Annotated in this window: 64 protein-coding genes and 2 pseudogenes (1 of these 66 cut by a window edge); 47 read left to right on the top strand and 19 right to left on the bottom strand. The window is 36.4% G+C overall.

The genetic code is table 11. The features are described 5' to 3' along the window. Positions 1–641 carry the 3' portion of an aromatic acid exporter family protein gene (locus E2K98_RS05670; protein WP_165976187.1) on the top strand. 322 nt of this gene lie to the left of the window's left edge, so 641 of the gene's 963 nt are visible here — the last part of the coding sequence; its start codon lies beyond the left edge, outside the window; its stop codon occupies positions 639–641. A gap of 153 nt (positions 642–794) precedes the next feature. Here E2K98_RS05670 and E2K98_RS05665 read toward each other — a convergent pair whose 3' ends face one another. Both E2K98_RS05665 and E2K98_RS05655 read right to left on the bottom strand, forming a co-directional pair. After that, on the bottom strand, positions 795–1,262 hold the full coding sequence (locus E2K98_RS05665) for a hypothetical protein (protein WP_133333302.1): 468 nt from the start codon (positions 1,260–1,262) through the stop codon (positions 795–797). A 736-nt stretch (positions 1,263–1,998) separates the two neighbouring features. After that, a complete protein-coding gene (locus tag E2K98_RS05655) occupies positions 1,999–2,763 on the bottom strand; it encodes an MBL fold metallo-hydrolase (RefSeq protein WP_133333300.1) in 765 nt (254 codons plus the stop codon). Positions 2,764–2,880: 117 nt separating this feature from the next. Here E2K98_RS05655 and E2K98_RS05650 point away from each other — a divergent pair, with 117 nt between their 5' ends. The 3 genes from E2K98_RS05650 (at position 2,881) to E2K98_RS05640 (ending at position 4,329) form a co-directional block, all read left to right on the top strand. Next, a complete protein-coding gene (locus tag E2K98_RS05650; protein ID WP_133333299.1) occupies positions 2,881–3,291 on the top strand; it encodes an Lrp/AsnC family transcriptional regulator in 411 nt (136 codons plus the stop codon). Between the two features lie 252 nt (positions 3,292–3,543). Continuing rightward, positions 3,544–3,951: a hypothetical protein gene (locus tag E2K98_RS05645; RefSeq protein ID WP_133333298.1), complete on the top strand. Its 408-nt coding sequence runs from the start codon at positions 3,544–3,546 to the stop codon at positions 3,949–3,951. A 156-nt stretch (positions 3,952–4,107) separates the two neighbouring features. Further along, on the top strand, positions 4,108–4,329 hold the full coding sequence (locus E2K98_RS05640; RefSeq protein ID WP_133333297.1) for a hypothetical protein: 222 nt from the start codon (positions 4,108–4,110) through the stop codon (positions 4,327–4,329). 242 nt (positions 4,330–4,571) lie between these two features. Here E2K98_RS05640 and E2K98_RS30800 read toward each other — a convergent pair whose 3' ends face one another. Further along, a complete protein-coding gene (locus E2K98_RS30800; protein ID WP_165976186.1) occupies positions 4,572–4,730 on the bottom strand; it encodes a hypothetical protein in 159 nt (52 codons plus the stop codon). A gap of 370 nt (positions 4,731–5,100) precedes the next feature. Here E2K98_RS30800 and E2K98_RS05635 point away from each other — a divergent pair, with 370 nt between their 5' ends. Both E2K98_RS05635 and E2K98_RS05630 read left to right on the top strand, forming a co-directional pair. Further along, positions 5,101–5,412, top strand: coding sequence for a hypothetical protein (locus E2K98_RS05635; protein WP_133333296.1), 312 nt, complete (start codon positions 5,101–5,103; stop codon positions 5,410–5,412). A 166-nt stretch (positions 5,413–5,578) separates the two neighbouring features. After that, entirely contained in the window at positions 5,579–6,130 is a 552-nt protein-coding gene (locus tag E2K98_RS05630) for a hypothetical protein (protein ID WP_133333295.1), read from the top strand. Between the two features lie 168 nt (positions 6,131–6,298). Here E2K98_RS05630 and E2K98_RS30795 read toward each other — a convergent pair whose 3' ends face one another. Together E2K98_RS30795 and E2K98_RS05625 are read right to left on the bottom strand one after the other, a co-directional pair. Further along, positions 6,299–6,460 (bottom strand): hypothetical protein, encoded by a 162-nt coding sequence (locus E2K98_RS30795; protein ID WP_165976184.1) that lies wholly within the window; start codon positions 6,458–6,460, stop codon positions 6,299–6,301. A gap of 80 nt (positions 6,461–6,540) precedes the next feature. Continuing rightward, complete coding sequence (locus E2K98_RS05625; RefSeq protein WP_197031452.1) at positions 6,541–6,612, bottom strand: YjcZ family sporulation protein; 72 nt, start codon at positions 6,610–6,612, stop codon at positions 6,541–6,543. A gap of 901 nt (positions 6,613–7,513) precedes the next feature. On the opposite strand from E2K98_RS05625, the gene E2K98_RS05620 reads away from it, so the two are divergent. The 4 genes from E2K98_RS05620 (at position 7,514) to E2K98_RS05605 (ending at position 9,536) form a co-directional block, all read left to right on the top strand. Beyond that, positions 7,514–7,858 (top strand): ArsR/SmtB family transcription factor, encoded by a 345-nt coding sequence (locus E2K98_RS05620; RefSeq protein ID WP_133333293.1) that lies wholly within the window; start codon positions 7,514–7,516, stop codon positions 7,856–7,858. 29 nt (positions 7,859–7,887) lie between these two features. Beyond that, positions 7,888–8,403: an SRPBCC family protein gene (locus E2K98_RS05615; protein ID WP_133333292.1), complete on the top strand. Its 516-nt coding sequence runs from the start codon at positions 7,888–7,890 to the stop codon at positions 8,401–8,403. Between the two features lie 85 nt (positions 8,404–8,488). Beyond that, positions 8,489–8,869 (top strand): VOC family protein, encoded by a 381-nt coding sequence (locus E2K98_RS05610; RefSeq protein ID WP_133333291.1) that lies wholly within the window; start codon positions 8,489–8,491, stop codon positions 8,867–8,869. 139 nt (positions 8,870–9,008) lie between these two features. After that, entirely contained in the window at positions 9,009–9,536 is a 528-nt protein-coding gene (locus E2K98_RS05605; RefSeq protein WP_133333290.1) for a dihydrofolate reductase family protein, read from the top strand. A gap of 210 nt (positions 9,537–9,746) precedes the next feature. On the opposite strand, the gene E2K98_RS05600 is transcribed toward E2K98_RS05605, so the two are convergent. After that, complete coding sequence (locus E2K98_RS05600) at positions 9,747–10,445, bottom strand: Dph6-related ATP pyrophosphatase (protein WP_133333289.1); 699 nt, start codon at positions 10,443–10,445, stop codon at positions 9,747–9,749. Positions 10,446–10,863: 418 nt separating this feature from the next. Between E2K98_RS05600 and E2K98_RS05595 the strand changes: the two genes are divergently transcribed. From E2K98_RS05595 to E2K98_RS05580, 4 genes are all read left to right on the top strand, one after another. After that, positions 10,864–11,346 (top strand): DUF2975 domain-containing protein, encoded by a 483-nt coding sequence (locus E2K98_RS05595; RefSeq protein ID WP_133333288.1) that lies wholly within the window; start codon positions 10,864–10,866, stop codon positions 11,344–11,346. 10 nt (positions 11,347–11,356) lie between these two features. Next, complete coding sequence (locus E2K98_RS05590; protein WP_133333287.1) at positions 11,357–11,578, top strand: helix-turn-helix domain-containing protein; 222 nt, start codon at positions 11,357–11,359, stop codon at positions 11,576–11,578. An 88-nt stretch (positions 11,579–11,666) separates the two neighbouring features. Then, positions 11,667–12,437 (top strand): DUF817 domain-containing protein, encoded by a 771-nt coding sequence (locus E2K98_RS05585; RefSeq protein WP_165976208.1) that lies wholly within the window; start codon positions 11,667–11,669, stop codon positions 12,435–12,437. Between the two features lie 356 nt (positions 12,438–12,793). After that, positions 12,794–13,336 (top strand): hypothetical protein, encoded by a 543-nt coding sequence (locus E2K98_RS05580; protein ID WP_235824725.1) that lies wholly within the window; start codon positions 12,794–12,796, stop codon positions 13,334–13,336. Between the two features lie 732 nt (positions 13,337–14,068). Here E2K98_RS05580 and E2K98_RS05575 read toward each other — a convergent pair. Together E2K98_RS05575 and E2K98_RS05570 are read right to left on the bottom strand one after the other, a co-directional pair. After that, positions 14,069–14,287, bottom strand: coding sequence for an ArsR/SmtB family transcription factor (locus E2K98_RS05575; protein WP_328591963.1), 219 nt, complete (start codon positions 14,285–14,287; stop codon positions 14,069–14,071). Positions 14,288–14,371: 84 nt separating this feature from the next. Next, positions 14,372–14,611, bottom strand: coding sequence for a hypothetical protein (locus E2K98_RS05570; protein WP_133333285.1), 240 nt, complete (start codon positions 14,609–14,611; stop codon positions 14,372–14,374). Positions 14,612–14,865: 254 nt separating this feature from the next. On the opposite strand from E2K98_RS05570, the gene E2K98_RS30790 reads away from it, so the two are divergent. The 4 genes from E2K98_RS30790 (at position 14,866) to E2K98_RS05555 (ending at position 19,693) form a co-directional block, all read left to right on the top strand. Continuing rightward, a complete protein-coding gene (locus E2K98_RS30790) occupies positions 14,866–15,093 on the top strand; it encodes a hypothetical protein (RefSeq protein ID WP_165976183.1) in 228 nt (75 codons plus the stop codon). Between the two features lie 178 nt (positions 15,094–15,271). After that, the gene (ppsA, locus tag E2K98_RS05565) at positions 15,272–17,872 is read left to right on the top strand and encodes a phosphoenolpyruvate synthase (RefSeq protein WP_133333284.1); all 2,601 of its coding nucleotides are present in this window, start codon (positions 15,272–15,274) and stop codon (positions 17,870–17,872) included. A gap of 139 nt (positions 17,873–18,011) precedes the next feature. After that, positions 18,012–18,578 (top strand): DUF4256 domain-containing protein, encoded by a 567-nt coding sequence (locus E2K98_RS05560; RefSeq protein WP_133333283.1) that lies wholly within the window; start codon positions 18,012–18,014, stop codon positions 18,576–18,578. 305 nt (positions 18,579–18,883) lie between these two features. Then, positions 18,884–19,693 carry a putative protein N(5)-glutamine methyltransferase gene (locus tag E2K98_RS05555; protein WP_133333282.1) on the top strand — a complete coding sequence of 270 codons (810 nt, stop codon included), beginning with the start codon at positions 18,884–18,886 and terminating at the stop codon, positions 19,691–19,693. 61 nt (positions 19,694–19,754) lie between these two features. Here the strand turns inward: E2K98_RS05555 and E2K98_RS05550 are convergent, their stop codons facing one another. Further along, on the bottom strand, positions 19,755–19,976 hold the full coding sequence (locus tag E2K98_RS05550) for a hypothetical protein (protein ID WP_165976182.1): 222 nt from the start codon (positions 19,974–19,976) through the stop codon (positions 19,755–19,757). 613 nt (positions 19,977–20,589) lie between these two features. Here E2K98_RS05550 and E2K98_RS05545 point away from each other — a divergent pair. From E2K98_RS05545 to arsC, 7 genes are all read left to right on the top strand, one after another. Next, entirely contained in the window at positions 20,590–21,138 is a 549-nt protein-coding gene (locus tag E2K98_RS05545; protein WP_133333280.1) for a GNAT family N-acetyltransferase, read from the top strand. Positions 21,139–21,253: 115 nt separating this feature from the next. Continuing rightward, positions 21,254–21,697 carry an SRPBCC family protein gene (locus E2K98_RS05540; RefSeq protein WP_133333279.1) on the top strand — a complete coding sequence of 148 codons (444 nt, stop codon included), beginning with the start codon at positions 21,254–21,256 and terminating at the stop codon, positions 21,695–21,697. A 190-nt stretch (positions 21,698–21,887) separates the two neighbouring features. Further along, positions 21,888–22,457 (top strand): dihydrofolate reductase family protein, encoded by a 570-nt coding sequence (locus tag E2K98_RS05535; RefSeq protein WP_133333278.1) that lies wholly within the window; start codon positions 21,888–21,890, stop codon positions 22,455–22,457. A gap of 299 nt (positions 22,458–22,756) precedes the next feature. Next, a complete protein-coding gene (locus tag E2K98_RS05530) occupies positions 22,757–22,960 on the top strand; it encodes a hypothetical protein (RefSeq protein WP_133333277.1) in 204 nt (67 codons plus the stop codon). 279 nt (positions 22,961–23,239) lie between these two features. Further along, the gene (locus E2K98_RS05525) at positions 23,240–23,587 is read left to right on the top strand and encodes an ArsR/SmtB family transcription factor (protein ID WP_133333276.1); all 348 of its coding nucleotides are present in this window, start codon (positions 23,240–23,242) and stop codon (positions 23,585–23,587) included. 31 nt (positions 23,588–23,618) lie between these two features. Continuing rightward, on the top strand, positions 23,619–24,260 hold the full coding sequence (locus tag E2K98_RS05520) for an aquaporin (RefSeq protein WP_133333275.1): 642 nt from the start codon (positions 23,619–23,621) through the stop codon (positions 24,258–24,260). Positions 24,261–24,273: 13 nt separating this feature from the next. Next, entirely contained in the window at positions 24,274–24,693 is a 420-nt protein-coding gene (gene arsC / locus E2K98_RS05515) for an arsenate reductase (thioredoxin) (protein ID WP_133333274.1), read from the top strand. Between the two features lie 405 nt (positions 24,694–25,098). On the opposite strand, the gene E2K98_RS05510 is transcribed toward arsC, so the two are convergent. Both E2K98_RS05510 and E2K98_RS05505 read right to left on the bottom strand, forming a co-directional pair. Beyond that, a complete protein-coding gene (locus tag E2K98_RS05510) occupies positions 25,099–26,718 on the bottom strand; it encodes a HAMP domain-containing sensor histidine kinase (protein WP_133333273.1) in 1,620 nt (539 codons plus the stop codon). Beyond that, positions 26,708–27,424 carry a response regulator transcription factor gene (locus E2K98_RS05505; protein ID WP_133333272.1) on the bottom strand — a complete coding sequence of 239 codons (717 nt, stop codon included), beginning with the start codon at positions 27,422–27,424 and terminating at the stop codon, positions 26,708–26,710. Before E2K98_RS05505 ends, E2K98_RS05510 begins: the two co-directional genes overlap by 11 nt. A 181-nt stretch (positions 27,425–27,605) precedes the next feature. Between E2K98_RS05505 and E2K98_RS05500 the strand changes: the two genes are divergently transcribed. From E2K98_RS05500 to E2K98_RS05460, 9 genes are all read left to right on the top strand, one after another. Beyond that, positions 27,606–28,268 (top strand): phosphatase PAP2 family protein, encoded by a 663-nt coding sequence (locus E2K98_RS05500; RefSeq protein WP_165976181.1) that lies wholly within the window; start codon positions 27,606–27,608, stop codon positions 28,266–28,268. A 69-nt stretch (positions 28,269–28,337) separates the two neighbouring features. Further along, positions 28,338–29,513: an MGDG synthase family glycosyltransferase gene (locus E2K98_RS05495; RefSeq protein WP_133333270.1), complete on the top strand. Its 1,176-nt coding sequence runs from the start codon at positions 28,338–28,340 to the stop codon at positions 29,511–29,513. A 20-nt stretch (positions 29,514–29,533) separates the two neighbouring features. Beyond that, positions 29,534–30,199 (top strand): TVP38/TMEM64 family protein, encoded by a 666-nt coding sequence (locus E2K98_RS05490; protein WP_133333269.1) that lies wholly within the window; start codon positions 29,534–29,536, stop codon positions 30,197–30,199. Between the two features lie 24 nt (positions 30,200–30,223). Further along, entirely contained in the window at positions 30,224–30,913 is a 690-nt protein-coding gene (locus E2K98_RS05485) for a polysaccharide deacetylase family protein (RefSeq protein ID WP_133333268.1), read from the top strand. A gap of 199 nt (positions 30,914–31,112) precedes the next feature. Continuing rightward, on the top strand, positions 31,113–31,583 hold the full coding sequence (locus tag E2K98_RS05480; RefSeq protein WP_133333267.1) for a hypothetical protein: 471 nt from the start codon (positions 31,113–31,115) through the stop codon (positions 31,581–31,583). A gap of 419 nt (positions 31,584–32,002) precedes the next feature. Further along, positions 32,003–32,875 carry a YitT family protein gene (locus tag E2K98_RS05475; protein ID WP_133333266.1) on the top strand — a complete coding sequence of 291 codons (873 nt, stop codon included), beginning with the start codon at positions 32,003–32,005 and terminating at the stop codon, positions 32,873–32,875. Positions 32,876–33,058: 183 nt separating this feature from the next. After that, on the top strand, positions 33,059–34,447 hold the full coding sequence (locus E2K98_RS05470; protein WP_133333265.1) for an aminotransferase-like domain-containing protein: 1,389 nt from the start codon (positions 33,059–33,061) through the stop codon (positions 34,445–34,447). Positions 34,448–34,549: 102 nt separating this feature from the next. Then, positions 34,550–35,656: a flavin monoamine oxidase family protein gene (locus E2K98_RS05465; RefSeq protein ID WP_133333264.1), complete on the top strand. Its 1,107-nt coding sequence runs from the start codon at positions 34,550–34,552 to the stop codon at positions 35,654–35,656. A 519-nt stretch (positions 35,657–36,175) separates the two neighbouring features. Further along, positions 36,176–36,736 (top strand): hypothetical protein, encoded by a 561-nt coding sequence (locus tag E2K98_RS05460; protein WP_133333263.1) that lies wholly within the window; start codon positions 36,176–36,178, stop codon positions 36,734–36,736. Positions 36,737–36,809: 73 nt separating this feature from the next. On the opposite strand, the gene E2K98_RS05455 is transcribed toward E2K98_RS05460, so the two are convergent. Beyond that, positions 36,810–38,015, bottom strand: a complete 1,206-nt coding sequence (locus tag E2K98_RS05455) for a hypothetical protein (protein WP_133333262.1) — start codon at positions 38,013–38,015, stop codon at positions 36,810–36,812. Positions 38,016–38,480: 465 nt separating this feature from the next. On the opposite strand from E2K98_RS05455, the gene E2K98_RS05450 reads away from it, so the two are divergent. Further along, positions 38,481–39,467, top strand: a complete 987-nt coding sequence (locus E2K98_RS05450) for a quinone oxidoreductase family protein (protein WP_208025321.1) — start codon at positions 38,481–38,483, stop codon at positions 39,465–39,467. 455 nt (positions 39,468–39,922) lie between these two features. On the opposite strand, the gene E2K98_RS05445 is transcribed toward E2K98_RS05450, so the two are convergent. Beyond that, complete coding sequence (locus E2K98_RS05445; protein ID WP_165976180.1) at positions 39,923–40,591, bottom strand: DUF2642 domain-containing protein; 669 nt, start codon at positions 40,589–40,591, stop codon at positions 39,923–39,925. Positions 40,592–40,625: 34 nt separating this feature from the next. Continuing rightward, positions 40,626–41,987, bottom strand: coding sequence for an arsenic transporter (locus tag E2K98_RS05440; RefSeq protein WP_133333259.1), 1,362 nt, complete (start codon positions 41,985–41,987; stop codon positions 40,626–40,628). Positions 41,988–42,353: 366 nt separating this feature from the next. Between E2K98_RS05440 and E2K98_RS05435 the strand changes: the two genes are divergently transcribed. After that, the gene (locus tag E2K98_RS05435; protein ID WP_133333258.1) at positions 42,354–42,881 is read left to right on the top strand and encodes a GNAT family N-acetyltransferase; all 528 of its coding nucleotides are present in this window, start codon (positions 42,354–42,356) and stop codon (positions 42,879–42,881) included. A gap of 158 nt (positions 42,882–43,039) precedes the next feature. On the opposite strand, the gene E2K98_RS05430 is transcribed toward E2K98_RS05435, so the two are convergent. Further along, positions 43,040–44,152, bottom strand: a complete 1,113-nt coding sequence (locus E2K98_RS05430; RefSeq protein WP_133333257.1) for a GerAB/ArcD/ProY family transporter — start codon at positions 44,150–44,152, stop codon at positions 43,040–43,042. 380 nt (positions 44,153–44,532) lie between these two features. Between E2K98_RS05430 and E2K98_RS05425 the strand changes: the two genes are divergently transcribed. The 4 genes from E2K98_RS05425 to E2K98_RS05410 all read left to right on the top strand — a co-directional run bounded on the left by E2K98_RS05425 (position 44,533) and on the right by E2K98_RS05410 (position 49,032). Continuing rightward, entirely contained in the window at positions 44,533–45,129 is a 597-nt protein-coding gene (locus E2K98_RS05425) for a hypothetical protein (protein WP_235824724.1), read from the top strand. Positions 45,130–45,300: 171 nt separating this feature from the next. Then, entirely contained in the window at positions 45,301–46,827 is a 1,527-nt protein-coding gene (locus tag E2K98_RS05420; protein WP_133333256.1) for a spore germination protein, read from the top strand. 4 nt (positions 46,828–46,831) lie between these two features. Next, entirely contained in the window at positions 46,832–47,932 is a 1,101-nt protein-coding gene (locus E2K98_RS05415; RefSeq protein WP_133333255.1) for a GerAB/ArcD/ProY family transporter, read from the top strand. Continuing rightward, positions 47,929–49,032, top strand: a complete 1,104-nt coding sequence (locus E2K98_RS05410; RefSeq protein ID WP_133333254.1) for a Ger(x)C family spore germination protein — start codon at positions 47,929–47,931, stop codon at positions 49,030–49,032. Before E2K98_RS05415 ends, E2K98_RS05410 begins: the two co-directional genes overlap by 4 nt. A gap of 214 nt (positions 49,033–49,246) precedes the next feature. Here E2K98_RS05410 and E2K98_RS05405 read toward each other — a convergent pair whose 3' ends face one another. Continuing rightward, positions 49,247–49,939 (bottom strand): DUF899 domain-containing protein, encoded by a 693-nt coding sequence (locus E2K98_RS05405; protein WP_133333253.1) that lies wholly within the window; start codon positions 49,937–49,939, stop codon positions 49,247–49,249. Between the two features lie 274 nt (positions 49,940–50,213). On the opposite strand from E2K98_RS05405, the gene E2K98_RS05400 reads away from it, so the two are divergent. From E2K98_RS05400 to E2K98_RS05385, 4 genes and pseudogenes are all read left to right on the top strand, one after another. Beyond that, a complete protein-coding gene (locus tag E2K98_RS05400) occupies positions 50,214–50,660 on the top strand; it encodes a hypothetical protein (RefSeq protein ID WP_133333252.1) in 447 nt (148 codons plus the stop codon). A gap of 3 nt (positions 50,661–50,663) precedes the next feature. Continuing rightward, positions 50,664–50,876 carry a helix-turn-helix transcriptional regulator gene (locus tag E2K98_RS05395; protein ID WP_133333251.1) on the top strand — a complete coding sequence of 71 codons (213 nt, stop codon included), beginning with the start codon at positions 50,664–50,666 and terminating at the stop codon, positions 50,874–50,876. After that, a complete protein-coding gene (locus E2K98_RS05390; protein ID WP_328591961.1) occupies positions 50,866–51,858 on the top strand; it encodes an NAD(P)-dependent alcohol dehydrogenase in 993 nt (330 codons plus the stop codon). Before E2K98_RS05395 ends, E2K98_RS05390 begins: the two co-directional genes overlap by 11 nt. 170 nt (positions 51,859–52,028) lie before the next feature. Next, positions 52,029–52,235: pseudogene (locus tag E2K98_RS05385) on the top strand (zinc ribbon domain-containing protein). A gap of 123 nt (positions 52,236–52,358) precedes the next feature. Here E2K98_RS05385 and E2K98_RS05380 read toward each other — a convergent pair. Further along, the gene (locus E2K98_RS05380; RefSeq protein ID WP_133333250.1) at positions 52,359–52,910 is read right to left on the bottom strand and encodes a helix-turn-helix domain-containing protein; all 552 of its coding nucleotides are present in this window, start codon (positions 52,908–52,910) and stop codon (positions 52,359–52,361) included. A 79-nt stretch (positions 52,911–52,989) separates the two neighbouring features. Here E2K98_RS05380 and E2K98_RS05375 point away from each other — a divergent pair. Both E2K98_RS05375 and E2K98_RS05370 read left to right on the top strand, forming a co-directional pair. Next, positions 52,990–53,714: pseudogene (locus E2K98_RS05375) on the top strand (AzlC family ABC transporter permease). Continuing rightward, on the top strand, positions 53,711–54,037 hold the full coding sequence (locus E2K98_RS05370; protein WP_133333249.1) for an AzlD domain-containing protein: 327 nt from the start codon (positions 53,711–53,713) through the stop codon (positions 54,035–54,037). Before E2K98_RS05375 ends, E2K98_RS05370 begins: the two are co-directional and overlap by 4 nt. 75 nt (positions 54,038–54,112) lie before the next feature. Here E2K98_RS05370 and infC read toward each other — a convergent pair whose 3' ends face one another. Further along, on the bottom strand, positions 54,113–54,589 hold the full coding sequence (gene infC / locus E2K98_RS05365) for a translation initiation factor IF-3 (protein ID WP_133333248.1): 477 nt from the start codon (positions 54,587–54,589) through the stop codon (positions 54,113–54,115). Positions 54,590–54,831: 242 nt separating this feature from the next. Between infC and E2K98_RS05360 the strand changes: the two genes are divergently transcribed. Then, positions 54,832–55,647 (top strand): lipid II flippase Amj family protein, encoded by an 816-nt coding sequence (locus E2K98_RS05360; protein ID WP_133333247.1) that lies wholly within the window; start codon positions 54,832–54,834, stop codon positions 55,645–55,647. A gap of 299 nt (positions 55,648–55,946) precedes the next feature. On the opposite strand, the gene E2K98_RS05355 is transcribed toward E2K98_RS05360, so the two are convergent. Then, complete coding sequence (locus E2K98_RS05355; RefSeq protein WP_081810797.1) at positions 55,947–56,039, bottom strand: YjcZ family sporulation protein; 93 nt, start codon at positions 56,037–56,039, stop codon at positions 55,947–55,949. Positions 56,040–56,665 lie beyond the last annotated feature (626 nt).

The following is a 56,665-nucleotide window of genomic DNA, read 5'->3' as shown; positions in this document are numbered from 1 at the left end:
ACATCTTCACGCTTGAGAAATTCACTCTGCCCATCGCTTTAAATGAACTCCAAATCGTCATCATTGGTGTAGGGGTTGCGATTCTGTTAAACAGTTACATGCCAAACGTAGAAAAAAACCTAAAGGCAACCCAATCCGCCATAGAAGAGAAGTTCAAAAAAATATTATTTGAATATGGAGCCTATCTGGAAAAAGGGGATCAAGGTTGGGACGGAAAAGAACTATTGGAATTGGAAGAAAATCTTAACGAAGGTAAAAGGTTAGCTATTCAATATGACGAAAACCAATTGCTTTCCGATAAGAAGGGGTATTTTTATTATTTCGATATGAGGGAGAAGCAATTTGTCATTTTAAGTCGCATGCTGCCCATTGTATCGTCGCTGGATGAAGATGTTGTCCAACGGCATGTTTTCTCCGAATTTCTTTACGATATCAGTGCTGATGTGAAGAGTGAAAACACAGCTTACAAACATCTTCAAAAACTGGAAAGCCAGCACCAAAAAATGAAAGAGCTTGAACTGCCAAAATCTCGCATAGAATTTGAAACTAGGGCATCTGTTTTCCATTTAATGAATGAAATGGAGTATTATTTAAAAACTAAAATTAACTATTATGACGAAAAACAGATTGATGTTTCCTAAAAGCATCAGCTTTTTTACAAGATAGAAGTGTGAAAAGAACCTCAGTTTGGTAATAAATTACCTATGAGGTTCTTGGATAGATTTAGGTTAACCATCCAAACTGGTAAATCTTAAATTTCTGGGCTTTTCACATAACCTAATCAAACTATTAGTTTATTTTAAGAAGCTTTTTTGTTGAGGTTCAATAATTTTGTATTGGTACAGATAATTAATAATCGCTACAGCAACACTCAAAAAGAAAAGCTGCTTCCGGCTCATTCTTACCATCTTATAAACGCGTAGTTTTTCCGCTATGGTGGTTAATGGGTATGCAAACAAGTAGTCAGCAAAAATATTCGTTAAAAGGTATAACCAGAATCTCTTGTAAGTTAATTTGAAGATCCAAAGGTTAAGGATTGTAAAAGGACGAAATACAAATGATACATCTGTTGCTAATTTTGGAAAAATAGGATTTTTTACTTTCCACCACTTTAACTCCCTGGACAACTCACTTATAAAAGCAATTACCATGTTGCTAAAAAGAATAGTAGGAAAGTAACGTTTGAATGACAATTTACCAAGTTTCTTGACAGATAGCCAAGGTATAATTAGCAAAGCATACATTTTCCACTTTTCTTTCATGATAGATCCCTCTAAGTATGGAACAAATTCAACATTTTCAAAACTAAATTTTATAATCCTATTCATTCATATTTTTACCTGGCATATCATTTAATATCCATTTCATTGTTACTACAATCCAAAAATGCATCCTTTCTGTAAGAGAAATGTCTAATTTGATGGGAGAGTTTTTGTCTGATGGAATACATACCAAATTATCTGAAAGTACAATTTTATTTAGGAACTATTACAGTGGTAGTTGCTTGTGCTATTGGTATTTGGATAAGAACAAAGAGAGAGAAGTAATGGCGTATTGAAACCACAGAATTATTATCGTCATGCGGAAATGATAAGGAAGTACTTCCTCTTTCCTACAATAATTGAATCGAAAATCGTGCCAATACTTAAGGGCAAATAAATTCAATTTTTGTCCCTTAACAAGATAAAAGCCCATAATGATCAACAACTTCATCATGAGCACCTTATAGGTCTAGAACGTATATTAGTGGTTTAAAACTGCAATCTATAAAATTAAACCAACAAATTGGCAAACTGTTTTTTTAAAATTAGGCTGTGTTAAAGAACATTGTTGATTTTTTACCCCGTTGATTGGAGTGGAAGACACGAAGACTCCTGCGGGAGTACGGGGCAGGGGAGACCCCACAGGAGCGAAGCGACGAGGAGGCTCCCCGGCACGCCCGCGGAAAGCGAAGTGCCTGGAACGGAAATCAACAGACTAGTTTAAAACAGCCAAAAATTAAAATGTGTAAGATTCACCATCATCAGGTACTAAAACATGAGAAGAGATTCCTCTTTCATTAATAAAGCTCTTCAATTCATCTCTTGATAATGTCCAATGATTGACGGCTTCCATATGGACAGAAATGATTTTGGCGATAGGGGCAGCCTTATACACTTCAAAAATGTCATCTTTCCCCATTACCAGAGAACCAAGTTCTAATATTTGATTATCTCCACCATTTACAATAATGATTTCTGGTTTATACGTATCGATTACTTCCTGGATTGCTTCATACCAAACTGTATCGCCAGCCACATATAACGTTTTTTCAGTTGAGTGTTTGAAGACAACACCACACACTTGACCGGCACGGTTTAATAACTTTTCTCCTCTTCCATGCTCACCTTTTGTTTTAATTAATTGGATATCTTCAAAAACTGTATCTTCCTGTAAAACTTCTACATTTATAAAATCGGCGTTTCTAACTTCTGTAGCATCTTTTTCATTTTGTACAAACATTTTTATCCCCTTAGGCAATACCTCCTTGGCTGTATCATCCCAGTGATCTAAATGCAGATGTGTAACAATCACAGCATCCACATTATTGATAATATTATCAATGGATGTTGGTAAGTCAACTAGAGGATTCAATTGATCTTGTCTTAAGGTATTAGAAAAGGGCGGATAAGTCCCTTTATCTGCTAAAAATGGGTCAATTAAAAACTTTTTCCCAGCATATTCGACAACAAGTGTGGCATTTCGAATTAGTTGTATATTCATTGTTAAAACTCCTTCTCTTTGATTTACGTATAGTTTATACTATCACCGAATAACATTTACATAGATAAAATCAAGTCTTTTCGCTGTTTGGCTTGAATAATGAAAGGAGTTGAATAAATGTTGGATCGAACGGATTTGCGTATCTTGGATGAGTTATCCATGAACAGTCGGATTACCATGAAAGAATTGGGAAAAAAAGTTCATTTGACTGGTCAAGCAGCTGCATCACGAGTTGCAAAATTAGAGGATAGTGGGGTAATTGAGGGATATACCATTAAAGTCAACCAGGTTAAATTAGGGTGGTTTATACATGCATTCATAAATATCTATATAAAAACTACGCATCATGAACCATATCTTTCATATATAAAAACACAAGATAATTACATAATAAATAACTTTAAAATAAGTGGAGATAGTTGTTACATTCTCGAATGTAAATTTCCCTCCAATGAACGATTAAATCAATTTTTAGAAGAACTTAACCATCATGCAAATTATAGATTATCCATCGTTATAAATAAATAGTGCATCAATAAATGGGAAATTGTGAGAAGACATACAACAATTGTTAAGTGTTGAAGCAGGGGACAAATTAAATAAATATTTTTATAGGTTTTTTCACTAGATAAGCACGATAGTTGAACAAAAATAAGAAGCGATACCCAGATCAACAACTGTTCCTCAACAAAAGAGGCATTTTTATTAGTACAGCCCCCCTGGATAATACATATAAATAAAAAGAAATATGCTTGTTTAATTGAAAAGGGGTAATCAATTATGTTTCTAGACTTATTGAGGTCTTTTGTAGGGAAAGTAATCAATATTGATCGAGGTGGTCGCGGATCTAAGGTTGGAAAGTTATTAGATGTTTATAATGATTATTTTGTCCTACTCACTGAAGAGGATGGGGTTGTTTACTATAATACCCAACATATAAAAAGTGTGACGGAGAATACGAAAGGATTCAAGAATGAGTTTACTGAAGATTTTGAATATAAAAAAGCTAATAATTTACTAAGTTTGTTAGAGAATCAAAAACTCCAATGGATCAAAATAAACCATGACGGTCCAGAAAAAATAGAAGGAATTTTATTTGATATAAATGATGACATGATGACTTTGATTTTTAATGATGAAATTGTTCGCATCTCCATGTTCCATCTACGTACTATCAGAATGGGATAAACCGGAGAAATAAACCATCTGATTAGATAATAAAAATGACCGCAATGTTGCAGTCATTTTTTATTTGCTCAAAAATATTTTTAGATTGTCCTATAAACATCCAATCAATTAATAAGAGAAATCATTTAATAGAATTAGAAAGGAGATGATAGGAAGATGAGTAGTAAGGAATTTAACCGTTTTGCTTCTGAACTGGTTGGTCAAGAAGTAGAAGTCGTCACCAATAACGGAACATATACAGGGACGCTAGAGTATGTTGGCAGTGATAGTATTATTCTTAACACAAGAGTAAGAGGCCGCAGAGTAAGAATGGTCATTCGTATCGCTTTAATCATTGCTCTTTTCAGTCTACTAACTGGAATCAGGTTCACTTTATAAAAAAACAAAAGTATTCGCTTTACATGAAATTGGATCTTTTTTGAAGAAAGGAAAAAACGATCTAAAAAAGATTAAGTTATGTAAATGGGCTCATTTGCAGTAAAAAAGGATAGGTAGAGCATGTTTCCTGCTCATCTATCCCTTTTTATTTTTGCTTTATCGTGCCGACATTAAATTAGAATTTAATGGTGTTTAGAGTTTTAAGAAATATCCTGTTTTTAATAAAGCAATGAAGTTGATTTTTAATCACGCATTGCGCCTGCCTCTCGGGAAGTCATTGAACCTTCTCCTTGGATTACATCATTTTGAATTTCCTGTTTTACTTTTTGTGCATCAGTGCCAGCAAATTCTGGTTTCATAATAGACCCTAAATTCTTTTTAGCTTGTTGATCCTGTTGCATACAAATCCTCCTGAATTTATTATTTAACCATCTTATTATTAGCACCGATTAGAAGAATATTACAGATTTAATTTGAATTGCTTTCATTTTTCCTAAATTTTAAAGTGTCCTTCTTAGATGGGGTATAATTGCTTTCTTAATTTCTGGGTTAAATTATTTTATAGTGCATTAATCGATCCAATGATCTCCCTCATGAGATTTCTTGTAAATAGATAAATTTTTATTAAATATCGGGACAGTTGGTTAAATAAAACTAATCACTAACTCAATTGGATGGAAAATTGTGTTAAAATCATATCGGAAAGTCTTATTGAGATAAGATTTGTTTGAGAGTAGGGGTTGATGACTCCTTTAGAAAGGTTGTGTTTATTTGGAAAAGAAAACTGCTCCACCGAAGAAACACGGTATAATAAGCTATATTTCTTTTATTATTGGAGCTATTTGCTTTTTTATAGTTTTTGTCCCAGCTACAAGAATAGCAAATATCGGGAATTTAGTTGGGGATTATATAACATTTTCGCTAACGGGTATAGGTATCGTACTATCTATAATCGGGATAGTAAAGAAAACGGAGAAAAATGTAATACCAATTATATCGTTAATCCTCTCCTTTTCTTTTTTTATATTCTGGATAATCGTGATTATCTTATTGTTTACAGGTCAAATTGAATTTGGTCCGTAGTGTGTAAATTTCTTTTTGAACCAAGCGGGGCAATTTTTTTTATAAGATTTTTTCATTTAAAAAGAAGTTATTGAAAAACCTCATCAATCTTATCTAATTTGTAACATGAACTTTCAAAGAATCCTTCACCTAAATTAATATTTCAATGATAAAATCGGGAGTAAAAATGCGAATAAAATATGTTGTATTACCAGTGTTAATTATTTTAATAGCGGTTATATGCTATCGAACAATTTCTCTTTATACAGAGGGACGAAGCTATTACTTTAAACAAACTGATTCAACCAACCTTTCAAATGAATCTTTTGGAAAGATACGGCTGCACGATAATATTCATAACCCATCTTTTGTAAGGCACTATAAAGCACCACTAAGCAGGGAGAATAATGATTTATACGATTATTATCATTGGGAAGGTGGATTAGAAACGGCCTCTATTATCAACGGAAAAGAAAAAGGGGATATTGTTCGTTTAATAATTGGAGAAGTTGAAGGAATAAAAACGAAAACTAGTTTTAAAACAGCAAAAGGAATCGAGATTGGTAGTACGAAACAAGATGTTATCGCTTCATATGGTCCAAGTTTCTATAAAAGGACAGAACAAGGTGTGGATATTGTCGGATACGTTGACCATAAACTAGATGCAACGATTGAATTCTGGCTAGTAGAAGACGGAAAGGTAGCGGAAATACGATTAGATGACACAAGCATTGATTAAGTAAATTAGAAATTAACAATGGAGGCAGCTGTTGCATCACTTTTTATATTTCATAGTTAATTTGTGAAGAATTGTACTTAAGCAAAGGGTGTTCATTAACTATTAGGTGAAAACAGCCTAAAAAAAGAGAGCCCGAAGGCCCTTTGGTAACATGTTTAAATCATTTACTTAAAAGAATCCGCGTCTTCTTCTTCTTTCAATTTCAATTGCTATACGTCTTCTTCTCTCAATCTCGATTTCTATTTCAATACGTCTTCTTCTCTCAATCTCGATTTCGATTTCAATAGGGATAAACCTTCTTCTTCTAAAGCCGTCAGGGAAAAATACCAAGTGTAATTCAACCTCCTATCCTTTCAGTAGTCTAGACAAAGGGACAGATTTAAATCATCTTACCCCTAGTTCCGTACGATTTAATAACCCATAAAAGAAGTTCCGACAATGATAAGGAGAATGAACAATACTACGATTAATGTAAAAGACATATTTAATCCGTCACTCATGTACATCACCTCCAGTACCTATTGGGTTATTGAGGAAAGAATACTTTTCTCTATTTATATATATTTCATAGGACAAGTTTGGATTGGACAATAATCATCATATTTCTACGAAATCCGCAATATGCTTAACCCTAAAAATATAAAAGCGTCTCCACTTCATGCAAGCGCCTAGTGGAGGCAACTTATCTAAGATGCTTTTAGTAGAATTAGTCTCTACTTAGAGACTAATGAAAATTTTTCCTATATTATATGCAAAAGTGCTAAAGAAAGAATTAATGAAATATACTTTCAACATCTATTGCAAGGGAGATTTGTTTTTAAAACATCTGTTCAAGCAGTAGGCTCTTTTAATGATTGTTGTTGATTCTCTTATTCGACAAAATGGGCAGTTAAATAAGAATAATGATAGATTGGCATAACCTATTTATTTCAAGTACCCTAAAAAGTTATTGAAAAGTTTAATTTGGGACATAAATATGTGTTTTACTAAATGAATTTGTTTATTTAGTCTTAAAAATTGAGAAATGAATTTTAAATTGTTTAGAGTGTATTTGGTCACCGGCGTGTTCAAATACTAAATCTATGCCTAAGTAAATATAAATCCATATGCTGAACCATCAAACAAATGATGCTACCGGACACAATACTAATGAGCATAAGAGTAAAGGTGACAATCGGGACGATATGAATGGAGAAAACGACTTTACTCAACCTATGAAGGATTAGATTCTGTAATTCGAATTGACTCGGTATCACTTTAATTTTTAAATATTCCTTGACGGGAATATTCCCTGTTGGGTATAATGAATTCAACAGGACCATAATACTAGTGATGATGTAGAAGTGATTTTACCGGAGACCATCACTTGACGAGGTGAGCAACATGTCAGGGAAGATTCCGGGTGTGAACATGACGACACTGAGCGCTTTGTCAGAACCAAATCGTATGAATATCGTCGAACTCTTGCGTGACGGTCCTATGACCGTGGGGGAAATCGCTGATCAACTTGGATTGAGGCAGCCCCAAACTTCGAAGCATCTAAAAGTGCTAAGCGAAAACGGGATTGTGGAAGTTCAGGCCGATGCTAACCGGCGTATCTACAAGCTCCGGCCAGAGCCCTTCCAAGCGCTGAATTCTTGGATACAATCCTTCCGGCGTGTTACGGAAGAAAGATTCGACAATTTAGATGATTATTTGAAGGAATTGCAGAACAAGGAAAAATCATAAAATCATTTCATGTTCAAGGAGGAATTACGATGTCAAACAACACAATGGTATCGAGAGTAGAGAACGATCGGATACTGGTACTGGAGCGCATTTTCGATGCGTCACGCGATCTAGTATTCAAGATGTTTAAAGAGCCGAAGCATCTGAAACGCTGGTGGGGACCGAGGGGCTGGGAGATTCCGGTCTGCAACGTCGATTTCCGTCCGGGTGGCGTTTGGCATTACTGTATGAAGTGCGTCGATCAGAATCAAGGTCAATTTTTTGGTATGGAATCCTGGGGAAAAGGGATTTATAAGGAGATTATCGAGCCAGAGAAGATCGTCTACACCGATTACTTTTCGGATGCCGAAGGCAATTTGAATGACTCCATGCCGTCCACCGAGATCACATTGGAATTCATCGAGTTGGGTGGAAAGACAAAGCTAATAAACCGTGCTGAATATGTTTCCGAAGAGGCCCTTAAGACCGTCATGGACATGGGCATGGTGCAAGGAATCACCGAAACTTGGGACCGTTTGAACGAGCTTGTGGAGTCCCTGAAGTAGAGTTACCGTTACGCTGTTTTCAGTATTAGTAAGGTTTTGGAGCATTGAGTTTCGTAATTACTTTTTTAAGGGAGTGTAAAAATCAATGATTAGTCAAGTTGGTCAAATCATGTTGTATGTTAACAATCAAGATGAAGCAAGGGACTTTTGGACAGAAAAAGTAGGGTTTAGTGTAATTTCAGAGGAAGACAATGGTCAAGGAATGAGATGGATTGAAATTGCTTCAACTAAAGAAGCTGAAACAAGCATTATTCTCCATAATAAGGAATTTGTTGCGAAAATGGCGCCTGAATTAAATCTTGGAACACCTTCTTTAATGTTCTTCTCAAAAAATTTCGATAATTTATATAGTGACTTATCAAACAAAAACGTCACAGTAGGAGAAATTGTAAATATGCCTACAGGTAGAGTATTTAATTTTGCTGATAGTGAAAATAATTACTTTGCAGTAATGGAAAAAAAATGAATTTCTATTAAATTTACGAGTGCGATGCCTGAATAAAGGCATCGCCTTTTGTTTGTTTGATTTACGAAACAGATTCTAAGATTTAAACTTAAAGTAATAATAATAATTTTATAAACTGAAAAAAGTAAGGGAGATTCGCTTGAAAAAACAGCGTAACATAATTTTATACATTGGCACTTCAATTGATGGTTATATTGCAAATGAGGATGGTACATTAGAATGGTTAGAATCAACAGAAGTAGAAGGAGATTCTGGATATAATTCACTCCTTGAAAGAATTGATACTGTTATTATGGGAAAAGGAACATATAATGTCATTCGTGGATTTGATATGGATTATCCATACAGTAATTATAAAAATTATGTATTTTCTAAATCTGTTATTGAATCAGATGAATCTGCCTCATTTATTAATGACGAGGTCAAAACTTTCATTAAAGATTTAAAACAAAAGCCGGGTAAAGACATATGGTTAATTGGTGGAGGAAACTTAGCTCGTGAATTTTTTAAGGAAAATTTAATTGATGAATTCCAATTAGCCATTGCACCTATTATTTTAGGGAAAGGTATCTCCCTTTATATCGGAGATGACATTACTCAAAAATACACATTAACAAAAGTAGAAAAATTAGGTCAACTTGCTATGCTTCATTATATTAAAAAATAATTTTTATTATCTTCCCTTTATTTGGATTGGAATAATTTTTCTAATAGATGTTATGTAACTAAAGCGGAGTTAAATCATAACAAAATCGTAGCTGCGACTTTTTTTCTTGTTGCACAAACGGCACAGGTTAGCCTTTTTCGAGCGGTACATCAGGTGACGAATCAGCATAACTGTTCTTGGATGAGGCTGTACATGCTGATTCGACATTCATCATCTCATTCCTTCCTCACCTTTTAATTTAATTCCAACAAACTTCCAACGATCCCTTGCTTTTATAATTTGATAGTCAATTTCTATTGGAATAGGATATTGAAAGATAGGTCCATGAAATACAAAAGTATGGTATTCGCCATACTCCCCACATGGGTCTACATCAGAAGGCAATGCTTCCAGCCATTCTTTCGTTAAGGTTTTCCCTAAAAAACCGGACGACAATTTCGTTGAATCTATGGATATAACGGCAGCTTTCCATCCTTCCTCCACCATTTGTCGAGCTAATGTTTTCGTATTCTGTCCCCATAAGGGAAGCAGCAATTCGAATCCATGTCTTCTGAGTAATTTTTCTTTATAGTTTTTGACCTCTTCCAAAAATAAGTCCCCATAAGCGATTTTCGTAACTCCGAAATGTTTCCGGAAATGAACCATGGTGTTGATTAAACCATCTTCAAAATTCTCCGTGGTAAATTCGCTCATTTTTATTTTGTATAGAGGCAATCCGATAGCTTCCGCTTGTTTTTCAACCAGGTGTTCATCAATGTGGTGACTTGTAACGGTACCATTGTTCGTACAGGTTGTCACTAACGATACGATTTTATATCTCTGATCCTTTAACAATTGGTTGACTAAGAAAGCGGAGTCTTTTCCGGATGAAAAGGCAACAACGATATTTTCAAGAATTGTTTCTTCCATGGTCTCATCCTTTCTCAGAAAATGAATAATTCATTCTTTTTCTATAGTTATTCTACTGTCAAATATACCGTTGCGTCTATCTTTTAAAATGAGATTGGTTCAATTAAGGAATAGCATGTTAATGGATGGAAAAATGGTTAGAGATACAGTTTAATTTATTGACTTTGTTTATCACTTTTCTATAAAGTTCCTGTCCAATTAAGGAAGCGGTAAAAATCGTCGATCTCCTAAAATATGTTGGATAAGCGAACAAATGAAGTTGAAAAAGCATTTTTCCATAATGAGGAATGCTTTTTATTTTTGTCTTAAATTGAGATTTATACAATAAAAACATTATAAAAATAGATAAAAATTTATTGTAAAACGATAAATGGTGTGTTAAATTCAAAATAACCATAAATCAGTGAGGTGTGCTTTTATGAAAAAAGGAACAACATTATTTTTAAAGATAACTGTTATTCTTATTGGAATCCCCGTTCTTGCTTTGTGCATCTTTTTGGTGCCTGAGTTAGGGAATATTGCAGCAAAATTGCTTCCAGAGTTTGCTTTTATAAAATATCTCGTTTTCCTCGTTTTTTATGCATCAGCAATCCCTTTTTACTTTGCTTTGTATCAGGCTTTCAAACTTTTACACTATATTGATAAAAATAAAGCGTTCTCGCAAATTTCTGTGGAAGCATTAAAGAAAATCAAATTCTGTGCAATCACAATCAGTACCTTGAACGTGCTAGTCTTGCCGCTTTTTTATCTCTTTGCGGAAAAGGACGACGCCCCAGGTGTCATCTTTGTCGGATTGGTTGTTCCGTTTGCTTCCGTGGTGATTGCAGTTTTTGCGGCTGTTCTCCAAAGGCTTTTGCAAGAGGCGATTGATATAAAATCAGAAAATGATTTAACGGTCTGAGGTGAAAACAATGGCGATTATAATCAATATTGATGTGATGCTGGCTAAAAGGAAAATGAGTGTAACGGAGCTTTCAGAGAGGGTCGGAATAACAATGGCGAATCTTTCTATATTGAAAAATGGAAAGGCAAAGGCGATACGATTATCAACTTTAGAGGCAATTTGTAAGGCTTTAGAATGTCAACCAGGGGACATTTTAGAATACCGAAGCGATGAAGACACTCTAGAATAATTAGCAAGATATATTAGACATTGAGATCATTTTTATAAAAGGGGAGTTAAACATGAATGTAACGATTCAAAAGCTGGAGGCACAAATCTTGCGGGCAGGAAAACAACTGGTTCGTTTTGGTTGGGAGCAGGCTCTATCTTGCTTATTTCCTGTCGTTATTTTTGCCTCATTAGCACTTACAAAAATCATGCCGCTTCCCTTACTGCCGCGATATGACTGGCTTCTGATCATCTGCCTTCTCATGCAGTGGTGGATGGTCCATTCAGAGCTTGAAACCCTGGATGAACTAAAGGTGATCACATTGTTCCACCTTATTGGCCTTTGTCTTGAACTTTTTAAGGTACATATGGGCTCTTGGTCTTATCCGGAAGAAGGATATTTCAAAATTTATGGAGTGCCTTTGTACAGCGGATTTATGTATGCAAGTGTAGCGAGTTATCTCTGCCAGGCGTGGAGGAGGTTAAAGGTGGAACTGGTTAAGTGGCCATCATCCTTGGTGGTTGTTCCTCTTGCCGCTGCAATTTATTTGAATTTTTTCACCCACCATTACTGGATGGATATTCGTTGGTGGCTTTCTGGTCTTGTCATAATTGTCTTTTGGCAATCATGGGTCACATACGAGGTTGATGGAACCCGTTACCGTATGCCGCTTGCACTATCTTTTGTACTCATCGGATTTTTTATCTGGATTGCCGAAAATATTGCAACGTTCTTTGGAGCTTGGGAATATCCAAACCAAATCGATGCATGGAGTATGGTTCATCTTGGTAAGGTGAGTTCATGGCTCTTATTAGTGATTGTTAGCTTTCTTATCGTAGCCACGTTAAAGCAGGTGAAGGGGAAAATTCCACTAGGGTAGATGCTAATCCGTTTATCAAACGGAAAAAAACACTTCCGAACAGAACCCGTTAACACATTATAGAGACTTTTCATTCTACATTTTAATCGGAGGTGAAAAGGATGCCGAGAGCAGAAGCTGAAGGTGAAACATATAGCTGGTAAAAGAACTAATCCCACACTTTGTGGGATATTTTTTATTTATCTCCAAAAAAACTATTGTTAGTGCAAATAAATGCTCTGATTGATTGATCTTTTCAACTCTTTTTCTGTTAGAGTAGCAAGACTTAAAAGGTGTAGGTTAGTTGAATAAATATTGTAAAAATTGGTATTATTGGAATTGTTGGAAAAATATTCTATTTAAGGGGGAGCGTATGGTTGAAACAAAAATCTATGGTATTTATATTTTTGAGTATGCTTTTTTTGATTGCAGGTTGCTCCAAAAATAAAACAGTTGAAAGTAAGTTGCCTCTACCTGAGGATATACCAGAATTTGTTAAGGAAAGTGATATTGAAAAAATTGATTGGGATAAAAAAGCTGTTACTTTTAATGGGAATATTATCGGGAATGAAAATAAATCCGGGGTTATTGGTGCCGATATGCCAAGCATAAACATTAACCAGAAATGGATGTGGCACCTTTGGGCAAATGAATATCCCATAGGAGCCAAATTAACCGTGGCAGGTTTTCACAGAGAAACCCGAACAGTGCATCAAATCATAACAACAGGTTGGACGATAGATCTTGGTGGAAAAAATAATGGAGCAGATGCACACGCACCTTCTAGTGTGAACATTCCAGAGGCAGGTGAATGGGCAATATTGCTTTATACGGATGGAAAATTATTTGATACATTAATTTACGAAATTAATAAGTCAAAAGTATGGATTATCATTCTTGTTTCAACTTTCGGTTTTTAAATCGAATACTGGCTGCCCTTCATGGGGCTTTTCATTTTTCACGAACGAGGTATTTTCGTTCAAGAGGTTAAATGATTAAAATGAAGGATGATACATTAAAAAAGAAGTTTAGAAGTAGAAAAGTTTTTCAAGTAGGGGGAGATCTGATGTGCAAAGGATATTCACTTTAATTTCGTATTTACTGTTTTTTGTTCCATTGACACTTATTATAAATTTTTTATTTGATGTTGTTACATTCGAAAAATTTCAAGGCCTACCAGTGTTTTTCTCCTTAGTATTTTGCAGTATTGGTCTATATTTTTCCTCAAAAGCTTATCTAATCCAAAAAAGCGCTTTGACACTATGTGCGATTATTGCAAATTCAGCCTTATTCCTTTTTCCATTTTTTTATATGATGGGTGGTGTATTGATTTTTGGTCCATGAAATGGTGTTTCAAGTACAAGGATGGAAATTATTTCTTTGAATCTTTTAAACTACAAATTTTCTAAATGTTTTTAATCGAGATGAATTGCGAAAAGAACACTTAAAGGAACATGACTCCCTGAATCAAAGTGAATGAAGAAGCAATAGTGAATTATTTGCTAAAATCAGAACGGAGCTGCCAAGAAGGTAGCTTTTATATTGTGCTATAGGTGGCGGACTAGTTTAAAAAAGAGTAAATACCAAAAAAGAGAACCAATATTGTTAAATAACACAATCTCGGTTCTCTAATAACTAATCGTTTTCTTCCTCTACAAATCTTTTAAGAGCAGAAAGCTTATCCTCCCAAAAATGTTCAAAAAAGACAGCCAATTTTGTATATTAACTAATGGTTCTAGTTTAAGGATATAACGGGTTTCACGTCCTACCTTACGACTTTTTATTAGACCAGAGTCAGATAGTATATGAAGATGCTTATTTACAGCAGTACGGCTTATTGGGAAATATTCAACAACTTCAGCAATTGACATTTCCCTTCCAGCAGGAATTTTTAACATAATACGACGGGTAGGATTTGAAATTGCTTGAAAACATCGTGTTGAGATTGGTTAATCTTATTTATTTCCGAAGTCTCCAGAAAATTGCTTCACAACTGCTTGTACTTCCTCTAATTTATCTGGTTTTAATAGACTAATCATCTTTGGGATAAACTCTTGAATATCTTCTTGGGAAAAAGTGCCTTCAGCTTGTTTCCTGAAGTTTTCTGTTAGTATTTCTTTTGCTTCATCCTCCTTGCCTTCTTGAACCCTATGTAAAATAAAATTTAAAAACATTTCTTGTCCTTGTTTGTCCATTCCTTATGCCTCCTAAAGAAATTAAAATTGTAACACCTTTTGGTTTCGTTTTATAATATAACACCCAAGGGTGTTATGTAAAATATATTCTAATTTTTTCCGCATTCGTTTATCATTATTCAATAAACGAGATGCAAGAGTTACAGTTAAACTGTCATTTTGGCAGTTTTTCTTATTGCACTAAAGGAATAGTTAAATAAGAATTTACAGTTAATACAATAATAAAAATATGCAAATATGTTAAAATGTGGTAAATGAGTGGTTGTATAAAAGAAGAAAATAAACTATTTAATGATGTTATAGGCCACTTTAACAAAATAGAAGGAAATGCTTCAAATGTTAGCAAGGATGCTGTAAAAAAGTTACCAAAACCATTAAAGTATTTTGGGTATTTTATGGCTGGCTTATTATTAATATCCATTTTATTAATGATTATTTTAAATTTATTTAATTTGGGGAAAAGAAAGAAAAGGTTTTTATAGGGATGAATTTAAGAAAAGAAAAGTTTAAGTTGATTATTAGAGGAAGGTCTAACTATTTTTTTGTACTCTCCCTAATTTAATTATAACATATAAAATACAGTCAAAATAGCCTGTTTATTCTCATTTACTACTGCTAAAATGCAATAGAACTTTAATTAAATTTGTTGGAGGGGATAGAATGGGTTCATTGGTTCTCGGTTTTCAGCAGATAGAAAAAACACAGCTTTTGCTTGTTGGCGGAAAAGGGTTAAATTTAGGGGAATTATCAAATATTCAAGGTTTACAAGTACCAGAAGGGTTTTGTGTCACAACAGTGGGATTTCAAAAAGCCATCGAACAAAACGAAACGTATCATGCCTTGTTGAATCGACTAACTATGCTAAAAGCAGATGATCGAGATCAAATTGGTGAAATCAGCAAGAACATTCGACAAATCCTTATGGAGGTAGAAATTCCTTCCGACGTTGCGTGTGCAGTTACTGACTATTTATCCCGGTATGGTGATGAACATGCATATGCAGTTCGTTCTAGTGCGACCGCTGAAGATTTACCACATGCCTCTTTTGCCGGTCAACAAGACACCTATTTAAATATCATCGGAAAAGAAGCCATCCTGCAGCATATTAGAAAATGTTGGGCTTCTCTATTTACGGATCGAGCGGTAATCTACCGTATACAAAATAAATTTGACCACAAACAAGTTTATTTATCCGTTATCGTCCAAAGGATGGTTTTCCCAAATGCTTCAGGGATTTTATTTACTGCTGATCCGATTACTTCTAACCGAAAATTGCTATCAATTAATGCCAGTTTTGGGCTTGGAGAAGCACTGGTTTCTGGCTTGGTCTCCCCCGATTGTTATAAAGTACAGGAAAATAAAATCGTCGATAAGATGATATCAACCAAAAAGTTGGCTATCTATGGACGAAAAGAAGGCGGAACAGAGTCCGTGCCGATCGATCCTGATCAGCAAAGGGCACAAACACTTACTGACCAACAAATTGTACAACTGGCACGCATCGGAAGACAAATTGAAGCTTATTTTGGTTGTCCGCAAGATATCGAATGGTGTTTGGTTGATGATACCTTTTATATTGTCCAGAGCCGTCCAGTCACGACTCTTTTTCCCATCCCTGAAGCGAATGATCAAGAAAACCACGTCTTTATATCTGTCGGCCATCAGCAAATGATGACAGACCCTATTAAACCATTGGGATTGTCTTTTTTCCTGCTCACAACTAATGCACCGATGCGGAAAGCTGGTGGAAGGTTATTTGTTGATATCGCACGTCAATTGGCTTCGCCTGCTAGTAGAAACATGTTATTAAATATGATGGGACAACACGATCCACTCATGAAAGACGCCATTATGAACATAATTGAGCGAGGAGATTTTATAAAATTATTACCAAATGAAAATGAAGCACCGAGGTACGTTAGTGGCAATACCGATAGGCTGGCACAAATCGAAAACAATCCAACAATCGTTTCTGATTTGATTAAGAAAAATCAAACATCCATAGAAGGGTTAAAACAAAACATCCAAATGAAATCAGGATCTGACTTATTTGATTTTATTCTAGAAGATATACAGGAATTAAAGAAGATTTTATTTGACCCACAAAGTACAGCAGTATTTATGGCTGCTATGAATGCTTCAACATGGATCAATGAAAAAATGAACGAGTGGTTAGGTGAAAAAAACGCAGCAGACACGGTTTCTCAATCTGTTCCAAACAATATTACTTCGGAAATGGGTCTTGAACTTTTGGATGTCGCAGATGTGATTCGTCCCTATCCAGAAGTAATTGATTATTTACAACATGTAAAAGATGATAACTTTTTGGATGACCTGGTTAAGGTTGATGGTGGACAGGAAACAAGAGGCGCATTAATAGCTTATCTCACCAAATACGGAATGCGATGTGCCGGAGAAATCGATATTACCAGAAGTCGTTGGAGCGAAAAACCAACTACACTTGTCCCCTTGATTCTCGGTAACATCAAAAATTTTGAGCCGAATGCTGGCAAGCGCAAATTCGAGCAAGGGCTTCGTGTTGCTTTGGAAAAGGAAAAAGAGTTATTAGACCGATTGAAACAATTACCGGATGGTGAACAAAAGGCCAAAGAAACAAAACGAATGATTGACCTAATCCGAAATTTCATCGGATATCGTGAATATCCAAAATACGGTATGATTCATCGCTACTTCGTTTATAAGCAGGCTTTACTGAAAGAAGCCGAACAACTCGTGCAAGCGGGCGTTATTCATGAAAAGGAAGATATCTACTATCTCACTTTTGAAGAACTTTGCGAAGTCGTACGCACAAATAAACTGGATTACTTGATCATCAGCAAACGAAAAGACGAGTACAGATTATATGAAAAACTGACTCTCCCGCGTGTGATCACGTCTGATGGTGAAATTATTGCAGGAAAATATAAACGAGAAAATCTACCTGCCGAAGCGATTGCAGGTCTACCTGTTTCTTCCGGAGTGATAGAGGGGAGAGCACGTGTCATCTTAAACATTGAAGATGCTGATCTAGAAGATGGAGATATATTAGTCACCTCCTTTACTGACCCTAGCTGGACACCATTGTTTGTATCCATAAAAGGCTTAGTCACTGAGGTTGGTGGACTGATGACACATGGTGCAGTGATTGCTCGGGAATATGGCTTACCAGCCGTGGTCGGAGTAGAAAATGCTACCAAACTGATAAAAGACGGGCAACGGATTCGCGTGCATGGGACAGAAGGATTTATTGAATTATTGTAATTTAGGAAGCCTTTTTTATGAACAAGTGGGTAACCTTTATCCAAGAAGGATAAAAGCTACTTTTTGTTGAACTTTATTGAAGTAGCCGATCAATTAGTCCAAAACCATTATGAATAAATACAACAAGGGGGATAGGAATATGACAAATAGAAATAAGGAGTTGCCACTAGAAGAACGTGAAGAACTACTTCGCGCATTGAAAACCCGTTTTGAGAAAAACATGAACCGACATATTGATCTTGAATGGGCTAAAGTCCAAGTAAAGCTAGAAGCTAATACTGAAAAACTGTGGTCGCTCAATGAAATGGAAAGAACTGGCGGTGAACCAGATGTTTTTGGTTATGATAGAAAGACGGACGAATTTGTTTTTTATGACTGTTCAGCGGAAAGTCCAATAGGTCGAAGAAATGTTTGTTACGACCGTGAAGCGCTGGAGTCAAGGAAAAAACATAAACCAGAAAATAACGCGATTGATATGGCTGCTGACATGGGCATTGAAATTTTAACGGAAGAACAATACCGCGAGTTACAGAAACTTGGAAATTTCGATACGAAAACATCAAGTTGGGTAAAAACACCTGCTAATATAAGAAAACTCAAAGGGGCTATCTTTTGTGATCGCCGCTACGACACTGTCTTTGTTTACCACAATGGGGCAGAATCATACTATGCTGCCAGGGGCTTCCGTGGCTCGCTAAGGGTCTGAATTTTGCATAGACAAGCAAAATTGAATTTAAGAACAGATTACCTGAGCATAAATCCTATTGGATTAGATAACTAATGTTAGCCTACATATACTTAAGCTAATGGCAAATATTGTTTAAGATATCGGTTGTCATTTAGGCAGCCGATTTTATTTTTATATGGACTCATATTCTTTATACAGCAGTGATAGGATGTGGTTTTGTTGATTTAATGAGATTTTGGAGAGGGATATTTCTCTTAGCTCTAGCATAAAGTTGATAAAAAAACTTTGAATTGTAAAAAGTGGTGAGATAAATAGGACAGAAAATGACTTTCTTTTTAGATAGGAAAATAGAAAAAGGCATAATCGATAGACTACGGAGTGAAGGTTGTATTTTTGCTGAAGAAGAAACACAGTTACTGATCTCAGAAGCTAGCAGTATAGAAGATTTAATGAAAATGGTAGAAATACGTGCCAGTGGGTTACCACTTGAATACGTACTTGGATTTACAACGTTTTGCGGCCTACGGATATTAGTAGAACGGGGAGTTTTTGTACCGCGCCAACGTACAGAGTTTTTGGTCCAGCAAGCAGAAGCATTAACCCGTATCGGTAATATTGTTGTTGATTTATGTTGCGGGTCGGGTGCTGTCGGTGCTGCAATCGCAACCGACTTACCTGAAATTTTATTATACTCCGTTGATATCGATCCAGTCGCAGTTCATTGTGCCTCCCGAAACATAGCAGACCTTGGAGGAAACGTTTATGAAGGGGACTTGTACAATGCATTGCCCCGTTCATTGAGAGGTCGTGTGAACATAATTGTGGCTAACGTTCCATATGTTCCTACTGATGCAATAAAGTTGCTCCCTCAGGAGGCACGCTTATATGAACCAAAAGTGGCACTTGACGGAGGAAAGGACGGATTAGACCTCCAGCGTAAGGTAGCGGAAGAGGCTCCTCACTGGCTTGCTCCTGGAGGACATCTTTTGGTAGAGACGAGCAAAAGGCAAGCAGCTAAAAGCTTTGAAATCTTTACTAATGCTGGACTAATGGCCAAAATAGTGAGGGATGAAGAATTAGATGCAACAGTTGTTATAGGAACAAATTCAGACGAAGGGGTAACTACAAAATAAGACCCCTGTTCAAATAACGGGTGCGCTTAAAAATTCAAAACCTCACTATTTTAATAGGTATTTATTTGACCAATATCTTTTCACTAACAATCCGTACATATCGAACTAAAGTTGAATTGATCATATAATTACCATGTTCATTGTTCACAATAAAGTATTTGTTATGATCCATATTTTCAATTATTTCTCGTTCAACATCTTCTTTTTTCACATCTAATTCTTTTATCAATTTTTCGGTTATTATTTCATGATCAAGCGTATAGCAAACTGTAAATTCCTTCAACATTAATTTTCCTTTCTATTATCATGATGATGACAAAGCGTCATCTTTTAAAAAAGTACATTTATAAAATTCATATATGTTAAGAGATTAGTTATTATTTAGTTTTGCCATTCAAAGACCTTACACATGAAACTACAATCCATAGTGAAATAATAATGGATAGTATACCTGCAATTTCATTACTTACCCGATGCTTCTGATTTAAAAAAATTTCGTACGTACCATAGACAAAACCTAAACAAATTAATAGTATGTCATGTATAGAAATCTTCATTTCTTTACTCCTTTACCCAAATGAAAGAGGAAAGTAAATTCCTTTCAGGATTTCATGTAACAATTATGTAACATTAATGTAATAATTGATATAGTTTTGATGAAGTTTTTTAAAATAGATTCTAAAGAATCATTTTTTAACAAATTTTGTTATTGTATAGTTCGAAAGTAATGGTTATGTGTTGATGGTATCGTTAGTTGGGTGTATGCTGAAAATGATTTTACTTTATCATTCTCAAAGTTATAAGTATAATAGGATTCCGCTTCAATTGATTCGGACAAAAGACTCAAATACAATCTGATAATATATGATTTATTTAAATATGAATGGAGTGTATTTATGGTTATTAACGAGAAAAAATTCAATGTGAAAGAGTTAACCTACACGATTAGATCTGCGTTTAAAAGTGATGCTAAAAACGTATCAGAATTAAGATTGCAGATTGATGGAGAAACTGAAAATATGGACAGAGAAAAAGGAGAGGCGTTCATTGATCAAGATGGTTTTGAAAAAATAATTGAAACGGATACAATCCATCCTAAAAACTTATTTCTTGTTGCAGAGATGGATGGGAGATTAGTAGGGTATTCACGTTGTGAAGGTAATGATTTAAAAAGATTTGTTCATAAAGTGGAATTTGGATTAGGAGTATTGAAGGGTTTCTGGGGATATGGGATTGGGAAGAATCTCATGAAAGAAACGATATCTTGGGCTGATGAGAACCAAATTAAAAAAATTGTCCTATATGGTGTTCTGGAAACGAATGAAAAAGCGATTGAACTGTACAAAAAACTTGGTTTTGAAATCGAAGGTTTAATGAAAAAAGATCGAATCCTTTCTGATGGAAAATACTATAACACGTATATTATGGGAAGATTTCAAGAATAATTCCAAATCTAACGAGTGCTTCATATATACATTTTTAGATTTTCGCCTGTCATTTGGCAGCGGTTTTTTTGCAACCAAACAAGGTTATTGTAAAAATGACTCTGGATAGAACCTAATGTTAGGTGTGGATACTAAAAATAAAGGGGGAGATTCAGTTATGTCAGTTATGAATGCAAAAACGTTGGGAATATCAATTAGGTGTCAACCTAAAGTGGTTTATGAGTACATAACAAATCCTGAAAACCTTTCAGAATGGGCAACAACATTTTCTTTTTCAGTCAAAAAGTCCGAGCGCGGTGAATGGATTGTAGAAACTCCAGAAGGCGAAATGAAAATCAAATATGTTGATAGGAATGAATTTGGAGTGGCCGACCATTATGTAATCACACCACAAGGGCAAAAAATATATAATCCAATGAGAGTGTTCCCAAACAACACCGGATGTGAAGTGATTTTTACTATATTCCAGGTTTCTGGAATGTCTGATTTTAAGTTTTTAGAAGATGCAAAGATGGTTGAACGAGATTTAAAAAGCTTAAAAAATGTGATGGAAGCGTAAATTAAAATCATTTACTGATCAAATGAGGCCTTTATTTCAACAGGAGTAAAGTCTTTTTCGTATGCAGCTACCGAGGTCAGTTTATTTTTGTTCTATGAGCTCTGTTGTTAAAGGTAATTGATATTTGATACCTATCATTATTCAACGGGACAGAAGAATCAAAATCTGAAGGATAAAAGGATGTATAGTTATGACAAATAACGTAAAACAGAGAAGAATAATTTTAGATTTAGCAGTTACTTTAGATGGTTTTATTGAAGGGAAAAATGGTGAAGTTGATTGGTGCATTATGGACCCTGATATGGGGTTTACTGATTTCTTAAATCAAATTGATACTATTTTATATGGTAGAAAAAGCTACGATTTATGGGGACAATATGTTCCGAAAAATGAAGACTCTGATACCGACAAAGAAATTTGGAAATTGGTTCATAGTAAAAAGAAATATGTTTTTTCCAGAACACAAAACGAGACTGATGATCAAGCAATATTTATAAATGATAATATTCTTGAAGAAGTAAATAAATTGAAGAAAAAGGCTGATAAAGATATCTGGCTATATGGTGGAGCAAGTCTCATTACAAATTTTATAAATTTGGGGCTTGTTGACGAATTTAGATTATCTATTCACCCTGTTGTTTTGGGAGAAGGAAAACCGTTGTTTATTGATTTGAACCAGAGGATAAATTTAAAAATGGTTAAAACAAGAACATTCTCCTCTGGCGTTGTGCAAATAATCTATCATTGGAATGCTGACTAAAAAATCTTTCACTCCAAGGTAATACTCAACAGTAGTTTTACCTATTGAACTTAAGGGGAATCCATAAATAATGGGTTCCTCTTAATATTATGGGTTTATCATCATTAAATTTTAACAGAGCCGATCTATTAAATGTTGTAGGATTTAGTTTACCCCAAATTTTGTTAATTACCCCAAAACTGCATTTATATATCATCCAAAATCTGTTAAAATATTACTAATAAAGGGAGATTAGCAGAATGGTTTTGGGTTTGGATATCATTTTGTAGAGATCCAATATCCAAAGGAGGGAAAGAATTGTGTTTTGGATAATGGTTGTTCTATTAATTGTCTTAATAATAATATTTGAAGAGGCAGCCAGCTATTTTTGGAAGCAATATTTATATGGACCCACTAATAAAAGTCAAAAAAAATGGAAGAAATGGATGATGAAGGCTTTAACTATTATAAGGAAAAAACCGCAAATAGAAATACGTGAAATGAAGAAAGAAAAGAGTTCATAAGCATTGGAAAAGCAGACAGGATAAAAGGTTCTAACCTAGAAATACCTCAAAAGTAAACCCTAGTGTGCGATAAAATACTTATTTTGGACAAAGTCTAATCCAAAATACTTGTTCAATTTCATTTATCGTAGATGATGGGGGCTGTGTTCAGAAGGATTGCTGCGGCGATCTTTTTTTATTTACAATAACTTTACAATAATCTACTTGAACCGAGAAAATAAGTGATTTAATATATAAGCAGTTAGTTATATGTTTATATGTGAAAAATGAGGTGCAATAATGTTAAAATCCACCGTCGATATAGACCAAGCTGCTAATGTTTTTAAACTTTTAGGTGATAAAACGCGATTAACCATTGTTGGCATTTTAAAACAACGTGAATGTTGCGTTTGTGAACTGCTCGAAATCTTTGACACGAGTCAGCCGTCCATTAGCCAACATCTTCGCAAATTAAAAGATGCAGGACTCCTTAAAGAAGAAAGAAGAGGTCAATGGGTTTATTATTCCTTGAATCATCAAAGTGGTTTTTATGAACTGATTGATGAAATTTTAAAGCATGTGCCGGAACAAGCTGAAAAAATTAAACAAATTGAAAAAAGCAACCCTACGATTCGTTGTGGTTGCTAAGCAATTACATCATCAAGGAGATTAGTACAGCATGAAAAAAAAGTTAATCAGCGAATTTTTAGGTACCTATTTTTTGGTTTTTGCTGGAACGGGTGCCGTTGTAATCGACGACATTACGAAGAGCTTAACCCATGTCGGTGTAGCCCTAACATTTGGACTTGTTGTCATGGCATTAATTTTTGCTTTTGGGCACCTTTCTGGTGCTCACTTTAATCCAGCGGTTACGATTGCATTTTTAATTCATGGGGATATAAATAAGCGGGAAGCAATTAATTATATCATCATTCAAATCATTGCAGGGATCGCTGCAAGCGCAACGTTGTTAGGTTTATTTGGTAATGTCGCAACACTCGGCACCACATTACCAAGAGGTTCATGGGAACAATCATTTATTTTGGAATTGATCCTTACATTTTTCTTGATGATGGTTATATTCGGTTCAGCTGTTCATGGTAAAGCTGTCAAATCCTTTGCAGGAATTGCGATAGGTGCAACAGTCGGGTTAGAGGCCATGTTTGCAGGACCGATTTGTGGTGCATCCATGAACCCTGCTAGATCCATTGGTCCTGCACTTGTATCAGGAACAACACAGCATTTATGGGTGTATATTGTCGCAACCATTTTAGGTGCTAGTATCGCGGCAGGTATTTATAAACAACTACACGAAAAATAAAGGAGAATACATCATGACTAAAAAAACAATCTATTTTCTTTGTACTGGGAACTCTTGCCGCAGTCAAATGGCAGAAGGTTGGGCTAAAAAACTTTTAGGTGATGAATGGGAAGTTAAAAGTGCTGGACTCGAAGCACACGGATTGAATCCTAATGCCGTAAGAGCAATGAATGAATCTGGGATCGATATTTCTAAACAAACATCCGATGTAATCGACCCGAAAATTCTAAATCATGCTGATTTAGTTGTGACATTGTGTGGACATGCAGCAGATCACTGTCCTGTAACTCCTCCGCACGTTAAACGAGTACACTGGGGATTCGATGATCCTGCAAAAGCAGAGGGAACAGAAGAAGAAAAATGGGCATTCTTCCAACGTGTCCGTGATGAAATAAGAGGCCGTATTAAACGTTTTGCTGAAACGGGAGAATAATAATAATCATTAACCCAAATATGAAAACAGAAGGAGGAAATGAACATGAAAATCACTAACGAAGCTCGTGATGAATTTAAAAGAATGTTCGAAGAAGAGAATACCAAGTGCATTCGTATCTTTTTTGACGGCTTTGGCTGAGGACAGCCAAGGATTGGACTGGCTCTGGATGAGCCAGAAGCAGATGATATAATCGTTATGATAAATGATATAAAAGTAGCAATCGACCCTATCATAGAACCGAATACAGAAAACCTAATTCTTGATCGAAGCGGAAATGGAAGAGGGATTTCGATGATCGGTAATACGGGAAGATGCTGTTAAAAAAGACCTTTTCAGGTCTTTTTTCATTTTTCCAATTGCTAATCAGGTTAACCTCTGATGAGCCAATTGATTATATCGTTTTTAGTATTTCGGATCCATACTATAATCCTCATTTATCGGTAAACGTATCAATAGGTGAATGACTTGATTTTTATAATCAACATGTATGGTTCCGTGATGTAATTCAATTATGCTTTTGGTTATGGCTAACCCTAATCCCGCCCCGGATTTATTGGATGACCGAGAAGCATCCACTCGATAAAAACGATCAAATAATCTCGTTACCTCTTCTTCAGAGAGGGATTCACATGGATTTGAAACAGAAATTTGCACAAATTTTTTGTTTTTAACCATGTAAACATGAATGTTTCCAGGGGGTGTACTATATTTAATAGCATTCGTAAGCACGTTTTCCAAGGCACGAACCATTTGATTCGGGTCGACCTCCATCAGGATGGGTTCTTTCGGAAGTTCGTTCATAAACACCACATGATGATCTTTCGCGATTGGATCCAGTTCATCCATTAGCTGCCGCAGCATTTGATTTAGGCTGACTTTTTCCTTTTTGAGTTGTACACCCTCATAATTTAAGCGGGTAAAATCGAATAAATCCTCTACTAATTTTTTTAATTGCTCCGATTTTCCGTATGCAATATCTACGTATTCGTCTAGTTGAGTTTGATTCTTGTATTGATGATCTTTCACTAGTCTTAAATAGCCCATTACAGAAGTTAACGGGGTGCGTAAATCATGGGAGACATTGGTGATCAGTTCATCCTTTAATTTTTCCGTTTGCCTTTGCCTTTCAATCATTTCGTTCAATTCCGAAGCCATGTAATTGATATTGGTTGCAAGAGACCCTAATTCATCAGTGCTTTTCTCGCGAATCCGATAGTGTAAATTTCCTTTTGCTATTTCCATTAAACCTAATGCAATCTCCTCAATTTCTTTCATTTTCCGTTTGGTTATTAAATAGAAACAGAGAATAAACGTAATAAGTCCAATAAGATAGGGTGTAACTCCTGGTTCTTCCACGTATAAAGTTTTTGATTTAGGGACGCCACTGACCATTAAATAGTTTTTACCCCCATTTAGGGTGATGGGGTAGATTCTTGTAACTGTTGGATGTTCCTCATGCTCTTTTTCAACAAAAGCCTTTTGGGCCTTCTCCATAATATCTTGAAGATCTACCTGCGTATTCTCCATGCCTCCCGATTGATAAAGGACATTCCCATCTAAATTGGTAATCGCTGTAGTGAGATTATTTTTTTGTTTTGGTATGCGTATTAAATAGAGAATCAATTCGTTCTTGGTTAAATGATAGGCAGAATTCTTGCCATTCGGAACGGATAACCATACCTCATTTCCTTTTGAGGAGGGGAGAGGGCGGTTAAGAAACTTATTTTTAAATACAGGATCTTCGTCTCCCAATTCATTAACAAGCCCGTTTGTATCATCATTCATTTGCTTAAATTGTCTGACCATATTTCGAGCACTTTCATCAATCGTTACAATTCCTTCTGTAAAATCAAGCCTTCGATCTTTATTCACAAAGAAGGGGCTTGAAGCAAAACCGACAATGAGTGAAACAAGAATACAAAATGCAAACGCGATGATCACTTGAATTCGTATGCTTGACTTCACTGGGTAAATCAGTTTATCCCAGTAGCTTCCTTTTAGAAGAGGTTTCTTATTGTTCAATTTTATAGCCTACTCCCCAAACCGTTTTTATATAGCGAGGTGTTCGTGGGTTATTCTCAAGTTTCTCACGCAAATTACGAATATGAACCATTACCGTGTTTTCTGATTCATAAAATGGTTCATTCCATACCTGTTCATAGATTTTTTCCGTACTAAACACAACACCGACATTCCGCGCCAAAAGTTCTAAAATCGCAAATTCCCTTGGTGTTAACTTTACTTCTCTACCTTCGACTGTAACCTCGTGTGTCGAAATGTTAATGGTAAGCTCATCGATGGTAATCACATCCATCTGACCAGTTGGATTGATCTGACGATTTTCATCCGTTTGATTTAAACGAAGGTAACGGCGAAGCTGCGATTTGATTCTTGCCACTAATTCCAAAGGCTGAAACGGTTTTGTGACATAATCATCTGCACCGGTTGTTAACCCCATGATCTTATCCATGTCCTGCGATTTTGCAGATAACATAATAATAGGAACATTTCGTCTTTCTCTAATTTTCATACAGGCTTGAATTCCATCTAAACGAGGCATCATGATGTCTAAAACCACCAAATGAACCGTTTCCTTTTCAAGGTATTCTAAACCCTCAATCCCATCGGCTGCTTTTAATACGTTATATCCCTCATTCGTAAGATAAATCCCGATTAAATCTCTTATTTCTTTTTCATCATCAATAATTAGAATGGTTTCTTGTGACATATAAACCTCTCCTTTCTAATGCCTAAATTTTACACTAATCCTCTTAAGAAAAAACAATAGAATTTCTGAAGATTTTCTGAAATTCTTCATTAACTTTTAAGAAAATCTTAAGAAAGAACGGCATTTTTCCTTAAGAAGTTTTTTGTACGATATATACATGCAGACGAGGAGGTATTCGGAAATGCATGAAAAATGGAAAACAGTTGGTATGCTTTGTTTTTTGCTCAGTATACCAGCGATGATGTTGGTTTATCCATCCTTGAATACACCCGCTCGCGGTGTTCATTCGCTTGTAACGAATTTAGACCAAGCCATTCCTGTTGTGAAATGGTTTGTACTTCCTTATGTTGCCTGGGTTGGTTATATAACGATGACGTTGATTTACTTTTGTTTCAAGGATCGTACACTAGCATTTAAAACGGTTCTTGTTTTTGACCTTGGATTATTGGTTTGTTTTCTTATTTATTATTTTTATCAAACGGTGGGGCCTGTACGCCCTGTGATCAGTGGTCATGATGTTCTATCGCGAATATTGCAGTATGTGTATCAAATTGATCAACCATACAATAGCTTTCCAAGCATTCATGTCATGAGCAGTTATTTAATGATGCGGGCCATTCGGAATTGCTCGTGGAAAAACAAGTGGATTCAATGGGTCATGGGGGGGTTCTCTATCTCGATTATCCTTGCCACCTTGTTTATTAAACAGCATTTGATTATAGATGTTGCAGCAGCCATATTCTTGGTTGAGGTTTTATTTAAAATGGTAGAACTCGGTTTTAGCTGGTTATTCGTACCAAAACAAAAAGTAAAAGCTGTTGCAAAGAAGTCTTTTTCAGTATAGCCAGGATGACTTAAGATGACCCGCTAACGGGGCATTTGAAATAGATACATTTTAAAGGAGTGGAGATCCATGAAGGCAATCAATAAAGAAAAAATTTTAATTCTTACTGGGAATTATGGAGATGGCCATATTCAAGTTGCTCAGGCTTTAAATGAAGCGATACAGATTCGATTTCCATCCTTAGAACCTGTGGTATTTGATTTTATGGAATGGGTTCATCCTTATTCCAATCAGGTCAGTCGTTATCTTTATCTTCAAGGAGTGAAAAAATTCCCGCAGGTGTATGGATACTTTTATCAAAAAACACGGAGAATGAACACTTTTTCTAAAGTGATGAAGACAATTTTCTCAACAGGAATTGGACGAATGGTTAAATTGATCGAGGAGGTGCAGCCAGCTGTTGTTGTCAGTACGTTTCCTTTGGCAGCTGCTGTGATGTCCAAGGTGAAATCCTATGGGTTAACAAATATCCCTACTGTCACAACCATTACGGATCATACCGATCATAGTTGCTGGATTTATCCTCATACTGATCAATATATAGTCGGTTCAAAGGTAGTTCGCGATTCTTTGATTCAATTAGGCGTAGAAAAGAATCGAATCGCCGATATCGGGATTCCAATTCGCCAGCAATTTTCTCAATCCTTTAAGCGGGAAGAAATTCTTAAGAAACATGGTCTAGATCCGCTATTGCCAACCGTTTTAGTGATGGGGGGCGGTTGTGGCTTGATTGGCGAAGGAAGTTCCACGTTTCAGGAGTTTGATGCATTGCCACAGCCAATTCAATTAATCATTGTTTGTGGACATAATGAAAAACTCCGTATGGAATTAAAGGAGAAGCTAAAGGATTCCAAACACCGCATCCATCTCACTGGTTATATCGATTACGTTCACGAGTTAATGGCGATCTCCGATGTAATGATTACCAAACCGGGCGGAGTCACTACTTTTGAAGCGATTGCCATGGAATTGCCGATGCTTCTTCATAAACCGATTCCTGGACAAGAACAGGATAACGCTAAATTTTTAGTTTGTTCAGGGGTGGCGATTCAAGCTGAAACGGAAAGTGATCTAACGGATCAATTATCCACATTACTGAGCAATGCCGAACTTCTTCAACAAATGAGAGAGAATTCGAAACAATTCCATCCAAAAGAATCAGCGTTTGCATCCGTTGAAATTATTATGGATACAAAAGAGACATATAATCGTTTGCAAACCCTTATGTATTCTTTCGGTTTATAAGCAAATAGGAAGGTGGGAAAATGGAAAATAGTATGTTTTTGTCGCTAAAGTTAAAAAAACCAACAGCCCGCACTCTTTCCATAGGAAGTTTGATGATTTTCTTATTGCTTACGGGAATTTATTTATACTTTGTTCATACGGGAGCGGCAAAAGGATGGCTTGAATCCATTCGTCAGCTTGGTGTTTTCGGGATTGTGTTTGGGATTATGATTCAAAGTGTGGTGAATGTCATTCCGGCACCAGGCGAATTTGTTTCTCTTTTTCTAATTGAAATCTATGGTCCTGTTGCCGGTGGATTCTATTCTTTCATTGGCGGAGTCATAGGGGCCGTCCTTGCGTATCATTTGTCAGATTGGATTGCTCGTCCAATCATTGAACCAATGGCTAAGCCATATCTGGAAAAAATCGATCGCTGGCTAAAAAAGCAGGGAGATATTGGTCTTTTGATCATCCGTTTTGTCCCATTGGTTCCCTACCATTTTATCAACTATGCGGCCGGGATATTGCGCGTAAACAAAATGGCGTTTATTTGGACAACCGCCTTAGGGATCCTGCCTTATACCATCACGATTAGCAGCATATTTGCAGGATTTCGTTATGGAAAATTCCTACCGTTTATCATTGGCGGCGGACTCTTTATTTTGTCTTCTATTTTAAGCATCGTCTTCCGGAGAAAAATGGATTAAATCTTTGAAAGGGGAAGGTCAGATATGGTTATGATGATTTTAGTTTTATTATTGGTCCTTGTATTCTACTGGCTAGTTCCTTATTTTCTTACTGCCGGTTTAGGGATCGGGGTTTTAAAACGAAAGGATTCTTCTACAAAAATTGCTTTTACTTTTGATGACGGTCCCAATCGGATTTTCACCCCGCAACTTTTGGACCTGTTAAAAGCAAATAATATAAAAGCTACATTTTTTGTTGTTGGTTCTAAGGCGGAAAAATACCCGGAGTTAATCGAAAGAATGCATAAAGAGGGACATTTAATCGGAATCCATAATTACGTGCACAAATCGAACTGGGTCATGAGCCCATGGAAGATTCGACAGGATCTCGAGAAGAGTGCTTTGATTATTGAAAAAATCACCGGTGAACGTCCTATCTATTATCGTCCGCCATGGGGGTTAATGAACTTATTTGATTTTTTCCTTATGAAAAACTATAAGATCATTCACTGGTCGGTCATGGCGGAAGATTGGAAAAGTAGAGGCGGCAGTGAAAAGGTGAAAAACATTCTGTTACAGAAGATAAAACATGGTGATGTCATTCTTCTGCATGATTGCGGGGAAACTCTTGGGGCGGATGCACATGCTCCAATGAACACCATCCTTGCATTAAAAGATGTCCTGAAAGAACTTTCTAGACGAGGAATGGCTTGTGTCAGAATCGATGAATTGTAGAACTAACGGGTGCGAGAGTTAAAGATGAAGATCGCTGCGGTGGTCTTATTTTTCTTGTTCTACTAAAGGGGAAGGATGGTTCAAGAAGAAAGAACACCCGAGTGCACATAACTTCTATCGGGAATGCACTAAAAAATATCTTTTTGGCAACCCTATTCTAAAAAAACACGGGGTGATTGCTATTAAGAAAGTAACGTTAATGGTAGTTTCGGTATTTTTCCTTATTGTTGGAAATGCATCTGCTTCTAACATCAAAAAGTTAGAAAAACCTAAAATTATGTCAGTCGGAAAAGAAATAGAAGTGAAGGACCAAGCTACAAAGATGTTTATATATGACACAATGCAGGTATGGATACATCATAGCTTAGTGGATTATTATCATAATAAATATCATGCAGACTCCATAAGTTGGGGGGAGCCCAAACTAGAAGGAATACGGATTTGGATAAGGCAGCTTGGACCAAGTGGGAACGACGGAATATACACCCATCTTATAAAAATCTCTTTACAACGGGATGAATTGATTATTAATGAAAAGAAAAAAATAAAAACAGAAGATACATTTACTTATGCAGTTAATGCAGACTTATTATCACTTTGTCGTGATTCTGGTAAGTCTGAAAAGGAATTGAAATTAATCAATTCTTATCATAAAGTGCGACCTCAATAGCTGGTTGCACTTTTATTTATTAGGCCCTGTTATGATTCATTGTTGATTACCATATAGGTATGAGAATTCATAGGCGGAAAAATTCCGGCTAATGTATATAAGAAGCTTAACAGTTTAGTTAAATAAGGATGAATTATTAATCAAAAAAGGTTGAAACCATTTTGTGAGAAGTTTCGTAATATAGGAAGTTAATTATAAGGAGGAGTGTTAAAAATAATGAAAAGATTAATTAGCATTGTTATTACTCGTTCCGTTTTATTTGGTTTAAGTTATGGCATCACTTATTACACCCACGCAAAACCCTACGAGTATGGAACAACACAATCAGCGTGAAACTAAGGCTAAATCTGACTGCAAAAATTCAAGCCATTGGGTTTATGGTATGCTTAAATAACAAAATATAGGAAGAGAGGAATTATATGAGTTTAATACAAAAGCAAAAGACTAATAAACTAAGAATGATTTTACGAGGATTATTAGTCATTATTGGGGGATTTATAGCTGCATATGGGCTAGAAACAGTATTAATCCCTAACAACGTATCAGATGGAGGAGTTACCGGTTTAAGTATTGTTGGTTCTGAACTATTCGAGTTACCATTAGGAGCCCTGATTGCGATCATAAATATTCCATTTATCTGGTTAGGGTATAAACAAATCGGAAAGACTTTTGCCTTTTTTTCGATCATCGGAATTATTTCACTATCTATAGGTACAATTTTATTTCACCATACGCCGGCTATTATACAAGGGGATACATTGTTAATCACCGTTGTTGGGGGTATTATCCTTGGTTTTGGAATGGGATTAGCCTTGCGTAATGGCGGTGCATTAGATGGAATCGATATGCTTGCCGTATTACTATCCCGAAAATTACCATTTGGAACAAGCGATTTTATTCTTTTCTTAAACGTATTTGTGTTTATGGTCGTTTCAACCGTATTCGGTCTACAAGGAGCAATTCTTTCGGCAATTGCTTACTATATTGCTTCTAAGGTGATTCACATTGTAGAAGAAGGCTTGAGCGGCTCAAAAACCTTTAAAATTATTACAACTCAACCAGGATTAATGGTGGAGACTATACGTGACCGCTTAGGACGAAGTGCAACGTTTAATGAGGTTTATGGTGGCTTTTCTCACGATAAGTTTATAGAAGTTACCTGTGTGATTAATCGTTTAGAAGAGACCAAATTAAAGGAAATTATTAGTGAAATTGACTCAAAATCTTTTGTCACAGTTTATGACGTAGCAGAAGTGAAGGGCGGTAATTTCAGAAAGAATAATATTCATTAAATAAGAATTTGTGAATCATTGCACGTGAAATTTTCTTGACGATAAGTACTTTTTGATCTAGAATCTCAATTTCCCCAGTAAAAAATAGAAGTTTTGCAAAGAAAGGCTACACTGTTATTCACTACATAGAATTTTATTTAAAAACGGTATAATCATGTAATTGTGTGAAAAAGGATGCGTATCATGCCCATTAATTCTTTTGAAAACTTCCCGATGAGCTGGAAGCCATCGATTGATAAAACTGAAAAGCCTATTTATCAAGCACTAGCAGGGCAATTGGAACAGGATATAGTAAACGGAGTTTTATTGCCTGGAACAAAACTTCCTCCACAGCGAGAACTGGCTGATTTTTTGGATTTAAATCTGAGTACCATTTCAAAGGCATTTAAAGTCTGTGAGTTAAAGGGATTGTTAAGTGCATCAGTTGGAAGTGGCACATTTGTATCATATGATGCGTTATCCAATGCGTATTTACTTGAAGATACAAAGCCCAAGCATTTAATTGAAATGGGCGCAACACTACCGGATAATGCATCTTACGAGCCACTGCTGCTCCAATTAAAGACTATGGTGCAAGAGACAGATTATGAAAAATGGTTTGGTTATGGTCGAGCAGGCGAAAGCCTATGGCAAAAGGATGCTGCTATAAAGCTAATCCGAAGAGGTGGGTTTGAAACAACTGTTGAACACATTTTATTTGCCAATGGGGGTCAAAATGCGATTGCAGCTACACTGGCAAGTCTTTGTAAGCCTGGAGATCGGATTGGTGTTGACCATCATACCTATCCTGGCTTAAAGACAGTTGCAGCAATGCTTAGTGTACAAATAGTACCGATAAAATCAGAAAACTATGAAATGAGTCCAACGTCCTTTGAAGATGCCTGTAAAAATGATAATATTAAAGGCATTTACTTAATCCCAGATTATCATAATCCGACAGCTTCCATTATGTCTGTTGAGAATCGAAAAAAGATTGCAGCGATAGCCAAAAAATATAATCAGTTCATTATTGAAGATGCATCGTACCATCTTCTGGGCAAGCAACCCCTTCCAGCAGTCGCATCATTTGCACCTGAACAGGTGATCTATATCGCAAGTTTATCTAAATCATTAGCCCCTGGGTTACGACTATCCTATGTAGCAGCGCCGAGTCAATTCAAGGAACCAATTTCAAAGGCACTTTATAATTTAAACATAACCGTTTCACCGTTATTAGCAGAACTTACAGCACGTACAATCGTATCGAATCAATTTGAAGTCTTAATTGAGGGGCATCGGGAACAAACAATGCGGAGAAACCAAGCCGTAAATCGCTATTTGGCAGACTATACGTGTCTAGGTGATGAAACAGGCATCTTTCGTTGGTTGCTGTTACCTGGCAAAATGACAGGTGCAGAATTTGAAACGTTAGCTGCAAAGCAAGGAGTACAAGTTTATGCGGCTGAGCGTTTTGTGGTTGGAAATAGTTCTCCAGAAAGGGCTGTAAGGATATCTGTCTGTGCACCGAAAACGCTTGGAGAGCTTGAGCAAGGATTAAAGATACTTAAAAATTTACTAAACGAGTTTTCTTAATATTCTTTGCCATACAATTTTAACATTGTATGGTTTTTTTGTGCATGTTATGATGATTCAAAATAGTAGACAACATATACACAGTCATAAGGAGAACAAAATATGAACAATCCTGTAATCATCGTTGGTGCGGGTTTAAGTGGACTACGTGCTGCATCATTACTTACTGAACAAGGCATTAAATGTAGAGTCCTAGAGGCTAGAGATCGAATTGGTGGTAGGATTTTGAGTTCGTCTGTTCCAGACAGTCCTGACCTAGGTAGATTTGACCTTGGCCCGACGTGGTTTTGGCCTCAGTATGAGAGTCATATTGCTAATCTTGTAAAAGAGCTTAATTTAGAAACTTTCGAACAATATAAGGATGGCGAAATACTAATAGAACGATTCCAAATCAAGCCACCAGAACGCTGTGTGCTGAAAGAAAATTCTGACGAAAAATGGGTCCGATTGACTGGAGGCGTGCAGTCTCTTATTGAGGCTCTAGCAGAGACATTTCCTTCAGAAATAGTTGAGCTAGAAACGCGAGTTAAAAAAATTCAACTGAATGAAGCTGGTGATATCACGGTTGAAGCAGAGCTTTCTGATGGAAAGAGAAAAAAATTTCCTGCAGATGCTGTTATTCTGGCATTGCCACCTCGTCTTGTGGGGCAACATATTGAATTTTCGCCTTCCCTTCCTCCCAATCTTATTACTGACATTGTACAAAAACCTACGTGGATGGCGGGACAGGCAAAGGTAGTTGCAGTCTATGACCGTCCCTTCTGGAGAGAATTAGGACTTTCTGGATATGTATTGAGTGCCGTTGGTCCTTTAGAAGAAATATATGATGCCTCTCCAATTAAAGGCTCTGGTGCATTATTTGGTTTCTTCGGAATGCCTCCAGAAGCACGTAAAAAAATGGGTCAAGATAAAGTTTTAAAATTGGTTGGTGACCAGTTAGTTAAGCTCTTTGGAAGTGAAGCTAAAAACGCAAAGGCTATTTTTTATAAAGATTGGTCTAGCGATTCTGAAACGACTGTTGAGGAAGACTACAGTCCTCTTAAGAATTACCAAAGCTATGGTCAACCACCAGTAGAAGGTGTATGGGAAAAGAAAATTATTTTTGCTGGTACAGAGACGAATTCACAATGTAGTGGACATCTTGAAGGTGCACTTCAGTCAGCTGAACAGGCAGTTTTTAAAGTCACTAATTTAAATAGCAAGTCTTAATGACACGATTAATGGGTAACTTATGTTAAAGCCAACAGACAATGAACAACTAAAAAAGTGAAAAATTCTTATGATCACAGCATCATTCAATTTCTTATAAATTTATTAATAGGCTGTGTTAAAGGACATGTTGATTTGAAAAACGTTGATTGGAGCGGAAGGTGCGAGACTCCTGCGGGAGCAGCGGGACAGGTGAGACCCCACAGGCGCTTAAGCGCCGAGGAGGCTCACCGCCCGCCCCGCGGAAAGCGAGCATCCTGGAGCGGAAATCAACAACCAAGTTTACCAGAGCTATTAAATAAACAGGCAGCAACGCCCTTTCTTATACTTACTACAAATTTCTCCACTACACTATTGTGAAATATTATACTTAAAGGAACGGTTGTATTACTTAAATATCAGGCTGCCATTTTGGTGGCTTTTTTTATTCGAACAATAGGGATATTGGAAGAAAAATGCTTGAAACTTATATTCATTTAAAACGTCTATAAGGTTAAATAAGTAAAAAGGGGTGGAGTTATGTCAAAAAATAATGACAAAGTAAAATCCTTTTTTATTTGTTTAATGTTGATAATGTCAGGGTTCTTAATTGCTGCTTGCTCTCAAAAAGAAGAGGAAGATCAGCATAAGACAGCAATAAAAAATGTTATTGAACACCTTTTCACGGGTCCAGATGAGAAGTTTATTGAGCTAATGTGGAATCCTAAATATAGGACTGTTGTGAATAATAAAGAAGAGAACCCGGAGTTAGATAAGTATATAGCAGAGGTATACGGACCATACATGACAGATTATTATCTCAATCCTTTCCTATCTACAATTGGTTCTCAATATGCAACTTTTGCTCACGATAATGGATATAAGTTAAGTCTCAAGCATATTACGATTAATCAGAGTGAGAATCATTCAAATCGTTATACCTTCATAGCAAAAGTTGGTTATCAGAAAAATGACGATGAAGAAAAAACTGCAAATGTAGAAGGGGAGGTCATCTTCTCTTCAAAAGAAGAAGGAAAAATCGAGGGATTTCAAAGCATAAATGACAATGGCTTGGCGGATAATTTAAGAACGAGCAATTGAACAATTAAACAGCAAAAACATAAAGAACCTAATTAATAAAAAAAGGAACCGCGATTTGCGGTTCCTAAGATTTTTATTTATTTACCTTGTTAATGATACTAAGCGAATGACTAAGTGCAGATTTGCTCTTGCTGGCATCCGGGTTTGATGAACGAACCGATGCTAATACAACGTCAATTGTTCCATCAATTTTAGTCCATGTTGTGCCATCTATTTTTCTAAGCTTAGCTTCTGATGTATCCCATTGATGTTCCAAATTGTCTGCACTCTTTTTCGCAGAAGTAAAGTTATCTTTGTTTACATCATTTTGAATATCGCTTTCAATTTTAATAAAATCTGTTAATTGTCCAGCTAATGTCGTTTGTGAAGCAGTGGATTGTGATGCTAGGTCATTGCTACGCCATACATAGCCGCCTACACCAACAACTAAGAAAATACATAGTGCTACAATGGTTTGTACCAAAACATTTTTCTTACTTCCAAATGTTTGCTTTGTTTCGGTGGTTTCACTTTTAGCCGTTATATCAATTTTTGAAACAGCAAGAAAAATGATAATCGCAAAAATAGCGATAAGAAAAATGACACTTGTAACGGTTGTCCCCAAGCCTAATCCGCCATTAACTTTCGGTTGTGAAAGATAGTCTCCTAAGGATGCCCCAAGTGGGCGAGTAAGAATATACGCAATCCAAAAAGCTAATACCCCATCAAGTTTCAAAAACTTCCAAGCTAAAAATACACAAGCAATGATAATAATGACTGTTATTCCTGTGTTTAGATATCCAAAACCGAGTTGTTCGGAATATAAGTCGCCAACTGCTGTTCCAAGTGCAAATGTGAAAAGAATGGTAAGCCAATAGAAAACTTCTCTTTTTTTTGTAAAAATCGAGTGGATCGAAAGTGTTTTTTCACTAAGATACCAAAAAAGAAAAGTTAATCCTAGTAGCACCGAGAAAACGGCAGTACTAAGCTCAAGTGGGACTCCCATTCCGTCTGTCAAATTATCCGTTACCAACGTACCAAATACGCTAATTAGAACAACCGTTAACCAATAAATGCTAGCAACATATTTCGTTGTTCTGAATTGAAGATATAATACAATGAAAAACGCTATTCCCAATATTATGGTAGTATTAGCTAAACCCAATCCAAGGTTGAAATTGAGGAAATCAGCGAATGTTTCACCGACTGTTGTGCATAAAACTTTGATGATCCAGAAGAAAATCGTAACTTCTGGTACCTTGCTAAGTAATATTTTCAATTTATTTTGATCTGTTTGCATATACAATTTCCTTTCTCTAAAGTGGTTTCCCGCAATTTATTTGCATTTAAGATGTTGCTTGTCTCTACTATATTAGAAAAAGGGAGGCTATTTATTAAAATCGGATTAATATTATCTGAAGTGTCAATTAAGTGTAGAAGGCATTTTCTTAATGTACATATGAATCAGAAGTGTTGGAGAAAGGAAAATAATCATACAAACAGAGATGGAAAGAACGAGAAGGATATAGTGGAAGTTCTAGTGCGCTTTTCATGTTAAGTTAATATGAAATACATTGTTATGTTTCAAAGCATACTAATAGGAAAGCTTTGTTTAAGGTGGTAATGGAGTAGCTGAGGCATATAAAGTGGTAAAACTAACCCATATTTCGAAGAGACAGATTTGGGAACAAAAAAGATTAAGGGGGAATAGTACTTGCATTTAATAATGGACTAATATTTAATAAAAATGGTTTGCAAAAGTTCAATGAAAAGAGGTTACAAAAATTTGAAAGCACTCGTTTTTAATACATATGGCGGTCCGGAAGTACTGGAATATCATGAAATAATGGATCCTATCATCGGCCCGGATCAAATACTTGTAAGAATGAAAGCAATTGGTCTAAACTTTGCCGACATTTATAGGAGGAAAGGAAATTATCATCTTGCTGGGAAGCCTCCATATATTTTAGGTTATGAAGGTGCAGGAATTGTAGAAAAGGTAGGAGCAGAAGTGCAAGGCATAAGCTTAGGAGACCGGATTGCATTTGCAGATGTTCCGTTTGCCAATGCAGAGCTAGTAGCTGTTCCATATGAAAAATTGATACCTCTGCCGGAATTAGTTTCATTTGAGCAGGCTGCATCTATACTACTTCAAGGGCTAACTGCACATTATCTTACAAGTGACAGTTATGCTGTAAAAAATAACGATGTTATCTTAGTACACGCAGCAGCCGGAGGTGTCGGGCAGCTACTGGTTCAAATTGTAAAGCTTCTTGGTGGTAGGGTAATCGGTTTAACATCTTCCCTGGAAAAAGTAGAAGTAATAAAAAAAGCTGGTGCGGATTTCGTTGCTCTGTATAAGGATGACTGGAAACAGAAAGTACTGGAGGTAACGAACGGCAAAGGGGTGGATATTGTTTATGAGTCGGTAGGTTCTACACTCATGGACAGCTTTGCTGTAACTCGCATCGGGGGTACAGTTGTATTTTATGGTATGTCAGGTGGAGATCCTGTTCCAGTTGATCCTCGTATGCTGATGGATGCATCAAAAACCCTGACTGGGGGAGACCTTTGGAATGTTCTCACTTCTATGGAAGAACGAATTACTCGATCAAACGAGCTATTCAGATGGATAGAAGAAGGAAAATTAAAAGTATCAGAACCTACAACATTTGCGTTGAAAGAAGGACAAGAGGCGCACCGATATCTAGAAAGCCGGAAAAGTACGGGTAAGATTTTATTAATTCCATAAGGAGTTAGCTTGTGGTGGACAATTATTAGTTGAGACAAGCGATATGCAGGCACCTAAAATCTTGGAATTCTTCAGTAAAAACGGGCTAGTTTGACATGCCCTGCAGAATTGGATGCTATAATCGTAATTGGACCCAAACCTACCTAATTAGAAAGAAATACTCTAATTGGATGATTCTTGAGGTTAAGAATATATGTGTCTTTACATTATTCTTAACAATTAGAACAAAAAATACCTCAATTACATATGCTAATAATAGGTGATACACCAAAAAAAGACCGTGACTGATTCTCCCGGTCTAAATAATAAGTCTAGAAGTGTATGATTAATCCATCCTCGTCGCTAAACAATGGGTGGATTTTTCTTTTGATGTTTTTTTGATATTTCCCATTTAAACACCTACCAATTTAGTTAGATTTAAATAAAGGATGTTGTTCCCGTTTCAATAGTCCGATTTAATGAGATACCTGAATGGTTTTTATATGCTCTAAATTCCAGACCACTGTTTCACCTTCATCTGTTAACAAGGTTGCTTGATTATCCTGTACCTTTTCGAGCAAGCCTACTTTTTCGGGGTGGTCACCATTATCCAGAATAACTAGTCGATTTTCTAACTTTTTCAACTGGACATCAAAACTTCTAGCAAAGGGGCTTGATATGGGGATAAGGAGTTGATTTTTTTTGTCCAGCTTATAGGGAGTTGTACCTGGCGGATAAGGAATGAGCCATTTTAAATGGTTCATCGAGATGAACATTGTTTTATAGGCTGGTGAGTGAAAAACAACGTAGTCATTCATGATGCTGGTTATATAGCCATTTATGGTTTTGTCCCCTGAAACATATGCCTTAACGTATAATCCTTTAGCGTTCTTCAATATTTGGCGATAGGAAATTACCTCTGTATCAATGGGTTTTTCTAAATGAGGTTCGCAAGAGAGATCTTCCTCGATAAAATTGATTTCTTTTACTCTTTGTATTTGAACGTATGGAATGTAGAGAAAGGTGTGGGTACATTCATGATACAAAACAAGGATGTCTAATCCGGAATCAATTAAGATTCCTCTGTGAAAAATTCCTCCTGTTATCTCCACCTCAACATTTTTTTCAATGAAATCTAAAAGCATGTTAATTCACCTTTATTCTCCTTTTTAAATAAGTTTATCTTTGAAGGACTCCTCCAAAAAAATAAGAAACCCAATAATATAAAATCACTAATGTGAACAATACAGTTGGTGGAATCACGACGAATGTTACTTTCATATATTGCCACCAGGTAATCATTACTTTTCCACGCCTTAAAATATGCATCCACATGAGCGTAGCGAGCGTCCCCATTGGTAGTAGTAACGAGCCCATATCACTGCCAACAATGTTTGCTAAATAAGCAATTTTTAAGGAGAGTAGATCCAGGTTCATATGAGTTAAGGTAAGGGTCCCCACCATTAACGCTGGGTGGTTATTAAACAGGTTCGACAGTAACGTTAAAAGTGTCCCCATCAAGACACTCGCATGGAGCAGGCTACCAGAAACCAAAGGACGCATGAATCCGATCAACCAGTCTGTTAAACCAATGTTGTTTAGACCATAAATGATGGTATACATACAAAATGCAAAAATAAGGATATACCACGGTGTTTTTTTCAACATATCGCCTGGTGAAACCTTTAGATAGGCCCAGCGCCAACCTAGGAGAACAAGCGATCCAAGAACAGCTACAAGGGAAACAGGAATGGCGAAAAAGGATGCAACAAAGAGGCTGACACGTACAGCAAATACGAATAGCAGGACATATAGCATAAATCTTGTCCTTTTCTTCTCCGAAGCAAATTTAGGTCCCAGTTTCTTTGCATGATCAGAAAGATTGTGTAGACCCGATACACTAGTAGGAATGGTCTTTGGTAAGATTTTGCGAAAATAAACGAAGAGGAGCCCGACTAAGAGTAGTAAACCAAGTGTAGCCGGTACAAACATCATCGCTGTATGAAGCCACAACGTCATATGCACGATTTTTAGTGCAATCAAATTCACAATATTACTTACACCAATTGGTGCACTAGAAGCTGTCGCAATTAAGCCTCCAGAAAGTAAATAAGGAATTTTTTGATGGTTCTTTAATCCCATATTGTTCAATAGCATGACTAAAATCGGTGTGGTGATTAAAATACTTCCATCGTTATTGAAAAAGAGGGTCATCAGAAAACATAGCAGGTTGACATACCAAAATAATCGTACCCCTGACCCCTTGGATATTTCAGCTAACTTATCTGCAACCCAGTTAAAAAATCCAAAGCTTTCTAAGACAATCGCCATGACAATGGTTGCCATGATGGTAATCGCTGCACCACTAATGGTTTCCGTGATGACACCTAAGTCCGAAAATGAAACACTGCCACTAAGGAATACAATCAATGCACCAATTGCAGCAGGTATGGCTTCATTCAGCCCTTTGGGTCTCCATAGAATAAATACCAGGGTACCCAAAAAAGCTAAAATGGTGATCCAAGCCATTGGTTGAAGCATATTATTTCTCCTTTCTTACTAACTAAATTTAATAATGGTTCATAATACTTCCTTACCTCCTCGAACGTCAGTAAGCGCTTGTCCCCCCCTTCCATCTGTCCCTCTTGTGATGTTGTACTGTATTTATATGTATCACGGATAAGACATGCTTTAGGTGTGTACCCTTTTTTATTACAATTGTGCTTTTATCTATGAAAAAAATGCTTAATAGATTAGGATAAACAATCTATGATTAGGGTGAATGTGTTAATTCATTTATCTTCAGCAACGAATATACATGGTAAGATTTTCTTACATAAGACTTTTACAGAATAAGTATTTTTAGTAAAGTAAAATCATATTTTACGAAATTTGGAGGTTGTTTATATGGAAAATAGATCAAAAACAGCAAATACCATAAAAATAGAAAATTGTATCTCCATTGAGGAACATGTAAATGAACTTTCTTCACTTCTCATACAGGTCGTTGAAGATGGAGCATCAATTGGCTTTTTACCTCCATTGAATCGTTCAGATGCAAACCAGTATTGGGAAAATGTATTAAATCCCGGCGTGATTTTATTTTTAGCGAAGATGAACAATGAAATAGCTGGAACCGTACAATTGCATCTGTGCCAAAAGCAGAATGGCGGACATAGAGCAGAAATTGCCAAATTAATGACGCACCCAAATTATCGGAGGAAAGGAATTGGCCGTTTATTAATGGAAAAAGCACAGGAAACAGCTATAAAGATGGGGAGAACCTTATTAGTTCTTGATACTAGGGAAGGGGATCCTTCTAATTTACTTTATTCCTCATTAGGATTTATTCAAGGCGGCAGGATTCCTAACTACGCAAGGTCGGAAAACGGACAATTAGATGCTACTATAATTTATTATAAAAATATTATGTAAACAGGTGAGCTGCCACTTGAACTCAGAGAATGAGTATTCTATTAACAAGGAATGCGAAGATATTCAAGCTCTACAAAAAGAAACTAGTGCAATGACTAGAAACACAAAATCCAATTTCTTATACAAAACAGCCATTAGCAATATAAATGGCTGTTTTTTCAATTTATATTTGTATCAGGTTTTTTCTTCCTATTACGAAAGAATGCGATAAGCAGTAAGAGGCTTGGAATGATAATTTGAAAAGGCAAACTTAAAAAGTATGGAAAAATTACAATATTTTCTTTGATAAATTCAGCATACGTCGATGCCGTGGTTATGGATGCAAATAAAACAATCATTCCAATTGGAAACGACAATTTTTCCTTTTTTTTAAACTGAAATAGATCTGCTGTACCCTCAACTGCTGCATAAAAGTACAATGATATTTTAAAGAAACCGCTAATGATCAGGTAGAGCAAAAAAAGAACATCCAGCCGCTCGATAAAATTTGCCAGTTGAATTCTTGCAACGGTTGTTAACAATGGGAAGTTTGAGCGGCTATACAATTCTGGCCCAATGGTTGAAATCGAAATAATTACGGTAATGGTAATATTAATCCCGCTTAAAATCATCCCGCCAATGCAAACAAATTTTATTTTCTTTCGTTCCTTCACAAATGGGTATATCATCGTGAAAGTAACTATTTCTCCAAAAGGGAATGTAAGTGTGCCAGGGAGAAACTCTTTAAATATGGGTTTCCATCCATTTTCAAGGATGGGCTTTAGAAATTCAAAATGGATTAACCCGGAAAAAATAATTAACAGAAATCCAAATATGGCCATTAAATAAATAATGCCAAAATAAATCTGTCCCACTCTTGCGATTACCTCTAAGCCTTTATGTATGCCATAGAGGATGGTCAGAATCATCAATGAATTAATGATAAATAACGGCGTACTTGTATAAACAGTCGTTACCAAGAGTTCCCCAAAATCTCGTAATACGACTGAAGCAGTATAAATAAAATAGCTGATATAGAATAAGGCGATAATCCGGCCAAGCCATTTTCCGGCAATTTTTTGTATAGAGCTGGTTAGAATTAATTCTGGATAAAAAAGAAACAAACGATAGTGTATAAAGAAGACGATCAAACCGCCTGCTAACCCTAATAAAATGGTAATCCATGCATCCTGTTTTGCATTTGCTCCTAGACCAAAGAGGATTGAACTACCCATTTCAAATAAAAATACTAGAACGAAAAGCTGGGATGCGCTTATTTTAACCCTATCCATATACTACATTTCCCCTTTGCCTTGGGTTATTTTGTACTTCTCCAAAGCACTTTTTCTTCTTTATTCTAATAATTGGCTTCTTGGACTCCCGCTGAGTTTCTTTTCAACCAGTTGATCAATTTTTTAACACAGCAATATTAATCATATCGATAGGAATAACATACTCCCCTCATCTTGCACCTTTTTTGTCCTAATTTGAAGACATCTCCAAATATTTTCCCTAATATTGGTAGGGTGTCAAATATTCACCAAATTATTCAAGTCGCTTTTGTCCAAAAACTCTCACTAAGTGTGACATATTTTTTTAAAAGTGTTTTTTGTCCAAGCCATTATTACGAACGAGTCATTTATTAGTAGTAGTAATGGAAGGGGGTGAGGATATGGGGAGCCTCAAAAATTATTATAATGATAATAATAGAAATAAAAATAAGTCTAATCAGATAAGCAGGGAAACTAGCAGTGATGGAAATAATCTTAATCAGACCATCAAGATTCGAATAAATGAACAAGATGTTAATGTGGGTCCACTAGCCGATTCACGAAGAATTGTAATCGTCATTAACAACCAGTTTACAAGCGCTCCTAATACTACACAAATTGCCAGTGGTGCTGGACGAAACAGTGCAGCCGGGAATAATGCTGCAATTGATTCGTCGAATACTGAGCAGCAACAAAGTGTTGGCGCTATGGGACAAGCTAGCAATTCAGGTATGGGCGGGAAACAGATTGAACCACATAAAAAGAATAAAGAGCACTCTGAAGAAGAAATTGTGATTGTCATAAATAATCAGGTCAATACAACAAGTACTGAACAAGCAAGTGCTACTCAGGTAGCAAGTGGTAGTGGAGATGACAGTGCAGCAGGAACGAACGCTGCTATAGAAAGTTCCAACACCAAACAGCAACATGCTGTCGGAGGAGATGAATCAGGTTCGGCAGACAACTCAGGAGAAAATAGCGATCAAATAGAAGAGTGACTTTTTAATAAACTGCTCCTATGAGCAGTTTTTTATGTCAAGTGTAAAAACAGTTAGCTTTACAGTCCAAACCACAGCAATAATGAATAGGAAAGTGAATAGAATATTTTTCCTTTAAGAAAGCATATTAAAAACATAATCTTAATGCAAAAGCTGAGAGGGACGGAGAGGATGTTTCATTTTAAGAAGTTTTTAAAAGGCAAGGGCTCTTCTGGGGGCAAACAAAATAACAAAAATAGGCAAGATGATGTCCTTTCTGCGGATTTAACTCAAAATACAGAAAAACTTCTCCAGCTATTTTCTCAAGCACCTGATTTAGTCATTCGTCGATTTAAAATTGCAGGGAATTCGACAGATGCCGCTTTAGTATACTTAAAAGGATTGACGGATAAAAATGCGATCCATTATCACGTTCTGAAGCCCCTGATGCAAAGCTCTTTCGACCCAAATCAGGAACTGCCAATCACATTGGGAGAAATAGAAATCGCTTATACATATAGTCAAATCGAAGAGGCTATTTTAGGAGGAGAAAGCATCTTATTATTAGGTGGTCAAAACTCAGCCTATCAATTAGCTACAAAAGGTTGGCCGCAAAGAGAAATAAAAGATCCTCAGAATGAAATCTCTCTAAAAGGGGCCCATCAAGGATTTGTTGAAACCGGGAGTCAAAATATTGCATTAATTCGCAGGTATATCCCCCAACAGGAATTACGATTGAAAGAGATGACAGTCGGTATTAGGGGGAAATCAAAAGTTTCCATTTTATATTTAAGTGATGTAGCTTCTGAAGAGGTGCTAACAGAACTAGAAACACGGATCCAAAAAATTAATGTGGACGCCATCATTAATACCGGTGAACTGATTGAGTTCATTGAAGATAATCCATTTTCACCCTTTCCACAATTTATCTTAACTGAGAGACCTGATTCAGCTGTATCCCATATTCTTCAAGGGAGATTTGCTATTATTTTGGATCGCTCCCCGAGCGTAATAATTGCTCCAACCAATTTTATGTCTTTTTTTCAGGGGATAGATGATTACGGAACACGTTGGTTAGTTGCTTCCTTTATCCGACTATTGCGTTTCATTGCGTTAATGATTGCTCTATTTTTGCCCGCGACTTATGTTGCGTTTATCTCCTTTAATTTTGAGGTCATCCCGATGAAGCTCTTGTTATCGATTGCAGAGTCCAGGATACAAGTTCCACTCTCACCTGTGATGGAAGCGATTCTTATGGAAGTGACCTTAGAATTAATGAGGGAAGCGGCACTCAGGCTTCCCACTCCAATCGGCCAGACAATTGGAATTGTGGGCGGCATTATCATTGGTCAAGCGGCGGTTCAGGCAGGGATTGTAAGCAACATTATGATCATAGTCGTAGCCATTACAGCCATCGCTTCCTATAACATCCCCAATTATGATATGAGTTCTTCCATTCGACTATTGAGATTTCCAATGATGCTAGCGGCTTCCTTGTTTGGTGTGATTGGGATTGTAATCGGAGGGATGACCTTAGTAGGCCATTTAATTAGTCTTGAATCGCTGGGCACTCCTTACGGAAGTCCTTTAGCTCCTTTTAGAATTACCGATATGAAGGATGCCTTTATGCGTTTTCCTTTATGGGTAATGAAAAAACGCCCGAAAGGCACAGGGGCCAATCGAATGATTCGGCAAGGGAAAAATCGCACTAAAAGGTGAGAAAATGAAAAAATATGCCTATAATGAAATCACCCTTATGCAGTATATTTTCCTAATTAATGGAACGCAGGTGGGAACGGGCGTTCTAGCTCTTCCGCGTGTACTTGCAGAAAAAGCAGGAACAGACGGTTGGATTTCTTTACTCATTGGATGGTTTTTTTCTGTAATGGCGAGTATCTTTATTATTAAAACGGTGGAAAGATACCCAAACGATACACTTTATGAGATTCTTATTCGATTATTCGGAAAGATTATTGGGAAAGCAGTAGTCATTGTTTACATGTTGTACTTTGCTTTTTATGGTGGGACTATTCTTGTAAACGGCTGCCTTTATATCAAGGCATGGTTTCTGCCTAGAACCCCCGATTTCATCATATTACTATTATTCTCGATTCCCACTTTTTTGGTTGCCCGGAACGGGATTCGCATTTTAGGCAGATATTCCGAGTTATCATTTTACATGGTGATGTGGATTCCACTTTTTTTCTTGATTCCGCTTAGGGATGGAAATTGGCTCCACTTTCTTCCATTACTTAAAGAAGGGTGGAAACCAGTAATATACGCAGTACCCACCACAGCATTTTCCTTTTTAGGATTTGAAGTGGCATTCTTCTTGTACCCCTTTTTACAAAAAAAGCAACATGCTGTTCTCGGAATTACCATTGCGAACACCTTAACCATGTTGTTCTATTTATTTGTGACGATTGTCTGTTTTGCCTATTTTAGCCCCGATGGGATATTAGAATTTAATCAACCCGTCCTGAATTTACTTAAATTAATAGAATTTCGCTTTTTGGAGCGGTTTGACATGATTTTATTGGCTCATTATCTGATTGTGGTTTCCACAGCATGGATGCCATGCATATACTTTGCAACATTTTGTTCTAGTCAATTACTTGGAAAACAGGATCATAGCCCACATGTAATCATCTTATTATTAATTATTATTGGCTTGGTATTTTGGTTTCAGCCTACCTGGAATGAATCTGAAAAATGGCAAACGATGATTGTTAAAGGCGGGCTGCAATTGGCTTATGTAGTTCCTCCTTGTTTATGGGCTTATAGCTGGATATATGAAAAGTACCGTCGGAGGGTAAACCTTTGAAAAGAAAAATATTAGGTTGTTTATTGCTCTCGGTTTTTATGTTGACCGGATGTGTGGACCAAATCAATGTGGAGGATGTCACTCTTACACTTATCCTTGGTTTAGATTTGGATGAGGATAATCATTTAGTGGTGTACATGACAAGTCCAGTCTTTAATAAGGAAGCGCAGATGAAGGAGGAGAAAGTCGCTGTAAAAGCCTATACGGTTAGAGATTCAAGGGAACTATTTGATACCACGGTGATGGCATTGACATCTGGAAGTAAAACTCAATTAATTTTAATCGGGAAAAAGCTTTTAAAACAAAAAAACTGGATAAGGTACATCGATCCCTACTATCGGGACCCAAAGAATACGGTAACCACACGAGTCGTTGCAGTAGATGGGCCTGTATCGGACCTAATTTTTTTTAGGCCGAAGGACAAGCCTCGTCTCCCACTGTATTTAGCAAATTTAGTAGATACCGCCTACAGAAGAAATGTAACGGTAAAAACAACTCTTCAAGAATTTCATGAGCAAATGATTGAAAAGGGGAAGACGGCAAGTATTACCGAGATGAAAAAAAATAGCAAAATCATGTTGACCGGAACGGCTCTTCTGGATGAAAACGGCTTATACAAGCTAACGATCAAACCACACGAAAACAAATTATTACGGATCTTGCAGAACAAAAAAAGAGGGGATTTTCCATTCACCCTTTCAGTCCCGTTGGAACCGAATGGACAAGAGAAACATTGGTTAAGCTTTGGCACACAAAGCATCAAGGTAAAAACAAAGGTAAGATATGACGGCCATTATATTTTTGACACTAACATAAAAATGAGAGTTGCCATTACGGAAATGCTTTTTCCTTTCAATGTAAGGAAAGATGCAGCCAAACTGGAAAAGAGTATTCAAACAAAACTGAAAACAGATTTCGAGCATTTAATAAAGAAAGCGCAAACAGCTAAAATAGACCCTTTTGGCTATGGTCTATATGCAAGAGCATATACGTATCCAGAGTGGAAAAAAGTCCAAAATCAATGGGATGAAGTTTTTTCGAAGGCCGATGTAAATGTAAAAGTAAATGTAACCATTAGCGGAATGGGAACCATTAAGTAAAGATTACTTCAATCTTTTAAGTTCTTGAATAGGTGGTGCAATAGTCGAAGATCCCGCTGCATTTTAGCGGGGTTTTTCATATTGCGCAAAAGGGGCAGGGTTTATAGACAAAAGATCATAAAAAAAGACCAATAATTGGTCTAAATGGAAGTAAATCAGTTCAACATTATTTTGTCATTTCTTTCTGATGTAAATTTTCCTCAAATTAAATTTATTATATTTTAGCGACATATTGATCACGATGCCGCAGTCCGCGATCGTCCTGTCGACCTTTCGGCACCAAATCGAGAAACTGGTATGTGATGTTCATCATGTCAATGCCACGAGCATAAGTCGAGTATGTATGAAAAATATCTCCATCTTCATCTTTGTAAAAAACGCTTACACCTTCCCTGTCGCTACTCATAGGATTCTGCAGTGTATAGTTGTAAAAGGCTCGCTTATCCTCTACTTCTTGTTCAGTGAAAGATGCTTGAAAATCATAATTAAAATCAGTATTCCCTGATGAATACCAAGGAAATGTCCAACCCATACGTTTTTTGAATGCTTCCAACTTTTCTAAGGGTGCACGGGAAAGACATACAAAAGAGACATCACGGTGATTTAAATGCGGAATCATCCCACTGTAGTGATCCGACCAAAAAGAACAATGTTTACAGCCTTGATCCCAACTAGGATTGAACATGAAATGGTATACAATCAGCTGACTTTTTCCATCAAATAAGTCTGCTAGTGAATAGTTACCGTTGGGACCTTCAAATGTGTAAGACTTACTGACAGCTTCCCATGGCAAATTACGTCTCTGTTGTGTCAGTTCATCCCGCAACTTCGTAAATTCCTTTTCTTTCTGTAGCAGCTCTTTTCTCGCTTCAATCCATTCATTCCTTGGCAGCACTTTATGGTCCATAACAACACCTCATCATCTCGTGTTTTTCCCACTTATTCTTTCCAATATGGCACCTGGTATGCTTTTGGCCCATCAAGCTTAAATCAACAAAATCCAATCATACAGATTCTCCAAGGAAAAGAAATCGTAATGATCTGGTCTTAAAGAATATTGCACGATAAGGCGCTGTCGAACAATAAATGAACTAAATAGTTTCCATCATGTAAACTTTTTTTTACATGATGCATATATTACTTTACACGATGTAAAAGTGACTATACAGGAGGTTTAAACCATGACCTATCAAGAAAAGAAGTGCATAGTATCGTTGATCAGCACGATTCTCATTTTCGGAACGTATTGCTTGTATATGTATCCTCGATACCCAGAAGGGGGTCTGGAGTCGCCGGAAACCTTTCGTTATTGGGGTTCCTTTGTTATTTTGCTGATTTTGTTGTCAATGATTGCTCATATCGTTATCAGTATTATTTTTAACATTGTATTTAGAATTACTACGAAAGAAAAGGAACCATCATTCGCGGATGAATTGGATAAGTTAATTGACTTGAAGGCGAACCGAAATAGTTATTTTGTATTTATTGTCGGCTTTCTTCTTGCAATGGGTTCGCTCGTTTTTTATCAGCTTTCTCAGGTAATGTTCATGACCCTGATCATTTCAGGATTTATTTCCGATTTGACAGGCTCGGTTACAAAGCTTTATCACTATCGGAGAGGAGTGTAAAAAATGGGTAAACATCTTGTCGGCAATCACATCCGTAAATTACGTTTCAACCATGATGAAATGACTCAGCAGCAGTTGGCTGACAAGGTGGGGGTAACAAGACAAACCATCGTATCTCTCGAAAAGGGAAAATACTCTCCATCTCTAGAATTAGCTTTTCGCATTGCGCATGCCTTTAACTTACCGCTGGAAGAGGTATTCTTTTATGAGGGATGAAAAAAGGAGAGAGGCTATAATGAAAGCAATGGTTTGCACCAAATATGGATCACCGGATGTTTTTCAACTTCAAGAGGTAGATACGCCACTACCCAAAGATCATGAGGTCCGAATCAAAATTCAAGCGGCTTCAGTCGGGCCAGCGGATTGTACCTTTCGAAAAGGTTCCCCCCTCGTCCAGCTTGTTTACGGTTTAAAAAGACCGAGAAACTCGATATTCGGTGCGGAGTTGTCCGGTGAAATTGATCTGGTTGGCGAAAAAGTAACACGATATAAAGTAGGCGACCAAGTATTGGGGTTAAGTGCAAAGACGTTTGGTGCTCAAGCCGAATACAAATGTTTGCACGAAAACACACCGCTTGCGATTAAATCGTCCGCGATGTCCTTTGAAGAAGCTGTAGCCGTCTGTGATGGTGCACCAACGGCTTTGACGTTCCTCCGTGATAAAGCACAGCTACAGCATGGGCAAACTGTTCTGATTAATGGCGCATCTGGAGCGGTGGGGATTTATGCGGTACAGATTGCTAAATACTTAGGGGCCAAAGTCACAGGAGTATGCAGTACAGCAAATGTAGAGTTGGTAAAGTCACATGGAGCCGACAAGGTTATTGATTATACCCGGGAAGATTTTACGACAAATGGTCAAACCTATGACGTCATTTTTGATGCGGTGGGTAAGCGCTCCTTTGCACAATGTAAAGGCTCGCTCTCGCAAAGAGGCGTTTACCTTTCGACGTCCCTTTCATTTTCCATTCTATTTGACATGTTACGAACTGCGGCGCTTGGAAAAAAGAAAGCTATTTTCGTAACTGCGGGCCTCATGCAGAACCAAGCAAATCTAATCTTCCTTAAAGAGCTTTTTGAGGCTGGAAAGATCAAAGCGGTCATCGATCGACGATATCCATTGGAACAGGTTGCCGAGGCTCACCGCTACGTGGAAAAGGGGCATAAGAAGGGAAATGTCATCATCACTTTGAAGTAGCGCTGACGGGGTTTTTTCAAGCATGGGAAGTGTTGCAATGATTAATCCAATTGCTGAAACAATCATCCCAAGTCATTCTATTTTAAATGCGAAAAACAGTTTTAGGAGTAAAAATAATAGATGAAACTATAAATAGATAAATAAGTAGTTTAAGAGGGAGGAGAACAAGTATGTCTGAACAAGGTTATATCAAATGTGGAAGCAAAGATACAGGGAAAAAAGAAGTCGCGATGACTGGGACAGGATTATCCAAAATGTTTGATGTTCAACATAATCAGTTTATCGTTGTTTAGTGTAAGAATTGCGGTTATTCCGAGTTCTATAATAAGCAATCATCGAAAGCTTCAAATATACTGGATTTATTTTTCGGTTCATAAAAAAATAGAAGAAACTCACTGGAATCCAAACCGGCTGCCATAAAAATGGCAGCCTTTTATTATTCAGTTGTTGGGCTGTTCAGTTGAAATTGTTATGACTTGAATATCAAATAGTCATAGAGATTAGTCGGGATAAAAGATAATTATGTAGAATCTAACCAGTTCATCAGAATTGTTTATATAAATGTGTTCAGTATTTGCTTGAAATTTAATTGACTCATCCGTGTTTAATACAAACTTCTCGCCTTGAACTTTGAGTGTAAGGGTTCCCCTTTGGATAAGTACATATTCCTCACCTATATGTTTTTCAGATAGATGACTAAATCCTGGCTTGAGATCCACAGTAAAAATCTCAAACTTTTTTTCGGGGTTAAATGGGAAGAGAGAATAGACAAGATGATTTCCATCATTATCAATCATTGGAGTAAGTTGATTGATGTTTATTTTTTCAATTTGCGGCTTTTCATTTTCCTTTAAAAAAGCAGAAAAGGATACGTGTAATCCATTTGCGATTTTCCAGAGTGTGGTAACCGTCGGATTTGATTTTCCATTTTCAATTTGACCTAACATGGCTTTACTTACACCAGTTAGTTCCGCTAGACGATCCAAGCTCAATCCCCGTTTTTTTCTTATTTCGGCAAGATTACTTGCTATAACCTCTTGAATAAACTCCATACATAATCTCCTTGACTCTTTATTATATTCATTATAACATACGTATGAACAATATAACAGACGAGAGAGTGGGGGAACGATGATTGAATTAGTAAACGAAGTGAACAGCGAAGAGAATCTCCCTACATTTTCCCAGGGGGTAAAAGATTGTATCCCAACCTTAATTGGGTACATCAGTATTGGAATTGCAATGGGGATTGTTGGAGTTCCTCTAATCTAAGTATCGTAGAAATTACCCTATTAGCTGCATTAGTTTATGCAGGTGCAGCTCAGTTTATAATTTGTGCACTGTTAGTATCAGGAAGTCCGATTTCAGTGATTGTATTTACAACTTTTATTGTGAATTTACGGAATTTTTTATTATGTATGACATTGGCTCCCCACTTTACAAAATATTCTTTAATGAAGAATATCGGGATCGGTGCACTTGTAACAGATGAATCGTTTGGCGTTGCCTTCAATAAAATTGCTAAAAGGGAAAGTGTTAATGCCCGATGGATGAATGGGTTGAATGTAACAGCTTATTTATGCTGGATTGTATCATGTATGCTGGGTGCCATTTTTGGCAAATGGATTTCAAATCCAAAGGTATTTGGATTAGATTTTTCATTAACCGCGATGTTTTTGGCATTACTTGTTTTACAATTACAAACGATACAAAAAAGTAAATTAAGGTTTTATCTATCCTTAATTATTTATGTTGTGGTCGCCATGTTGGTCCTATGTATGTTTGTTCCTTCATATATAGCGATTCTATTATCGACCATAATGGTTGCAACGATTGGAGTGGTAAAAGACAAATGAGTATGGATTTAACCATTTTATTCATCATTTTAGGGTGTGCCATTGTCACCTTCGTTCCGAGAATCATTCCCTTTTTAGTGATAAGAAATGTAAATCTGCCAAAAGTGGTGATTAAGTGGCTTTCGTTTATCCCTATTTGTATTTTTACTGCACTTATCGTTGATAGCTTTATCTTTAAAGACAAATCATCATTACTATCAATTGATTGGAGTGTACTTGCTGCTATTATCCCAACACTTGTGATAGCCTTATGGACAAAGAGTTTGTCTGTTACAGTTTTAGTCGGTATCGTATGTATGGCTACTGTTAGGGCTTTAATTTAACCCGAGCTAAAGAAAAAATAGCGTGGGAAGTTACACGCTATTTTTTACTGAAGCTCCCGATTTTAGGGCTCTTTATTATGGTTTTAACAAAATCGACAGGACTCTGCCTTGCAATATTGCCTCTGTTTTAGAATTCACAAGATGGCTAACCTCTTGGCAAAAATGAGCGAGGAGTTCTTCGCCAATTTTTGAATGGGTGATTTCTCTTCCGCGAAATCGAACACTTACCTTTACATGATACCCTTTTGTTAAAAAAGTGATGGCGCTTTTTACTTTTGTTTGAAAGTCATTTTCATCAATCGTGATGGATAACCGAATTTCTTTTGTTACGATGATTTTCTGATTCTGTTTGTTCTGCTTTTCTTTTTTCTGCAATTCAAATTTGTATTTACCGCTATCTAAAATCTTACAAACGGGTGGATCAGATTCATTGATTTGAACCAGGTCTAATCCCATTTCAATCGCCATGTTAAGCGCTTGAGCGGTGGGTAACACTTGCTGACCGCTATCTGAGACGAGTCTCACTACTTTTGATTGAATCGCTTCGTTCATAATTATTCTTTTTATAGATCAATTCCTCCTATTTAAACTCATTCATTATAATTTATGATAAGAAATAAAAAATGGTAGGGCGCTTTAACTGTTTCTGGCAATTAGTTAAGGTATGCTCTGGCAAGAGGGGACGCTTCGGCGATTTCACTTTTTCAACTTATCGCTCTACTGTCATCTTAATAATTCCGAAACAAAATATTTAGTGTATAATACATCTATAATAATTTTTTAAGGGGACTTTTATGGAGTTAATTACAGGTAAGGTCATTATTATATCTCTATTTTTATTGATAATCACAATGATTGAGACATTAGCTTATTCAACAAGGATTTCAGGCGCAAGGGTAAAATTGATTGCCACTGCGTTATCTTTGTTTAGTACCCTGGTAATTGTTTCAAGGTTTTCTACAATGATACAGCAACCTCTTACTGCAAAACTTATCGCTGAAGCACCTGATCTAAACAAATTACATTACATAGAGGAACAATATAGAATTTTAATCGGAGTAACCTCAATTGGAGTGTTGTGCGGGATACTGCTTTTTCCAACGTTCATAAATATTTTTTCAAGAGCCATCATACAACTTTCAAATCAACGAGGTTCAATCATTACACTGTTTGTGACTCAATTCAATCGAAAAAGCATCAAAAAAATAGTAACGTGTTTTAGACTACCAAGATTTTCATATCTAAAGGGAATTACATTAAAAACCATACCAAAGCGGCTTTTTGTGATTAATGTCATCATTTCTGCTGTATTTACCATCGGAGTACTATCTTCCATTTATGCATCAATGATAGTTCCCAAAGATTATGCACAGGCTGCTTTAATGTCATCGGGGATTATAAACGGTATAGCAACTATCTTATTGACATTGTTTATTGACCCTAAAGCTTCCGTATTAGCTGATAGAGTGATGAAAAAACAAACGAATTATATTTACTTAAAAAGCTACTCTTTGACGATGATTAGTTCAAAATTTTTGGGTACAATTGTGGCTCAACTAATACTTATCCCCGCAGCATATTATGTTGCTTGGTTTGCTAAGTGGATTTAATGAGTTCTTTTTCAACTAACAGGTGCTTGAGTTTAATCTAGAGTCGTAGATACGCTTTTTTACTTACAGAGCAGGTTAGTTAAACAAAGGGGCAGGTTACATCAATAAGAATTAGAGCTTTTTGTTTTATTCAAAGTAGGAAGTAAATTAAATTACTGCAACATTTGAACCATATTGGGTAGTAAAGAGAGAAAGTGTGTAGTAAGTCAAACAGCAAAAAAGAAGCGTGGTATTTACGCTTCTTTTAAAAGAGAGATGAACTCTATGGCTTCGGATTAGGCATTTTTTTCTTTAAAAGATTAGTATCCTTTCATAAAAGAAGTACCAACAATGATTAATAGAATGAATAGAACAACAATTAATACAAAACTTGATCCACCGTAACCGTACATTATGAATCACCACCTTTATTTAGAGGTACTACATTATACGGATTGTCGATTTATGTCGAAATGGACAAGCGTGGAATTATTTAAAATTGGATGCTGCATATTTCGAGGATAATACGCACTTGAAAAGTAGGTACCTTTATGGGGAATACTCCAAATTATTTATGAAATATTACTTGAAAGAAAAACAAATGCACTCGAATTTAAGAATGGATACAAAGGGTTCCACACACTATTTTTAGTGTACCTCTTGAAATTATTGCCTAGAGGTCCTCTAGAATTGATAAAACGTATTGGTAAACAGGTGCCCCGCCTTTCTTTTATTCAGGGAAAGTTTATGAAAAAATGTACTTAAACAATTGGGTGGTTTTGTTCAGGATGATGATCGCTGAGGCGGTTATTTTTTTACTTGTTGAACGAACAGGAAGGTTAGTGTAAGAAGCGTCTTCTAAAAATAAAATGCCCAACCTAAAATAAAATGTACCCTATAGAGTAGACACTTAAAAAAAGTGCTTTCTATAGGGTACTTTTTTTATATAATTTAATAACACAACTAGAGACATACTGGAGACGGAGAAATCATGAGTAAAAAGACTTTTACAGAGAAAGAAATCATAATTTTATCTAAA

The sequence above is a fragment of the Bacillus salipaludis genome (genome assembly GCF_004358205.1).
Note: the sequence above shows the minus strand (reverse complement) of the source record. Positions and strands in the feature narration are given on the sequence as shown.

Excerpts from the sequence above, each read along its gene's own strand:
- E2K98_RS05540 (WP_133333279.1), top strand. The coding sequence starts at position 21,254 with ATGTTAGGTGTGGATACTAAAAATAAAGGGGGAGATTCAGTTATGTCA.
- E2K98_RS05360 (WP_133333247.1), top strand. The coding sequence starts at position 54,832 with ATGGAGTTAATTACAGGTAAGGTCATTATTATATCTCTATTTTTATTG.
- E2K98_RS05600 (WP_133333289.1), bottom strand. The coding sequence starts at position 10,445 with ATGGAAGAAACAATTCTTGAAAATATCGTTGTTGCCTTTTCATCCGGA.
- E2K98_RS05425 (WP_235824724.1), top strand. The coding sequence starts at position 44,533 with ATGGGGAGCCTCAAAAATTATTATAATGATAATAATAGAAATAAAAAT.
- E2K98_RS05535 (WP_133333278.1), top strand. The coding sequence starts at position 21,888 with ATGACAAATAACGTAAAACAGAGAAGAATAATTTTAGATTTAGCAGTT.
- E2K98_RS05485 (WP_133333268.1), top strand. The coding sequence starts at position 30,224 with ATGGTTATGATGATTTTAGTTTTATTATTGGTCCTTGTATTCTACTGG.
- E2K98_RS05630 (WP_133333295.1), top strand. The coding sequence starts at position 5,579 with ATGCGAATAAAATATGTTGTATTACCAGTGTTAATTATTTTAATAGCG.
- E2K98_RS05380 (WP_133333250.1), bottom strand. The coding sequence starts at position 52,910 with ATGGAGTTTATTCAAGAGGTTATAGCAAGTAATCTTGCCGAAATAAGA.
- E2K98_RS05435 (WP_133333258.1), top strand. The coding sequence starts at position 42,354 with ATGGAAAATAGATCAAAAACAGCAAATACCATAAAAATAGAAAATTGT.
- E2K98_RS05480 (WP_133333267.1), top strand. The coding sequence starts at position 31,113 with ATGGTAGTTTCGGTATTTTTCCTTATTGTTGGAAATGCATCTGCTTCT.
- E2K98_RS05665 (WP_133333302.1), bottom strand. The coding sequence starts at position 1,262 with ATGAAAGAAAAGTGGAAAATGTATGCTTTGCTAATTATACCTTGGCTA.
- E2K98_RS05395 (WP_133333251.1), top strand. The coding sequence starts at position 50,664 with ATGGGTAAACATCTTGTCGGCAATCACATCCGTAAATTACGTTTCAAC.
- E2K98_RS05430 (WP_133333257.1), bottom strand. The coding sequence starts at position 44,152 with ATGGATAGGGTTAAAATAAGCGCATCCCAGCTTTTCGTTCTAGTATTT.
- E2K98_RS05450 (WP_208025321.1), top strand. The coding sequence starts at position 38,481 with ATGAAAAGAGGTTACAAAAATTTGAAAGCACTCGTTTTTAATACATAT.
- E2K98_RS05495 (WP_133333270.1), top strand. The coding sequence starts at position 28,338 with ATGAAGGCAATCAATAAAGAAAAAATTTTAATTCTTACTGGGAATTAT.
- E2K98_RS05490 (WP_133333269.1), top strand. The coding sequence starts at position 29,534 with ATGGAAAATAGTATGTTTTTGTCGCTAAAGTTAAAAAAACCAACAGCC.
- E2K98_RS05560 (WP_133333283.1), top strand. The coding sequence starts at position 18,012 with ATGACAAATAGAAATAAGGAGTTGCCACTAGAAGAACGTGAAGAACTA.
- E2K98_RS05545 (WP_133333280.1), top strand. The coding sequence starts at position 20,590 with ATGGTTATTAACGAGAAAAAATTCAATGTGAAAGAGTTAACCTACACG.
- E2K98_RS05370 (WP_133333249.1), top strand. The coding sequence starts at position 53,711 with ATGAGTATGGATTTAACCATTTTATTCATCATTTTAGGGTGTGCCATT.
- E2K98_RS05590 (WP_133333287.1), top strand. The coding sequence starts at position 11,357 with ATGGCGATTATAATCAATATTGATGTGATGCTGGCTAAAAGGAAAATG.
- E2K98_RS05455 (WP_133333262.1), bottom strand. The coding sequence starts at position 38,015 with ATGCAAACAGATCAAAATAAATTGAAAATATTACTTAGCAAGGTACCA.
- E2K98_RS05465 (WP_133333264.1), top strand. The coding sequence starts at position 34,550 with ATGAACAATCCTGTAATCATCGTTGGTGCGGGTTTAAGTGGACTACGT.
- E2K98_RS05470 (WP_133333265.1), top strand. The coding sequence starts at position 33,059 with ATGCCCATTAATTCTTTTGAAAACTTCCCGATGAGCTGGAAGCCATCG.
- E2K98_RS05505 (WP_133333272.1), bottom strand. The coding sequence starts at position 27,424 with ATGTCACAAGAAACCATTCTAATTATTGATGATGAAAAAGAAATAAGA.
- E2K98_RS05440 (WP_133333259.1), bottom strand. The coding sequence starts at position 41,987 with ATGCTTCAACCAATGGCTTGGATCACCATTTTAGCTTTTTTGGGTACC.
- E2K98_RS05520 (WP_133333275.1), top strand. The coding sequence starts at position 23,619 with ATGAAAAAAAAGTTAATCAGCGAATTTTTAGGTACCTATTTTTTGGTT.
- E2K98_RS05460 (WP_133333263.1), top strand. The coding sequence starts at position 36,176 with ATGTCAAAAAATAATGACAAAGTAAAATCCTTTTTTATTTGTTTAATG.
- E2K98_RS05640 (WP_133333297.1), top strand. The coding sequence starts at position 4,108 with ATGAGTAGTAAGGAATTTAACCGTTTTGCTTCTGAACTGGTTGGTCAA.
- E2K98_RS05645 (WP_133333298.1), top strand. The coding sequence starts at position 3,544 with ATGTTTCTAGACTTATTGAGGTCTTTTGTAGGGAAAGTAATCAATATT.
- E2K98_RS05355 (WP_081810797.1), bottom strand. The coding sequence starts at position 56,039 with ATGTACGGTTACGGTGGATCAAGTTTTGTATTAATTGTTGTTCTATTC.
- E2K98_RS05595 (WP_133333288.1), top strand. The coding sequence starts at position 10,864 with ATGAAAAAAGGAACAACATTATTTTTAAAGATAACTGTTATTCTTATT.
- E2K98_RS05615 (WP_133333292.1), top strand. The coding sequence starts at position 7,888 with ATGTCAAACAACACAATGGTATCGAGAGTAGAGAACGATCGGATACTG.
- E2K98_RS05390 (WP_328591961.1), top strand. The coding sequence starts at position 50,866 with ATGAGGGATGAAAAAAGGAGAGAGGCTATAATGAAAGCAATGGTTTGC.
- E2K98_RS05610 (WP_133333291.1), top strand. The coding sequence starts at position 8,489 with ATGATTAGTCAAGTTGGTCAAATCATGTTGTATGTTAACAATCAAGAT.
- E2K98_RS05445 (WP_165976180.1), bottom strand. The coding sequence starts at position 40,591 with ATGCTTTTAGATTTCATTGAAAAAAATGTTGAGGTGGAGATAACAGGA.
- ppsA (WP_133333284.1), top strand. The coding sequence starts at position 15,272 with ATGGGTTCATTGGTTCTCGGTTTTCAGCAGATAGAAAAAACACAGCTT.
- E2K98_RS05500 (WP_165976181.1), top strand. The coding sequence starts at position 27,606 with ATGCATGAAAAATGGAAAACAGTTGGTATGCTTTGTTTTTTGCTCAGT.
- E2K98_RS05655 (WP_133333300.1), bottom strand. The coding sequence starts at position 2,763 with ATGAATATACAACTAATTCGAAATGCCACACTTGTTGTCGAATATGCT.
- E2K98_RS05650 (WP_133333299.1), top strand. The coding sequence starts at position 2,881 with ATGTTGGATCGAACGGATTTGCGTATCTTGGATGAGTTATCCATGAAC.
- E2K98_RS05620 (WP_133333293.1), top strand. The coding sequence starts at position 7,514 with ATGTCAGGGAAGATTCCGGGTGTGAACATGACGACACTGAGCGCTTTG.
- E2K98_RS05555 (WP_133333282.1), top strand. The coding sequence starts at position 18,884 with ATGACTTTCTTTTTAGATAGGAAAATAGAAAAAGGCATAATCGATAGA.
- E2K98_RS05415 (WP_133333255.1), top strand. The coding sequence starts at position 46,832 with ATGAAAAAATATGCCTATAATGAAATCACCCTTATGCAGTATATTTTC.
- E2K98_RS05420 (WP_133333256.1), top strand. The coding sequence starts at position 45,301 with ATGTTTCATTTTAAGAAGTTTTTAAAAGGCAAGGGCTCTTCTGGGGGC.
- infC (WP_133333248.1), bottom strand. The coding sequence starts at position 54,589 with ATGAACGAAGCGATTCAATCAAAAGTAGTGAGACTCGTCTCAGATAGC.
- E2K98_RS05525 (WP_133333276.1), top strand. The coding sequence starts at position 23,240 with ATGTTAAAATCCACCGTCGATATAGACCAAGCTGCTAATGTTTTTAAA.
- E2K98_RS05400 (WP_133333252.1), top strand. The coding sequence starts at position 50,214 with ATGACCTATCAAGAAAAGAAGTGCATAGTATCGTTGATCAGCACGATT.
- arsC (WP_133333274.1), top strand. The coding sequence starts at position 24,274 with ATGACTAAAAAAACAATCTATTTTCTTTGTACTGGGAACTCTTGCCGC.
- E2K98_RS30790 (WP_165976183.1), top strand. The coding sequence starts at position 14,866 with ATGAGTGGTTGTATAAAAGAAGAAAATAAACTATTTAATGATGTTATA.
- E2K98_RS05575 (WP_328591963.1), bottom strand. The coding sequence starts at position 14,287 with ATGTCAATTGCTGAAGTTGTTGAATATTTCCCAATAAGCCGTACTGCT.
- E2K98_RS05475 (WP_133333266.1), top strand. The coding sequence starts at position 32,003 with ATGAGTTTAATACAAAAGCAAAAGACTAATAAACTAAGAATGATTTTA.
- E2K98_RS05405 (WP_133333253.1), bottom strand. The coding sequence starts at position 49,939 with ATGGACCATAAAGTGCTGCCAAGGAATGAATGGATTGAAGCGAGAAAA.
- E2K98_RS05570 (WP_133333285.1), bottom strand. The coding sequence starts at position 14,611 with ATGGACAAACAAGGACAAGAAATGTTTTTAAATTTTATTTTACATAGG.
- E2K98_RS30800 (WP_165976186.1), bottom strand. The coding sequence starts at position 4,730 with ATGCAACAGGATCAACAAGCTAAAAAGAATTTAGGGTCTATTATGAAA.